The organism is Bradyrhizobium sp. SRL28 (genome assembly GCF_018596315.1).
Classification (GTDB): domain Bacteria; phylum Pseudomonadota; class Alphaproteobacteria; order Rhizobiales; family Xanthobacteraceae; genus Bradyrhizobium.
This window is the reverse complement of record NZ_JAHEAG010000007.1, coordinates 168,443-225,380: the sequence shown is the minus strand read 5'-3', so window position 1 is coordinate 225,380 and position 56,938 is coordinate 168,443. Positions and strand designations below refer to the sequence as shown.

The window sequence follows — 56,938 nt, the reverse complement described above, 5'->3', positions numbered from 1 at the left end:
AAGTGAAGACGGTGGAGTAGGTCGCATGGGTACCGATGCCGTCGCCGTCCTCGGATTTGTCGCGCTGTTTGCGCTGATGCTGCTGCGCGTGCCCGTGGGCATGGCGATGGGCCTCGTCGGCGTCTGCGGCTTCGGTTATCTGGTCGGCTTTGCGCCGGCGCTGAAGCTGGTCGGCCAGACCTCGATGCGCACGGTTACCGACTACACCTTCGGCGTGATTCCGATGTTCCTCCTGATGGGAACGTTCGTCAGCAATTCCGGCATGAGCCGCGAGTTGTTTCGCGCTGCCAACGGTTTTGTCGGCCATTTACGTGGCGGGCTTGGCATTGCAACGGTCGGGGCCTGCGGCGGCTTTGCCGCGATCTGCGGCTCGTCGGTGGCGACCGCTGCGACCTTCTCCGCGGTGGCCTATCCGGAAATGCGCCGCTTCGGCTATCCGCAATCCTTTGCCACCGGCGTGATCGCGGCCGGCGGCACGCTGGGCGCCATGCTGCCGCCGTCGACCGTGCTCGCGGTCTACGGCATCATCACCGAGCAGGACATCGGAAAACTGTTCATCGCCGGCATTATTCCCGGCATCCTCGCGATGACGATGTACATGCTGACCATCGCGCTGATCGGCTGGGTCCGCCCGGGCTTCCTGCCGAAGGGACCGCAGACCACCTGGCACGAGCGCTTTATTGGCCTCAAAAACATCTGGGCGCCGGTGCTGCTGTTCATCTTCGTGATCGGCGGGCTCTATGGCCTGCCATTTTTGCCGCGCTTTACGCCCACCGAGGCGGGCGGCGTCGGCGCCACCGGTGCGTTCCTGATCGGCGTGCTCACCGGGCGGCTCAACAAGGAGAAAATCCTGAACTCGCTGCTGCAGGCGACCCGCACCGCGGCCGCAGTGTTCACGGTGCTGATTGGCGCGCTGATCTTCGGCTACTTCCTGACGGTGACGCAGACTCCGCAGAAGGTCACGGAACTCCTCACCGGCCTCGGTCTCGGACCCTACGGCATCCTCGCTTTGATCATGGTCATGTACCTGGTGCTGGGCTGCCTGATGGATGCGATGGCCATGATCATCCTCACGGTACCGATCATCTTTCCGGTGATCGTCCATCTCGGCTTCGACCCGATCTGGTTCGGCATTATCATCGTGATGACGGTCGAACTCGGCCTGATTCATCCGCCGGTCGGCATGAACGTGTTCGTCATCAAGAGCGTGGTGAAGGACGTGTCGTTCTCGACGATCTTCCGGGGCGTGATTCCGTTCGTGGTCACCGACCTGATCCGGCTCGTGATCCTGATCGCATTTCCGATGCTGGCGCTATGGTTGCCGCAGCGTATGGCTGGATAAGTCTCAATTCCTCATCCTGAGGAGCCCGCGGAGCGGGCGTCTCGAAGGATGCAGGCCACTGTGCCTAATGGTTCGAGACGCGCTTCGCGCTCCTCACCATGAGGGAGTTGTGGCATAGTCAAGACAGAGTGCAGGTGCCCGATGACGACCCCGCAGCTTTCGACCAAATATGTCTTCACCATCACCGCCCGAATCGGTGAGGTGACCTCAGCCGGCGAGATCGGCACCGGCGTGCGCCGGATCATTCCGATCATCGGCGGCGAGGTGAACGGCGAGGGCATCAACGGCAAGGTCTGCCCCTTCGGCGCCGACTTCCAGATCATCCGACCGAACGAGCTGATCGAGCTCGAGGCCAAATACGCCTTCGAGACCGACGACGGCGCGGTGGTCTATGTCGAGAATAAGGGCCTGCGCTTCGGCCCGGTCGACTTGCTGCAGAAGCTCAAGCGCGGCGAGCCGGTGGACCCCACACTGATCTATTTCCGCACCGTGCCGCGGTTCGAGACCGGGGCCGCAAAATACCGCTGGCTGATGGAAAACCTCTTCATCGGCTCCGCCGCCCGCCACGCCGACCGCGTGGTGATCGACGTGCATCAGGTGCTGTGAGCGCGACTTCACTTACCCTCCCCTGGAGGGGGAGGGTAAGTGAAGCGGCGGGGTGGGGTGACGGTCTCTCCACGTCTAACAGTGCCCGAGTTGAGAGATCACCCCACCCCGTCTCACATTTCGCTTCGCTCAATGTGAGCCGACCCTCCCCCTCCAGGGGAGGGTGGGCACCACCCGTATTGACTCCTCCCAAAATCGTTATAAAATATAACTATTCTGCACAGGAAGTAATACACGCCCATGGGAAACGCCTCCACCGCATCAGCGGGTCCATCCGACCTGCTCAAGATCGAGCAGAAGGGCGCGGTGCTGACCGTGGGCCTCAACCGTCCGGCCAAGCGCAATGCGCTGAACGACGGCATCATCCTCGCGATCCAGGATTGTTTCTCCAATCTGCCTGATGGGACAGGCGCCGTGGTCATCCATGGCGTCGGCGATCATTTTTCCTCCGGCCTCGATCTGTCGGAACTGACCGAGCACGACGCCACCGAGGGCCTGCGGCACTCGCAGATGTGGCACCGGGTGTTCGACCGCATCCAGTATAGCCGCGTTCCCGTGATCGCGGCGCTGAAGGGCGCGGTGATCGGCGGGGGGCTGGAACTGGCGTGCGCGGCGCATATCCGCGTCGCCGAACCGTCAGCCTATTTCGCGCTGCCCGAGGGCCAGCGCGGCATTTTCGTCGGCGGCGGCGGATCGGTGCGGCTGCCGCGGCTGATCGGCGTGGCGCGGATGATCGACATGATGCTGACCGGCCGGGTCTATTCGGCCACTGAAGGCTCGGCCTATGGTTTCTCGCAATACCTCACGGACGCCGACGGCGCGCTGCCGAAGGCGCTGGAACTTGCCGAACGGGTGGCCGCGAACGCGCCGCTGACCAATTTCGCGGTACTGCAGGCGTTGCCGATGATCGCGGAGGCCAATCCGCAGACGGGCCTGCTGATGGAATCTCTGATGGCGACGGTGGCGCAGAGCGACAAAGAGGCAAAGCGCCGCATTCGCGCGTTTCTCGACCACAAAACCGCAAAGGTGAAGCCGACCTGACATGAGCGCCAAGCCCAGCATGTCCGCCTCGACCGTTTCAGCCGCGCGCGCCGATCATCCGCTGCGCCCGATCTCATTCGGCACGCCCGCGGTGCATGTCGAGCGCCGCGACGACGGCACCATCTATCTGCGCCCGAAAGCGCAACTACTCGACTATCCCGTGCGCATCACCGACCGCCTGCATCATTGGGCCGAGGCCGCGCCCGATCGGGTCTTCATGGCGGAGCGAAACGCCGCGCGGGGCTGGCGGCAGATCACCTATGCGGAGCTGCTGGCGTCGTCGCGACACATCGCGTCCGCGCTGCTGGCGCGCGGCCTTTCGGCGGAGAAGCCGGTCGTCATTCTCTCCGGCAACTCGGTCGATCATGCATTGATCGCGTTCGGCGCGCTCTATGCCGGCATTCCCTTCTGCCCGGTCTCGCCGGCCTATTCGCTGGTGTCGCGCGACTACGGCAAGCTCGCCTATCTGATGAAGCTGCTGACGCCGGGCCTCGTCTTCGCCGACGACGCCACGAAATTCGCCGATGCGCTGGCCGCCAACGTTTCGTCCGGAACCGAGATCGCTGCCTCGCGCGGCACGGTGCCTGGGCGCGATGTAACAAGTCTTGCCGATCTGATGGCAACCCCATTGCATCCGCGCCTCGACGCCGTACACGAGGCCATCGGGCCGGATACGATCGCCAAATTCCTGCTGACGTCGGGCTCGACCGGAAACCCCAAGGCGGTCATCAACACCCAGCGCATGATCTGCGCCAATCAGGTGATGCTGCGCGAGACGCTGGCGTTCCTGAAGGACGAGCCGCCGGTCATCGTCGACTGGCTGCCGTGGAATCACACGTTTGGCGGCAACCACAATATCGGGCTGACGCTGTACAATGGCGGCTCGATGTATCTCGACGAAGGCAAGCCGATGCCCGGCGGCATCGAGGAGACCGTGCGCAATCTGCAGGAGATTTCGCCGACGGTCTATTTCAACGTGCCCAAGGGCTATGAATCGCTGCTGCCCTATCTGCGCGACGATGCGGGCTTGCGCAAAAAATTCTTTGCTCGCCTCCATGCGATGTTCTTCTCGGGCGCCGCGCTGTCGGCCTTTGTCTGGAACAGCCTCGACGAACTTTCGGTCCAGGAAACCGGCTATCGCGTGCCGATGCTGACCGGACTTGGCGCCACCGAGACCGCGCCGTTCTTCATGTCGGTCAATCCGCACACCAGCCGCTCCGGCCATGTCGGGCTGCCGGTGCTGGGCAATGACGCGAAACTCGTGCCCAACAACGGCAAGCTGGAAGTTCGCGCCAAAGGGCCGAACGTCATGCCGGGCTACTGGCGTCAGCCTGATATGACCGCGAAGTCCTTCGATGAGGAGGGCTTCTACAAAATGGGCGATGCGTTGAAACCGGCAGACCCCGATAATTTCGACGCCGGGTTCGATTTCGACGGCCGCACCGGCGAGGACTTCAAACTCGCCAGCGGCACCTGGGTCAGCGTCGGCCCGTTGCGCGCGCGCTTTGTTGGAGCTTGCGCGCCGCTGGTGCGCGACGTCGTCATTGCCGGCATCAACCGCGACGAAATATCGGCGCTGGTGGTGCTCGACCTCGACGGCTGCCGCCTGATCAATCCGACGCTTCCATCAGACGATCTGGCCGCTGCTGCGTCTGATCCGCTGATCGTTGCGGCCTTTCGCGAACGCTTCCAGCAGTTCGTCGCGGGCGCGACCGGTTCGTCGACGCGGATCACGCGCGCGGTGCTGCTCGATACGCCGCTCTCGATCGATCGCGGCGAGGTCACCGACAAGGGCTCGATCAACCAGCGCGCGGTTCTGGAAAATCGCAACGCGCTGATCGAGGAGATTTATTCATCGGCGCCACCGGCGCAGGTGATCACGCTTTAGTAAATTCGAACAAGAGTATGTCAGGGAGAGCACCATGCAGTTGAAGGACCAGGCCGCCATCGTCACCGGTGGCGCATCGGGATTGGGCGCCGCGACAGCGCGCCGGCTCGCGGCGCAGGGCGCCAAGGTCGCGGTCTGCGATCTCAACGCCACGCTCGCCGAAGCCGTTGCCGCCGAGATCGGCGGCACAGCCGTGATCTGCGACGTTTCCGACGCAGCTTCGGCGGAAGCGGCGATCGCCAAGGCCGCGGCGGCCCACGGTCCGGCGCGCGTGCTGGTGAACTGCGCCGGCATCGGCGTCGCCAAGCGCGTGATCGGCAAGGAAGGTCCGATGGCGCTCGGAGATTTCGACAAGGTGATCAAGGTCAATCTCATTGGCTCCTTCAACATGCTGCGGCTGGCGACGGCCGGCATGTCGAAGCTGGAGCCGCTTGCGACGGGCGAGCGGGGCGTCGTGATCTCCACTGCCTCGGTCGCAGCCTATGACGGCCAGATCGGTCAGTCGGCCTATTCGGCCTCGAAGGGCGGCATCGTCGCCATGACGCTGCCGATCGCGCGCGAACTGGCGCAGTTCGGCATTCGTGTGTTGACGATCGCGCCCGGCCTGTTCCTCACGCCGCTGCTCGCCAACCTGCCGCAGGAAGCGCAGGACTCGCTTGCCGCCTCGATCCCGTTCCCGCGCCGCCTCGGTCAGGCCGATGAGTTTGCTTCATTGGCGCTGCACATGATCGACAACCCTTATTTGAACGGCGAAGTGGTGCGGCTCGATGCCGCGCTTCGTATGGCGCCGCGCTAGGATATTCCAGCTCATGTTCATTAACCGGCGCGACGTGCAGATCCAGTGGGGCGATTGCGACCCCGCCAACATCGTCTACTACCCGCGCTATTTCGCGATGTTCGACGATTCGACTTCGATCATGTTCGAAGCCGCCGGTTTTTCGAAACAGGACATCATCCACAAATACGGCCTGGTCGGCATACCCATGGTGGATACGCGGGCGAAATTCCACATCCCCTCGACCCATGGCGACTGGATCAGAATCGAAAGCCGGATCGACAGCTTCAAGCGATCCTCTTTTGAGGTGGTCCACAACGTGTTCAAGGGCGAGGCGCTGGCGATCGAGGCGTTCGAGACCCGCGTGCTGGTCGGCAAGCATCCGGACGACCCCGCGAAGCTGAAATCGGCCCCGATGCCACCGGAGATCATCGAGCGATTCATGCGGGGCTGACTTAGGTCTGCCGCATGGCCTAAAGAAGGGGCTGAATTGCCCACGGGACTTTGCTTAAAACGATAAATAGATAATCCAGGGAGGAATGAATGAAGAAGGCTTTTCTGTCCGCGGCGTCTGTCGTAGCGGCCCTCGCTTTGCCGGGCTTGCCGGCCATGGCGCAAACCAACGAGATCACGGTCGGCATTTCGATCACCACGACGGGCCCCGCCGCGGCGCTCGGCATTCCCGAGCGTAACTCGCTCGACTTCGTGCCGAAGGAAATCGGCGGCGTGCCGATCAAGATCATCACGCTCGACGACGGCGGTGATCCGACCACGGCTACAACAAACACGCGGCGCTTCGTCACCGAGTCCAAGGCCGACATCATCATGGGGTCGTCGACGACGCCCTCGACGGTTGCGGTTGCCACCGTTGCGAACGAGGCGGGCATTCCGCATATCGGCCTCGCGCCGTTCCCGATCACCGAAGCGCGCATCAAGTGGTCGGTCGCCATGCCGCAGCCGATTCCGATCATGGGCAAGGTGCTCTACGAGCACATGAAGGCGCATGGCATCAAGTCGGTGGGCTATATCGGCTACTCCGATTCCTACGGTGATCTCTGGTTCAACGATTTCAAGAACCAGGCCATTCCGATGGGGATGACGCTCGCCACCGAGGAGCGTTTTGCGCGCCCGGATACGTCGGTCGCGGGCCAGGTTCTGAAACTCCTCGCCGCCAATCCGGACGCGATCCTCGTCGGCGCTTCCGGGACCGCCGCGGCGCTGCCGCAGACCACGCTGCGCGAGCGCGGCTACAAGGGCCTGATCTACCAGACCCACGGCGCCGCCAGCATGGACTTCATCCGTATCGCAGGTGCGGCGGCCGAAGGCGTGATCATGGCGTCCGGGCCGGTGATGTCGCCGGAAACCCAGCCCGACAGCGCGCTGACCAAGAAGCCGGGTCTGGCGCTCAACACCGCCTATGAAGCCAAGTATGGCGCCAACAGCCGCAGCCAGTTCGCCGGTCATTCCTACGACGCCTTCGAAGTGTTGAAGCGCGTGGTGCCGGTGGCGCTGAAGACGGCCAAGCCGGGAACGCCGGAATTCCGCGAGGCGATCCGCCAGGCGCTGCTCACGGAGAAGGAAATCGCGGCCAGCCAGGGCGTCTACAACTTCACCGAAAAGGATCGCTACGGCCTCGATGACCGCTCGCGTATCATCCTGACCGTGAAGGACGGAAAGTACGTCCCGGCGAAGTGAGGCGCGTGGTCTGTAGGGTGGGCAAAGCGTAGCGTGCCCACCATGGATCGGCGAACAAGAGAGATGGTGGGCACGGCGCTGTCGCGCCTTTGCCCACCCTACGGAAGCCGGAGATTGCTCGCCTAACCGCCCGTCGACGCAATCAGCAACGACGGCGCTGGTTGCGAACGGACCTCCTCGACGCTCCTGCGCATCACCCGCGCCTGCTCGGCGGCATGCGCGACCAGCCATCGCTCGAATACTTCGGGCGACATCGCCCTCGCGAACAAATGTCCCTGCACGACGTCGCAGCCGAGTTCGGCCAATAGCTTCCGTTGTCCCTCGGTTTCGACGCCCTCGGCGACCACGGCCATTTTCAAACTCTGGCCGACGCGGACGACGGCGGTGGCGATCGCGAGCGCGCTGGTGTCGTGCTCGATGTTGCGCATGAAGCTGCGATCGATCTTCAATTCGCGGATCGGCAAGTGCGCCAGCCGGCTCAGGCTCGAATAGCCGGTCCCGAAATCATCCAGCGACAGGCCGACGCCGAGCTTGCGTATCGCATTCATGGTTTCGATCGCGGCCGAGCGCTCGTTCACGAGCACGCCTTCGGTGATCTCGAGCATCAATGTCTGGGGCGGAAGGCCATTGGCCGCGATGGTCTCCGCCACCACGGCCGCAAGCTTCGCATTCTGGAAATTGAGCGGCGACAGATTGACCGCCACGCAGGGGACGTCCAGTCCGGCACGGCGCCATGCCGCCATTTGCCGGCATGCTTCGCGGATCGACCATAGGCCGATCTGCTCGATCAGTCCGACTTCCTCGGCCAGCGGGATGAATTTCGAAGGCGGGACTTCGCCAAGCTCAGGATCGTTCCAGCGCGCCAGCGCTTCGACGCCGTAGAGGGCGCCGTCGACGGTTCGGGTCTGCGGTTGATAGACGAGCTTCAACCGGTCATTTGCGATGGCCTGGCGGAGCGCCGCACTGAAGACGAGCCGCTGCTCGGCGAGGCGGTTCATGTCGGCGCTGAAGAAGCGATGGGTAGAACGGCCAGCCTGCTTGGCCTCGGACATCGCCGCGTCGGCCTGCTGCATCAGGGTATCGATGTCGGTCGCGTTGTCAGGATAGATGCTGATGCCCATGCTGACGGAGATCGGTATCTGCCTGTTGTCGAGCAACAGCGGCGACGTCAGCGCGTCGGTGATGTTGGAGGCGACCAGCGAGGCGCGCGCCGGATCGCAGTTCGGCAACACGATGACGAACTCGTCGCCGCTCAGGCGTCCCAGCAGGTCGGACGGCTGGATGCGGGCACGCAGCCGTTTTGCAAAATCGACAAGCAGCGCATCGCCGGCCGAGTGTCCGAGCGTATCGTTGACGTCCTTGAAGTGATCGAGGTCGAGAAATATCAGCGCGAGTTGCTTGCCCCGGCAATCGTCGATGGCCTGGTTGACCAGTTGGCGCAACTGCGCGCGGTTCGGCAGCCCAGTCAGCATGTCGTGGTAGGCGAGCCGGGCAATCTGGGCGCGCGCCTCCTTTCGCTCGATCGCCAGCGCCCCGAGGTGAACGCAGGCATCGACGATCCGTTGATGCCAGCGGCTTGGCGCGCGGCACTCCCTGAAATAGAAGGCAAAGGTTCCGATCACGCGGCCGTCCTTGGCCTTGATCGGCGTCGACCAGCAGGCTTTCAGGCCGGCCGCGAGCGGCATCGCCTTGAACGGCTGCCAGCGCGGGTCGTTGTCGATATCCGACGCCAGCACCGGCTGCCCGTAATAGGCGGCCGATCCGCACGAGCCGATGTCGGGCCCGATGGCGACGCCGTCGAGTGCGCGCGAGTATGCCTCAGGCAGGCTCGGCCCACCCAGCGGGTGGACCAATCCATCCGAATCGATATGCAGCACCGAAGAGACGACGTCGGGCGCAAGGACTTCGACACGCCGGCAAAGCTGATCGGCGATGTCAGTTAGCGGAAGTTCATCGGCCAGCGCGCCCATGATCAGTTGCTGCAGCGACCGTAACTGCTTGCTTTCGGTGATGTCGGTCAGCAGGGCGAACAGGTACTTGATCCGGCCGCGCTCGTTGCGGAACGGCTTGACCGTGGCCGAGACCCAGATTTCGTCTCCGATCTTGTCGTATGCGAGGACTTCCTCTTCGTCGCTACTTCCATCGCAGATCCGGCGCCGCAACCTGGCCAGGGTCTCGCGGTCGGTGAATGGGCCGGCGAGCAACTGGTTTGCTTGCCGTCCCTGCGCTTCCTCAGGCGAATATCCGAACATTCGGGAGAACGCGGCGTTGGTGTAGACGACCTTCAGCTTGCGGTCGGTGAGGACAACAGCACGGTTGGTCTTGTCGGCCACGAGGGTGAGAAGCGCGATCCTCTCGCGTCGTTCAACCTCCGCGGTGATGTCGCGAACGAAGGCCATGTAGTGGGATCGGCCACCGATCTCAACACGCGAAATCGATACCGCGGCTCTGAGCCGGCTGCCGTTACTGCGCCGGATCGTGATCTCGGAGTTTGGCCCGAGGTCGGTCAATCCGAGACAGCTTGCATCGAGTCCAAGGACGTCGTCGCGGGCAACGCCCCAGATCACTTCGGCCGCAGCATTGAAGTGGCTGATACACAGATCGCTATTGACGATGACGACGGCATCGCTGGCCTGCTCGAGTGCGGCAAGCAGGAACGCGGTGGTTTCGACCGTTGGGCGACCGGAAGCGTGCATCGTCTGACCTTGTGATTCCCTCAGCCATCATCGGCGCCAAGCCGGATAAAATGGCTGCAGTCACGCAAGGATAGAAGGCCGCGAGTGTTCAGGATGTTGTGCAACCCACAAGGAAGCGGTGGGAACACATATCATGATTAAGGCTTCGTTAATGAAGGCGGGGCACGAAATCCACTTTCAAAGGCAAGCCGAAGCTACACGAAGCCTCTCTGTCGGGTTATCGAATCCGAGTCAGGAGGCTTTCGGTGCTCGAAGTGCGTACAGTCTTTGATAGATCATCGACTCCGGCATCCAATCAAGCAATTTGTGTCCAAGTGGCAGCTTGATCAGGTTGGCGATAATCTTGGATGAAGGCGGATGCCAATAAACGGACAGGTTATAAAATCTAAGGGGGACGAATCCTAAAGTCGTGAACTCGTGCATCAATCGCTTATGACCGAAGTGTCTTCTGTAGTCCACGATTGGACCCGAAAGCAGAAGTATTTTGCCAGCGTGTTCTTTGGCGACTTTCTCCAAAAACGCCCCCCGTTCCTCCAGGGAGAGATAGTAGACGCATTCGATGGCTGCGATCACGTCGTAACCCTGAAATGATGCTTGCAGAAAATCAGCGCTTTCAAATCTGGCGTTTGGCAAATTTAGCGATTTGGCGCGAGCAATCGCTACATCGCTTATGTCGATGCCAACCACGGATCGTGCTTTGCCAAAAATTGCGTGGGTCAAGTGGCCTTCGCCACAACCGAGTTCAAGAACGGATTTGTTCCGGATGATTCGCTTCAGACATCGGCGCAAGACCTTGTCCCTGAATCGCGCGTGGGAAATATGCCAGGGGTCAGGGGCGGCGTAATAGAGATTGAAATCTGCAGCCGTTCGCATTGCTGGTCTTCCGCTGTGCGGTTAGTTGCAAAGCAAGGGCTCTTCGCGAGTCGCCAAAATTGTCTGTGGCGCGCAGGTGCGATTCCGGCGCTTCGAGACTTTCCCTTGGGGCACGCCTATTGCATTTCCACCCTTTCGCGCCATCGCGCTTCGAAAGTATCAGGATCATTGGGAGCCCAAGCCCGCGCGTCTAATGGATGGCCAGGTTTCTCTGTGACGACTTTCTCAGTGACGACGCTTTTGATTTTTCCGTTGGAAGCGGGTCGCGCGGACGCCTCCTTGCGCCATTCCAGCATCGATTTCGAAAGCATGGGCTTGCCTTCGTACCAGCACTTTCGTCCATCGATCAGACGATAGGACCACCAGCGCCCATGCTGATTTGATGGCTTCGTGGCGCTGCATTGTTGTTTGGCCTGCGCATCTGGCACCCCGACTGGCAAGACCGTAGCAGTCCAGACGGCCAAGGCGACTGAGGGCAGTTTCCTCATTTGGGCACTGCGAGACTGCCTTGTTGCTGCAAGCGGCTTACAGCAACCACCAAATCGGGGCGTTCTAGAACTTCCACCAACCTGTCGAGGATATGCTCGTTATTCTGCGGCCGCGGCCGAAGGTATTCTTCCAGTATGAGTTGCGCTTCGTTGATCGCCTGAAGAGCCAACTGTTGATCAGTCATCGCTTCCTCATCAAAATTTGTTAATCGGTCACCTCTTCTTACCCATCAAGAAATTGTCGTCGCGCAGAAAAATGAGCGAGAAATCAAGTCGCTTTTGAGAAGCGCCCCCGCTTTTTTGGGTTCCCGGATCAATTTTTATTTCAATGCGGGAGCCCTCGGCGCACGGTCGGGGCTTTCTGGTGCGACACCACTTCAGAAGTCGACGTGCTGGAAGGTCCGGGCGACGCTTCGTCTAGCCGAGGTTGGGATCATTGCCATGCGGTCATAGCGGACGCCACGCTCGGCGAGAATACGATCGGCGAAGTGCTGCACGTCTCCGCCTGATCCCTTGAGAGCGGTCACCTCCATGCAGCTATCGTCGTCGAGATGGACGAGTGGCCAGTGCAGAAAGGCCCAGCAATGCTGCCGGGCCTTTCTTATTGTTGTGCTCTGAATGGTTGGAGTTAGAAGTCCATACCTCCCATGGCACCCATGCCGCCGCCCGGAGGCATGCCGCCAGCGCCGGCGTTCTTCTTCGGCACTTCGGCCACCATGGCTTCCGTGGTGATCAGGAGAGCCGCGACGGACGCTGCGTTCTGTATCGCCACACGAACCACCTTGGTCGGGTCGATGATGCCCTTGGAGATCAGGTTGGCGTATTCGCCGGTCTGCGAGTCGAAGCCGTAGGAATATTGATCCTTCTCGAGGATCTTGCCGATGATCACCGAACCGTCTTCGCCAGCATTGATGGCGATTTGGCGGGCTGGATACGACAACGCCTTGCGGACGATTTCGACGCCGGTCTTCTGGTCGTCGTTCTTGGTGCGAAGTCCCTTGAGATGCTGGGAGGCGCGCAACAGGGCGACGCCGCCGCCCGGCACGATGCCTTCTTCAACCGCCGCACGGGTCGCATGCATCGCGTCATCCACGCGATCCTTGCGCTCCCTCACCTCGACTTCGGTCGCGCCGCCGACGCGGATCACCGCGACGCCGCCCGCGAGCTTGGCCAGACGCTCCTGCAGCTTCTCACGGTCGTAGTCCGAGGTGGTTTCCTCGATCTGCGCCTTGATCTGCTGAACGCGCGCCTCGATGTCGGCCCTCTTGCCGGCGCCGCTGACGATTGTGGTGTTTTCCTTGTCGATCATCACCTTCTTGGCGCGGCCGAGCATCTGCAGGGTGACGTTCTCGAGCTTGATGCCGAGATCTTCCGAGATCGCCTGACCACCGGTCAGAACCGCGATGTCCTGCAGCATGGCCTTGCGGCGATCGCCGAAGCCCGGAGCCTTCACGGCAGCAACCTTGAGGCCACCACGCAGACGGTTGACGACGAGGGTGGCAAGCGCTTCGCCTTCGACGTCTTCCGCTATAATCACAAGCGGCTTGCCGCTCTGCACCACGGCCTCGAGCAAGGGAAGCAATTCATTCAACTGAGATAGCTTCTTTTCGTTGATGAGGACGTAGGCATCTTCCATTTCAACGCGCATCTTGTCGGCGTTGGTGACGAAGTAGGGCGAGATGTAGCCGCGGTCGAACTGCATGCCCTCGACGACCTCGAGTTCGGTCTCGAGCGACTTGGCTTCTTCAACCGTGATGACGCCCTCGTTGCCGACCTTCTTCATGGCGTCGGAGAGGAACTTGCCGATCTCGGCGTCGCCGTTGGCGGAGATGGTGCCGACCTGGGCGATTTCCTCGTTCGAGGTGACCTTCTTGGAGTTCTTGACGAGGTCGGCGACCACGGCTTCCACCGCCATGTCGATACCGCGCTTCAGATCCATCGGGTTCATGCCGGCGGCAACGGACTTGGCGCCTTCTCGGACGATCGCAGCCGCGAGAACGGTCGCGGTGGTGGTGCCGTCGCCGGCAGCGTCTGCCGACTTGGAGGCGACTTCGCGCACCATCTGCGCGCCCATGTTCTCGAACTTGTCCTCTAGCTCGATCTCCTTGGCGACGGTGACGCCGTCCTTGGTGATACGGGGAGCGCCGAACGACTTGTCGAGGACGACGTTGCGGCCCTTGGGGCCGAGCGTCACCTTGACCGCGTTGTTGAGAATTTCAACGCCGCGCAACATCCTGTCGCGGGCGTCGACGCCGAATTTGACTTCTTTGGCTGACATAATGATCTCCGTTTGAAACTGATCCTCATCCGGAGGAGCCCGGAGGGCGTCTCGAAGGATGAGATGAGTTGAGCTTGGAGCTCATCCTTCGAGATGCCGGCTGCGCCGGCTCCTCAGGATGAGGGAGCGGGTGCGGTTAGGCGGCCTTCTTCTTGGCAGCCGGAACGTCGGTTAGGACACCCATGATGTCGCTTTCCTTCATGATCAACAGCTCCTGGCCGTCGATCTTGACTTCGGTGCCCGACCATTTGCCGAACAGCACGCGGTCGCCAACCTTGAGGTCGATCGGGATCAGCTTGCCGGCTTCGTCGCGGCCACCCGGGCCCACGCCGACGATTTCTCCCTGCGAGGGCTTTTCCTTGGCACTGTCCGGAATGATGATGCCGCCTGCGGTTTTATCTTCGGCATCGATGCGTTTGACCACGACACGGTCGTGGAGCGGACGGAATTTCATGCGGTCCTCCCTGGCTTTTGTGATTTTCTGGATTGGCAGTCGCAATGCGCGAGTGCTAGCCGCTCTTCACATAAGCTTGTGACACTGGGGCGCAAGGGCTTCAGCCCGCGATGTTTGACTGCGACTTGAGTTTCTGGAGGAGGGACGACTGCTAGCAGGTGAAGTAACATGCTGCTAGCGCGTTGATTGCTATGACCTATTGAACGTTTTCCTTTTTGGCGAATTGAGAATCACGCATTACTCTTCAGTTGGGCTGGAGGTTGGCATGGTCGAGAACGATGCGGTTTCCAAGGATTTCAGGAAGCAGGTCTTAGGCTACGGACTGACAACAGCGGAAATCGTTTATCGCCGTCCGGATCGGCGCTGGCTGCTGCAAACTTACGTTTGGCAGGACTACGATATGTTTCCGGATTTCCCGGCGTTGAAGGATTTCCTCGCGTTTTGGGAAACAAAGCTCGAAGGTCCGCTGTTTGCAGTCACCGTTGCGCACTCCAAACTGATCAAGCCTGCTGAACTACGCGCCGTCGACGGAGTCTTTCGGCTGCATTAACTCCGGCGCTGCGAAAATCGCAAAGGCATTGAATCGTACTCCGGGTACGACAACAGCAAAGCGCATATGCATATGTTGGACGTGCCGCTTAGCACGAGGGGGTAACAAGCGGTCTGCCGCATTTGAACTGAACGGCTTTCTTTTTGATTTGCCGGAACGAACCTCCGTGGGCTCGGTTGTCATATGTTCCCGACCATTAAGGAGACGGGATGACCAACAGAATGATCCCAACAAGTATGGTCAGCAGAATCGACAGGGCGATTAGTCCGCCAAGTCCGGCCAGAACCCGAATCAGGCGCCTGACCAACAGACGCAAAATCCAAACCAGAGCGGCCAGCAGAGCGGCGGCTAACAAAGAGATCCGCAACGCTAACGAAAACGAACTGCTCGCTTCGACGTGAATAGCATGAAAAGTCTCCTGTCCGTAGTCGACGTAAAGGCTGACCGTATTTACAACGCCGTAAGCGCCGGCAAGCCAGACGGCATCTCAGCTTGTGCCCGTCGGCTTGCCGCCCAACTAACCGCTTGAGCGATGTCAGTGCCATGTTGGTGACGGCTTGCCCCAGCATGTCGTCATCTTTCTCGATCGTTCCGGCAGACATACGTGCTCGACACTTCCCATCCTCCATTCGCAAGCGCACCATGCGCTTCGGTCCATGCCCTCAGAGGAGGTAGCTATGGAACATCAATTTTTCATTCGCCGGCAAAACCTTAAGCTCTATCGCAGTCTCGTGGCTGCATCGGAAGCGGCGGCAGCGAAAGCTGACGCGCGGCAGGAGAAGTTTCTAAAGCTACTGGCAGAGGAAGTAGCGAACGAACCGCCGCCCAGAAAGAACTAAGGCGCTTGATGCCGGCATGAGTGGCTTAACCTGTCAAAAACAACTAGGAGCGGCTACTGCGAAAGATCCATCTCTAGCGGCAAGTTTAGTTTGCCTTCTTTCCGGACTTCGGCAATTCCCTTCGCGGCATTGCCGAACATACAGGGCATTGTTGGCGCTGCGATCGCGGACATTGCGATGTCGATCAGGGGCGCTTTTGCGGGCGCTAGCCCTTCAAGTACAAAATCCGCCGGTTCACTCCGGCGCGCCTTACCTGGGTGGGTGCAAATCGCCTTGAAGCCAGCGTCCAAGGGACTTGGACTTCATAGGGTCTTCATACGCGGCAAGGGTCGTATGTGCGTGGTTGCAGATAGCGCATTCAAAGGTATGCAAGTCGACGCCCGGGCGTGCTAGCTCGATACTGACGAGCATCATCGGGGCCTTGCACTTCGGACAAGCGGGGCGCTCAATTGCAGCGAATGGAATCACGGACGACAGGCGTTGAGACTGGGGCATGATGCTTCCCTCGAATAGGCGGGAGCGCAACACTCTCTGTCACCGGTAATGCCTGGGAGGCGGAGCGGTGATTGCCCCAATATGCGCCTCCAGGGGTCTCAAAAGCGAGTTAATTCGCGGATATTTGGAAGGAAGGCAGGCACCAGCCGATACTTCGGCCCTGCCGGCTCACCCTGGCGGGTTTTGCTTGCCTTTCCCATCGGCACGAGGTTGTCTCTAGGTCCTATCGGATATGGGAGACGACCAAGGTGGCAACCGGAACGGTGAAGTGGTTCAACGCGACAAAGGGCTATGGATTCATTCAGCCCGATAACGGCAGCAAGGATGTGTTCGTGCACATCTCCGCGGTCGAGAAAGCTGGGCTCAGCACACTCAATGAGGGTGCAAAGGTCAGCTACGAGGAAGTGCCCAACAAGGGGAAGACTTCGGCGGAGAATTTGAGGGTCGGGTGACTTCGGAAGGGCATGGCGAAGCCCGCCGCTCCCGTCGGAGGGGGCGCGCGGTTCGCTGCGCCGGGTATCTGCAGTCCCAATTGCAAGCTGTTACATTAAATGGCGCTTTCGGCGAAACACCATGCTTGGTGCAGATTTGAAACGAGTCCGTCTGAAGAAACGGGTGGAGCAACACCAGTGCCAATTTTCCTCGACCGACACGATCTCTCAGGCCTGACAGCTTCCGATATCGCCGAGGCGCATCGAAAAGACCTGGAAGTGCAAGATCAATACGGAGTTCGTTTCTTGACGTATTGGTTTGATGAATCGCGCGGTACGGGCTTCTGTCTCATTGACGCACCGGATATCCAAACTGCGATGCGGGTTCATGACGAAGCTCACGGCGAAGTGGCGAAAGATGTGATCGAAGTGGACCTCTCAGCCGTCCAGGCGTTTCTGGGGAGAGTGTCTGATCCGGAACCGAGCGGCGAGGCAAACAACGTCACAATCGATTCAGCCCTGCGGGCCATTATGTTCACTGACATCGTTGGCTCTACCAGCATGACAGAGCGTCTTGGCGATGCCCGATCTGTGGAGATGGTTCGGGCACATGACGCGCTGGTTCGCCGCGCATTGAAGGACAAGGGTGGGCATGTGGTGAAGCACACTGGCGACGGCATCATGGCATCCTTCGCCGACGCGGCCGCCTCCGTGCAATGCGCCCGCGCCATCCAGCAAGCGTTTGAAGCCTTCAATCTGGCAAGCAAAGAGAAGCTTCAGGTGCGAATTGGTATTGACGTCGGAGAACCGATTGCGGACAGCAACGACCTTTTTGGTGCGACCGTTCAACTGGCTGCTCGTTTGTGCCAGTTGGCCGAGCCCGATGCCATTCTTGTATCAAATGCCGTTCAGGATCGCATCCGGGATCGCTTGCATGTCACAAACATTGGTCCCTGCCATCTCAAGGGCTTCCTGCAGCCTGTTGATGTATACGGAATCGAATGGCGTTAGCTGTCGCGACTGCCGACGACGTATCGAATGAGGCGACGACGTCCGCTGTTGGCACTTTTGAGACATGCCGCCCCTCACGATGAATGTCGGTTTCCGGACTTCTCGGACATCACGCAATTTCCAACTTAAGTCCGGAAATGCGCACCAAAGCGGACGTCCACCGACCGCTCTGAACTTACGGGTTCACCCCCTAAATCCCGCTTGCGCCTTCGTGCTGGAAGCCGAGATAGCTCGCCGCGACGCGCTGGTTGGACGCGATATCCTTGGCCGATCCGGACAGGATGAATTCGCCGAGCTCCATGACATAGGCGCGGTCGGCGATCTTGAGGGCCGCTTGCGCGTTCTGTTCGACCAGCAGCACCGAGACGCCGGCGGCGCGCAGTTCGCCGATGGTGCGGAAGATGTCGGCGACGATGATCGGCGCCAACCCGAGGCTCGGTTCGTCCAGCATCAACAGTTTTGGCGCGCCCATCAGCGCGCGGCCCATCGCCAGCATCTGCTGCTCGCCGCCCGACAGCGTGCCGGCCAGCTGCTTGCGCCGCTCCTTCAGCCGCGGAAACAGCGCATAGACGCGCTCGAACGATTTTGCCGTCGTGGCCTTCGGAATCCGGAAGGCGCCGAGCTGCAGATTGTCCTCGACATTCATGGTGCCGAACAATTCACGGTGCTCGGGCACGAGACACAAGCCCGCCGCGACGCGATCCTCGATGTCGAGCGGGGCCATGTCGGTGCCGGCGAAAGCGGTGGCGCCCTTGAGCGGCAGCACGCCCATGATGGCGTTCAACAGCGTAGTCTTGCCGGCCCCGTTGGCGCCGATGATGGTGACGATCTCGTTGCCGGCGACTTGAAGCGAAACCGAGCGCACGGCTTCGACCTTGCCGTAGGAAACATGCGCGTCGGAGACCGATAACAGCGCGCTCATGCGGTAGCTCCGAGATAGGCCTTGATCACGTCGGGATTGGTCTTGATCGCGGCCGGCGTGCCCTCGGCGATCTTTGTGCCGAAATCCAGCACCACGATGCGATCGGCGAGATCCATCACAAAACCCATGTCGTGCTCGACCAGCAGCACCGACATGCCGCCGTCGCGCAATTGACGAAGTAGTGCGGCGAGCCGCTGCTTCTCCATGTGACGCAGTCCCGCGGCCGGCTCGTCGAGCAGCAGCAGCAACGGATCGACGCATAGCGCGCGTGCAATCTCGACGATGCGCTGCTGGCCCAGCGACAGGCTTCCCGCCAACTGGTCGATCTGGTCGCCGAGGCCGACGCGCTCGATCTGGCGCGCGGCTTCCGCCAGCAGTTTCGCCTCGTCGGCCCGGTCCAGCCGGAACATGCTGGCGACTGCGCCGGAAGACCCGCGCAGATGCGCGCCGATCGCGACGTTTTCCAGCACGGTCATGTCGGGCACCAGCTTGACGTGCTGGAACGTGCGGGCGACGCCGAGTTTTACAACTTCCTGCGGCGGGGCGTTGTCGACCTTGTGGCCGAGCACCGAGATGGTGCCGCCGGTCGTGGTCAGCACGCCCGTGATCAGGTTGAAGGTCGTACTCTTGCCGGCGCCGTTGGGCCCGATCAGGGCGACGATCTCGCGGGCCTGGACGTCAAAGGAGACGTCGTTGACGGCAATCACACCACCGAACTGCTTGCGCGCTTTCTCGATCTGCAGCAGCGCGGCGGCAGTGGCCGGCGCGCGCTCGCGCTTGGCAAGGGGAAGCGACGTATCGGGCACCTTGCGGCCCGGCTTGATCGGCAGATGCGCCATCAGCCAGGGCCAGACGCCGGTCGGCGCCAGTTGCAGCAGGACGACCAGCAGGATGCCGAACACGATGGTCTCAAGCTGGCTCTGGCCACCAAAAATATACGGCAGGTAGCTCTGCAGGATTTCCTTGAGGACCACGACGATACCGGCGCCGAGCACCGCGCCCCAGACATAACCCGCGCCGCCGACCACGGCGATGAAGAGATATTCGATGCCGGCATGTGCACCGAACGGGGTCGGGTTGGCCGCGCGCTGGAAATGCGCATAGAGCCAGCCGGAGAGGCCGGCGAGAACAGCCGCATAAACGAACACCAGCAGTTTTGCGCGCGGCGTCTGCACGCCAAACGCTTCGCCCGCGATATGACCGCGCCGCAGCGCGCGGATCGCGCGGCCGGTGCGGGAGTCCAGCAGGTTCATGGTCAGCAGCGCCGAGATGAGAACCCCGATCCAGATCGCGAAATAGATCGTGCCGGGATCGAGCATTTTGAAATTGCCGATCGAGAGCGGCGGAATGCCCGATATGCCGTCATTGCGGCCGAGGAATTCCAGCTTGCTGAACAGATAGAACAGGCCGATGCCCCAGGCGATGGTGCCGAGCGGCAGATAGTGGCCGGACAGGCGCACCGTGACGATGCCGAGCAAGACGGCGGCGATGCCGCTGACCAGCAGCGAGAGCGGCAATGTCAGCCACGGTGAAAAACCATAGGCGGTCGTCAGCACCGCCGTGGTGTAAGCGCCGAAGCCGCAAAACGCGGCCTGACCGAACGAGGTGAGTCCGCCGACGCCGGTCAGCAGCACCAGCCCCATCGCCACCAGGGCTGCGAGGCCGATATTGTTGAGCAGCACGATCCAGAACGGCGGCACGCCCGGAATGAACGGGATCGCCGCCATGACGAGTGCGAAGATGAGGACAGGAAGCCGCTGATGCATTGCCGTCAGTCCTTCTCTTCCTCGACCGCGGGCGCTGCGAGCGAGCGCAGCACCAGCACGGGAAGGATCAGCGTAAAGACGATGACCTCCTTGAAATTACTGGCGTAGAACGAGGAGAACGCCTCGACGCTGCCGACGATCAAGGCCGCCACCGCCGTCAGTGGATAGCTCACCAGCCCGCCAATGATCGCGGCGATGAAACCTTTCAGGCCGATCAGGAAACCGGTGTCGTAATAGAGCGTGGTGATCGGCACGATCAGGATGCCGGAAATCGCGCCGATCACCGACGCCAGCAGGAAGGCGATCTGTCCCGACAGCGTGGTGCGGATGCCGACGAGGCGGGCGCCGAGCCGGTTGACGGCGGTGGCGCGCAGCGCCTTGCCCATCAGCGTGAAGCCGAAGAACAGCCATAGTGCTATGATGAAGGCAATCGTCAGTCCGTAGACCGCAAGGCTCTGGCCGGTGAAGCGCAAGGGACCGATCGTGAGCGCCGCGTTCGACAGCGCCGGGCCGCGCAGGCCTTCGGCGCCGAAGAACACCAGGCCCAGGCCCTGCAAGGCGAGATGGCAGCCGACGGAGGCGATAAGCAGCACCAGCACCGAGGTATGGGCGATCGGCTGGAACGCGATGCGGTAGAGGAACAATCCGATCGCCGCGACGATCAGCAGCGACAGCGCGATGTTGACCGCGATCGGCGTCTTGGGCCCGGCAAGGCCATAGGTCAGGGCCAGGATGGCGGCCGGCAGCACGATGTTGAGGGCAAGTGAGCGCAAGACCCGCTTGAGCCGCAGCGATCGCCGCGCGTCGAACAGATCGAGCGCGAAGGCGACCAGGCCCATCGCCATGGCGAGCCATGCGGTGCCCGGCACCTTGCCGGTCGCCAGTACGGCGTAGCTCAGCGCGCCGAAGGTGACGAATTCGCCCTGCGGGATCAGGATGACGCGGGTGACGGCAAACACCAGCACCAGCGCAAGCCCGAGCAGCGCATAGATCGCGCCATTGGTAATGCCGTCCTGCAGCAGGAACAGCATGATCGTCGTGTTCAAGACTGGCGCTCCCCCTAAAAGCGTCGCCGGTCCTGACCTCGTGCGGTCCGCCGGCCGTCCCATATCTCGGCAGTTGAAAGCCGCCGATATTTGATATACTCAATAACAATTATCAAATATAACATCAAGGCCCCGGCCACCGGCCGAGCCTTTTTTCGGGTGCGAGCGTTACGCATGACAGTTTCCAAGGCAGCGACCGATGCCGTCAAGCCGTCGCGCAGCAATGGCAAGGAAATTGATGGCGCCGCTGACAATGTCGGGCTGCAACTGGGCGAACTGGCCGAGCTGCTCGGCTATTCGCTCAAGCGTGCGCAGCTCAAGGTGTTCGAGGATTTCCTGCGCTGCGTCGCGCCGCTGCAACTGACGCCGGCGCAATTCTCGGTGCTGCTGCTGCTCGACCGCAACCCGGGACGCAACCAGACCGAAATCGCCAACACGCTCGGCATCCTCAGGCCGAATTTCGTCTCGATGCTGGATGCGCTGGAGAGCCGCGGCCTCTGCACCCGGATGCGCTCGACCAACGATCGCCGTTCGCACATCCTGGTTCTGACCGACAAGGGAAGGGCGGTGCTGGCGCGCGCCAAGAAGCTCGTTGCCAGCAAGCACGAGGCGCGGCTCAACGAATTGCTGGGCCCGGCCAACCGCGTAGCGTTGCTCGAAATGCTGTCGAAGATCGCCGCGGAATTTTGAGGGGCGCCCAATCAGGCCGCGACGATACGGCCTTGAACGTCGCGCGGCCCGCGTCCTGACAGGAATTGCCGCTCGATCTCGGCGGCGGGAAGCGGCTTGCTGAACAGGAAGCCCTGCATCTCCGTGCATCCTTCGGAAGCGATGCTGTGGAGTTGTTCGGCGGTTTCCACGCCCTCGGCGGTAGCCGTCATGCCCATGCCGTTGGCGAGCGCGGCAACCGCCCGCACGATGGTGAGCGAGCTCGAATCCTCGGTGATGTTCTTGACGAACGAGCGGTCGATCTTGATCTTGTCGAACGGAAAGCTCTGCAAGTAGGTCAGCGACGAATATCCCGTGCCGAAATCGTCCATGGCGATCCGGATCCCGAGCGCCCGCAACTGATGCAGCACCGCAAGCGTCGCTTCCTTATTGTGGAGCAGAACGGACTCGGTGATTTCGATCTCCAGCCGTGTGGGCGCGAGGCCGGAAGCCGCGAGCGCGCTGACGATCACCTGCATTAGGCCGGGGCTACGAAACTGGATCGCTGAAATATTGACGGCGACGTGAAGGTCGTCGGGCCATTGCGCCGCGGTGGCGCAGGCCTTCCGGATGACCCACTCGCCCAGCGGGACGATGAAGCCGATCTCTTCGGCCAGCGGGATGAAGGTGGCCGGCGAGATCAACCCCTTGGCCGGATGATTCCAGCGTATCAAGGCTTCAAAGCCGCTGATTTCGTTGTTCGCCAGGTTGACGACCGGCTGGTAGTGCAGCTCGAACTGACCTGCCGGCAGCGCCTTGCGCAGGTCCTGCTCCATGACGCGGCGGGTCTGCATCTGCAGATCCATCGCGGGCTCGAAGAAACGGAATGTGCCGCGGCCGTCGCTCTTGGCGCGGTAGAGCGCGAGGTCGGCGTTGCGCAACAATTTGTCGGGGTTCGACCCGTCGCCGGGGCCGACCGAAATGCCGATGCTGACGCCGATCACAGCCTGCTGGCCGTCGATGTCATAGGGCTCGCTCAGTGCGTCGATGACGCGCTGCGCCAGCGAAGTGGCCTCGGCGGGGTCCGCGATCGTGGCCTGCACGATTACGAATTCATCGCCTCCCATCCGCGCGATCGTATCGGCTTCACCGACGAGGGGGCGCAACCGTTCGGCGACGATCCTGAGCAGCTTGTCGCCGCAGGGATGGCCGAACGTATCGTTCACGGCCTTGAACTGATCGAGATCGAGGTGATGGACGGCGACCATTTCGCCGTGCTGGACCCGGCCCAGCGCATATTCGAGCCGCTCGTTCAGCAGTACCCGGTTGGCCAGATCAGTCAGCGCATCATGGTGCGCCATGTATTCGATCTTGACCTCGGACTGGCGCTGCTCGGTGATGTCCTCGTGCGTCGCGACCCAGCCGCCGCCGGGCATCGGCCGGTGACGGATCTTGAAGGTGCGCCCGTTCATCAATTCGACGATGCTGTCCTTCGCCTCGTTGGAAACCGCCACATTGGTGCGCCAGCGCAGATATTCGTCCCGCGTCATGGCGGGGAAGCTGCCGGCTTCGAAGCGCAGGTCGACAATCTCGATCAGCGACATGCCGGGGCTGACGCGCTCGGGCGCGATATCGTACATCTCGACAAAGCGATCGTTGCACACGATCAGGCGGTGGTCGGAATCGAAGAAGCACAGCCCCTGCGACATGTTGTTGATCGCGGTGTCGAACTGGAAGTTTTTGGCGCGCAGCGCCTCTTCCTGCTCGCGGCCGAGCTCGTATTGCTTCTTCAGCCGGGCATTGAGCTCTTCACGCTCGGTGATGTCCTCGTGGGTCGCCATCCCGCCGCCGCCGGGCATCGGGTAGACGGTGTAGGCGATGATCCGGCCGTCGGTGAATTCCTGCACCGTGGTGTCGAGTGCGATGTCGCGGCCGACGCGCTCACGGATGTAATCATCGGGCGCGGTCTGCACTTTCAGGCCGAGCTTCAGCCGATGCTGGATCAGTTCACGGGTCGGGGTCCCCGGCGCCACCCGTTCAGGCGAAAGCCCGTACATTTCACTGTAACGGGCGTTGCAGAAAACGACTTCACGCTTCTCGTCGAAGACGACGATGCCGAGCGATAAATTGTTGATCGCCTCTTCGAGCCGCGCACTCAACTGCGCCGACCGTGGGGCGGTTAACTGGCCGTGATCCGTCATGTAGCGTTTCCCCAGCCGCTATCGGCGACTCTCCTCCCTCCAGGAGAACGGCCATTAGAAGCCCAAGCTGGTGAATTGCACCTTCGAGACGGGCAGATGCGCGTCGGTTCTTCGCAACTTGCTCAACAGAACGTTAACGCCGTTTCAGCACGTACAGGATGCCGGCAACGGATCGGAAAACCTAGGCGGAGTCCACCAGGATCACCCTGACGTCATTGACGTTGGTGAGCGTCGGACCGGTCAGCAGGAGATCGCCGGTGGCCGAAAAGAACGCGGTTGCATCGTTGTTGGCGAGATAGGCTGCGGGATCGAGGCCGAGCGACTTCATCTTCGCAAACGTCGTCTGATCGATCACGGCGCCGGCCGGATCGGTCGCGCTGCCGGCGCCGCCGTCGGCGCCGTCGGTGTCCGCGGCAAGCGCCACAATGCCTGAAGTGCCCTTCAGAAGATCCGCCAGCGCCAGCGCATATTCCTGGTTGGGGCCGCCACGGCCATTGCCGCGCACGGTCACCGTGAGTTCGCCGCCCGACAGGATCGCGATGCGTTTGCCATCGCTCTGTGCCTTCAGCGCCAGGCGCGCATGATCGGCCGCAACATCGCACGCCTCGCCTTCGAGATCGGCGCCGAGGCCGATGACCTCATAGCCTGCGTCCTTTGCGACCTTGATGGCCGCGTCGAGCGACGCCTTTGGTTTTGCGATCATCTCGAACTGCGCGCGGGCAAACGCACCATCGCCGGGCTTGCAGCTCTCATTCCCGGGATCTTCGAGGGCGCGCCTGACGGCATCGTCGACCGTGAGATTGTACCTCGCCACCAGCGCGCGGGCGTCCGCCAGCGTACTCGGATCCGGCACCGTCGGTCCCGATGCGATCGCGGACGGATCGTCATGCGGCACGTCGGAGATTGCGAGCGTGACGATTTCGGCGGCGCGCTGTCCGGCGCGGGCCAGCCGGCCGCCCTTGATCCGCGACAGATGCTTGCGGACGATATTCATCTCGCCGATCGGTGCACCCGAACGCAACAACGCGCGGTTCACCTGCTGCTTCTGTGCGAACGAAACTCCGTCGGCCGGCGCGATCCAGTTCGCGGAGCCGCCACCGGACAACAGCACCAGCAGCAGATCATCAGCGGTTGCCTCGGCGGCGAGGCGCAGCGTTTCGTCGGCGGCTTTCAGCCCGGCTTCGTCGGGCACGGGATGACCGGCCTCGATCACCCTGATCCGGCGCGTCGGCACGCCGTGGCCGTGGCGCGTGGTGGCAATACCGGTCAGTCGCGACGGATCGAGCCCCAGCGTATCGAGGTAATGTCGCTCGGCCGCAGCAGCCATCGCTGCCGCTCCCTTGCCGGCGGCGAGGCAGATCACGCGGCCTTTTGGTACGGAGCGCAGATGCGCCGACAGCACGACGTCGGGATGCGCGGCCGCGACAGCCGCGTCAAAGATCGCGCGCAGGAGGGGACGTCGGTCGGTCATGATGGCAACGGGGCTCTAGCGACGGGAGGTCTGGTTATCCATCCAATCGCTGCAAAAGAAAACCCCCGCGGGCGGGCCGCGGGGGTTCTTCTTCCGGCCCGCAAATGGGCCGATCAGGGTTCAAAATGACTAGCCGCCGGCGTCGCCGGAGAGGATTTCGCCGAAGCGTTCCCAGGTCTCGCCTTTGAACTTCACCAGTTGCATCTGGGAAATTGGCGCAAAATCGGTTGCTGACGTATTGATCTTGACGCCCGGCAACAGTCCCCCGAGTTCGAGGTCCTTCAAGCTTGCGGCCTGCTTCATCACGTTTTCCCTCGTGAGGTTGTCGCCGCTAGACTTCAGCACATGCTCCAGAGTTTGTGCCACCGTGTAACCATACACCACGAATGCATCGGCGCGGTTGGCCTCGGGGTAATACTTGTCCAGGAATTCGTTCCAGGCCTTCATGCCAGCATCATTCTTCCACTCCGCATCGGCGGGATCCTTGAGATATTGCGAAGAGATGATCTCTTGCGCGTTCTCAAAGCCGGCCGGTTTTATGACGCTGCCGATTGAGCCTGAGACGCTGTTGAGGAAGTGGAGGGGCTTCCAGCCGAGCTCGGCATTCTTCTTGATCGCCTGCGCGGCGAATTTCGGCGTGGTGATGTTGACAAACACGTCGGCGCCGGAAGCTTTCAGCTTGACGATATGGGAATCGATGGTCGGTTCGGAGACTTCATAGCTTTCCTCCAGGACGATCAGCGACGCCGCCTTGGCGCCGAGTCCATCCTTGAAGCCTTTCAGGTAGTCCTTACCGTAGTCGTCGTTCTGGTAGAGGATGCCGATCTTGGCATCCGGCTTATTCTTCAGCACGTACTTCGCATAGATCTGCGTTTCGCTCTGGTAGTTGGGCTGCCAGCCCATGGTCCAGGGGAAGTTCTTCGGATCGTTCCATTTGGTGGCGCCGGTCGCGACGAACAGTTGCGGCACCTTCTTGGTGTTGAGGTATTTCTGGATCGCGGTGTTCGGCGGGGTGCCCAGCGGATTGAAGACAACCAACGCCTCGTCGCTCTCGACCAGCTTACGGGCCTGCTCGACCGTCTTCGGCGGGCTGTAGGCGTCGTCATAGCTGATGAAGTTGATCTTGCGGCCGTTGATGCCGCCTTCGGCGTTGACCTTCCGGAAATAGGCTTCCTCGGTCTTTGCGATCACGCCATAGGCGGATGCGGGACCGCTGTAAGGCATGATGTTGCCGATTTTGATTTCGGTATCGGTTGCGCCGGTATCGTATTTCTTCTGTGCGAGAACGCCGCTCGTCGATACGGTAAGCAATCCAAGCGCGGCTGAAAGAACCGCCAGTTTTTTTATTGCGGACATTACGTCTCTCCCTTTTCATTTAACAAATGACAGTCGTCAGGCTTCTTCGATGAAGCTCTTTTTGACCGTGCCGTGATTAGCATCTTGCCAATGGCCTCACAACAAAAAGCCCCCTGCGACCATGCCGCAGGGGGCTGCATATTTGGCAGGTGAGCGGTGTGCTAGCCGCCAGCGTCATCGGAGAGAATTTCGCCGAAGCGTTCCCAGGTCTCGCCCTTTAACCTCATCAGTTGGACCTGTGAGATGGGAGCAAAGTCGGTAGCCGACGTGTTGACCTTGATGCCCGGCAGCAAGCCTCCGAGTTCGAGGTTCTTGATGCTCGCGGCCTGCTTCATGACGTTCTCTCGTGTGAGATTGTTGCCGCTGGCTTTCAACACATGCTCGAGGCCCTGTGCCACGGTGTAGGCATACATCACGAAGATGTCGGAACGATTGGCTTCCGGGTAATATTTGTCCAGGAACTCGGTCCAGGCCTTCATACCAGCGTCGTTCTTCCACTCCGCATCCGTCGGATCCTTCAGGTAGTTTGAAGAGATGATACCTTGGGAATTCTCAAAGCCCGCAGGCTTGATAACGCTGCCGATCGAGGAAGAGACGCCGTTGAGGAAGTGCAGCGGCTTCCAGCCGATCTCCTGGTTTTTCTTGATCGCCTGCGCGGCGAATTTCGGCGTGGTGATGTTGAAGAAGACGTCGGCGCCGCTCGATTTCATCTTGACGATGTGAGAGTCGATGGTCGGTTGGGAGACCTCATAACTTTCCTCGATCACGATCATCGAGGCGGCCTTGTCGCCAAGGCCGTCCTTGAAGCCCTTGAGGTAGTCCTTGCCGTAGTCGTCGTTCTGATAGAGCACCGCGATCTTGGCGTCGGGCTTGTTCTTCAGAATGTACTTCGCATAGATGGCGGATTCGCTCTGGTAGTTGGGCTGCCAGCCCATGGTCCAGGGGAAGTCCTTGGGGTCGTTCCATTTGGTGGCGCCGGTGGCGACGAACAGTTGCGGCACTTTCTTGGTGTTAAGGTATTTCTGGATCGCGGTATTAGGCGGCGTGCCCAGCGGATTGAAGACGAGCAGGACTTCATCGCTCTCCACCAGCTTGCGTGCTTGCTCGACCGTCTTCGGCGGGCTGTAGGCGTCGTCATAGCTGATGAAGTTGATCTTGCGGCCGTTGATGCCGCCTTCAGCGTTGACCTTCCTGAAATAGGCCTCTGCGGTTTTGCCGATCACGCCGTAGGCGGAAGCCGGTCCGCTGTAGGGCATGATGTTGCCGATCTTGATTTCGGTGTCACTCGCGCCGGTGTCGTATTTCTTTTGTGCAAATGCGCCGCTGCTGGTTGCGGCGAGCAGTGCGAGGGCCGCCGCAAAGGCTCCCAGTCGCAAGTTGATAACGGACATTTTTGATCTCCCTGGGATCAGGATGGATGTGTCATCTTCTTTTTGATTGGAGCGCTTGGCGGCTCTTGGATCGCATTGAATACCTTTCGGTCGCGTCCAGCAACAAAAAGCCCCCGCGACGACGTCGCGAGAGGCGATATTTAGTCTGAACCCCCGGGAAACTACCGTCCGGCGGAATATTGGTTAATGGCCGGCTTCGCCGCTGATGATGTCGCCGAACAGGTCCCACTTCTCGCCCTTGAAGCGCATCATCTGAAGCTGCTCGATCGGCGCGAAGTCGGTGGTCGAGGTGTTGATCTTGACGCCGGGCAGCAGGGTGTCGGGCGTGAAGTCCTTCAGGTTCGCAGCCTGCTTCATGATGTTCTCGCGGGTGAGATTGTCACCGCACATCTCGAGAACCTTGGTCAGGGTCTGTGCCGCGCCATACCCATAGACCACCGAGGTGTTGAGGCGGTCGGCTTCCGGATAGTACTTGTCGAGCAGGGCGAGAAACTTCTTCATCCCGGGATCGTCTTGCCATTGCGGGTCGGCTGCGTCCTTGGCGTAGGCGGCCGACAGGATGCCTTGCGCGTTCTCGAATCCCGCCGGCTTGATCACGCTGCCGACCGAAATCGAAACGTTGGAGAGGATGTGCATCGGCTTCCAGTCGATCTCGGCGAGCTTCTTGATCGCCTGGGCCGCAAACTTTGGCGTTGTGATGCTGATGAAGACATCGGCGCCCGTGGCCTTGAGCTTGACGATATGGCTGTCGATCGTCGGCTCCGAAATCTCGTAGCTTTCCTCGGCAACGATCATCGACGCCTTGGCGCCGAAGCCGTCCTTGAGCCCCTTGACGTAGTCCTTGCCGAAATCATCGTTCTGGTAGAGCACGACGACTTTGGCGTCCGGCTTTTCCTTCATCAGGTATTTCGCGTAGATCAGCGCTTCGCTCTGATAGCTGGGCTGCCACCCGATGGTCCACGGAAAGTGCTTTGGATCGTTCCACTTGGTCGCGCCGGTCGCGACGAACAGTTGCGGGACTTTCTTGGCGTTCAGGTATTTCTGGATCGCGCTGTTGGACGGCGTGCCGAGCGGATTGAACACCACCAGCACCTCGTCGCTCTCGACCAGCTTGCGCACCTGTTCGACGGCCTTGGGCGGACTGTAGGCATCGTCATAGGAAACGAACTTGACCTTGCGCCCGTTGATGCCGCCGTTGTCATTGACCATCCTGAAATAGGCTTCTTCGGTCTTGCCGATGACGCCATAGGCGGAGGCGGGACCGCTGTAGGGCACGATGTGACCGACCCTGATTTCGGTATCGGTCGCACCGGTGTCGTACTTCTTTTGGGCGAGGGCGCTTGCGGGAGCAAAAGCGAATGCGGCGACCGCCGCCCCGAAGGCGGCAGTCCGTAACGTTGCAGGCATAGTGTCTCCTGAGTTTGTTCTTTAGGTTCTTAGTTCTTCTTGAGTTTGCCGAGCATTTGCTGGGCAACCATTGCTACTTGCCTTGCGCCGTGCGGCACGAGGAAGATGACGAGGAACAGAAGCACGCCAAATACGGCGCCGGAGAGGCCTTTGGAGATGTGCTCGGCGATATTCGGCACGAAGATGATGAAGGCCGAACCGACGATCGATCCCGGCAGCCAGCCGACGCCGCCGACCACCATGCCGAGGAACAGCGAGATCGCGAGCGTGATGGTGTAGCCGTCGGGGGCGACGAACTGCACTGCGATGGCGCCGAGACCGCCGGCAACGCCGGTGATGCCGGCCGAGACGCCGAACGCCAGCGTCTTGTACAGCGCGACGTCGACGCCCATCGCGGAGGCCGCGATCTCATTGTCGCGGATCGCCATGAAGGCGCGGCCCGAGCGCGATTTCAGCAGGTTGACCGAGGCGATGTAGATCCCGATCGAGACCACGAGCGTGAAATAATACAGCCACCTGTCCTGCGATATCGGCAGGCCGAACGGCGCATCGGGCTTGGTTACGACCAGTCCCTGCACGCCGCCGGTCCAGTGCTCGAAGAAGCCGAGCTTCAGCAACTGCGGCATGGCCACCGCCAGCGCAAAGGTCGCCAGCGCCAGATAGATGCCACTCAAACGCAACGCCGGCTGACCGAACAAGAACCCGAAGCCAAAGCAGATAATGCCGGCAACGGGTAATGTCAGAGCGTAGTTTACGCCCATATGCTCCATCAGAATGGCGGAGGTGTAAGCTCCGACCGCATAGAACGCGCTTTGGCCCAGCGAAAACTGGCCGCTGCCGCCGGTCAGGATGTTCAGCGCCAGAACCGCCAGCGCGTAGATCAGCAACATCGTTAGCTGGAAGACGAAGAAATTCTTCAAGAACATCGGTACGATGATCAACAACGCCAGCACCACGAGCGAGGTGCCGTAGCCCAGCGTCATGGCTCTCTTTGGCACGGCTTCGACCGCCGGTGCTTCGTTTGCGGCTTCCTCAACTGCGCTCATGATCAAACTCGCTTCACGATGGGCCGGCCAAACAGGCCCGCCGGTTTGAGAACCAATACGGTGATGATCAGCGCAAGCGCGATCGGCAGTTTCAACTCGTTACCGACGCCGGGAATGTAGGTTCCGGCGAGATTCTCGAACACGCCGACCAGGAAGCCCCCAACCACTGCTCCGAGCGGACTGGTGAGGCCGCCCAGGACGGCGGCGGCAAATCCGTAGATCAGCACGCCGCCCATCATGTTGGGCTCCAGGAACACCACCGGCGCAATCAGAATGCCCGCGATCGCGCCGATGGCAGATGCCATGCCCCAGCCCAGCGCGATCATCCACGACGTGTTGATGCCGACCAGCCGTGCCGATTCCGGCATCGCCGCGGCCGCGCGCATGGCAAGACCGATTCGCGTGAACTGAAAGAACAGATAGAGCAGGATCAACAGTCCCACCGTGACGCCGATCATGCCGGCCTGATGGGTCGAGATCAGCTGGCTGCCGAGGAACGGCGAGGACCCGAACGGGGTCGGGTACTGCTTGATGGTGAAGTCCCAGATCAGCCCCGCAACGCTGTTGACGATCGCAAACAAGGCGATGAAACCGGCGACGTTGGTCAGAACCGGCGCCTTGGCGAGCGGCTTGAACAGCAACCGCTCGATGATGATGCCGCCGGCAAAGGAGATGATCAGCGTGGCGAGGAAGGCCCACCAGTAAGGGATGCCCCACTGCATCAGCTGCCAGGAAATGAAGGTCGAGAACATCGCCATTTCGCCCTGGGCGAAATTCAGATGGTCGATCGCCTGATAGATCATCACGACGGCGAGCGCCATACAGGCATAAATCGCGCCCGTGGCGATGCCGGCCAGGACCTGGTTGGTAAAAAGCTCCATTGTCCTGCTCCTCAGTAGCCGAGATAGGATTTGCGGACGTCTTCGTTATTCGCGATGTCCTTGGCGTTGCCCGACATCACGATCCGTCCGGTTTCGATCACATAGGCCTGGTCAGCGAGTTCAAGCGCCAGTTGCGCGTTCTGCTCCACCACCAGGATGGTGACCTTCTCCTCACGGTTGATCTTGCCGAGGATCTTGAACAACTCGCGCACGATCAAGGGCGCCAAACCGAACGACGGCTCGTCCAGCAGCATCAGCCGTGGACGCAGCATCAGCGCGCGTGCGACCGCGAGCATCTGCTGCTCGCCGCCCGACAGCGTGCCCGCCTGCTGGGTGTGGCGTTCCTTCAGCACCGGGAAGTGCTCGTACATGCGCTCGATGTCGGTAACCACGGCCTTCTTGTTGTTGCGCGTGATGGCGCCGAGCTGCAGGTTTTCCTCCACCGTCATGGTGGTGAAGGTGCCGCGGCCCTGCGGCACATGCGCGATGCCGAGGCGAACGACGTTTTCGGTTGATTTGCCGGAGAGCGGCTTGCCTTCGAACTCGATCGCGCCGGTGGAGCGCACCATGTTGCAGATCGCCCGCAAGGTGGTGGTCTTGCCGGCGCCGTTGGCCCCTAACAGCGTGGTTAGGCTGCCCTCGTTGAGGGAGAAGCTGAGGCCATGAAGCGCCTGGACCTGGCCGTAATAGGCGCGAAGATCCTTGATGTTGAGCATCGCGGTCATTAGTCCTTGCTCCCCAGATAGGCTTTGATGACATCCGGGTCGGCCTGGACCTGGGCCGGTGTTCCCTCGGCAAGCTTGCGGCCGAAGTTGAGCGCGACGACGTGGTCGGCGATCGACATCACCAGACCCATGTGATGTTCGACCAGCAGCACGGTCATATGGCGCTCGTCGCGAATGCGCTTGATCAGATCGCCGAGCACATGGACTTCTTCGTGGTTGAGGCCGCCGGCGGGTTCGTCGAGCAGCAGGATCTTTGGATCTGCGGCGAGTGCGCGCGCGAGTTCGACGCGCTTCTGGGTGCCGAAGGGCAGGCCGGAGACCACCGTGTGGGCGACGTCATTGAGATCCAGATAGTCGAGGATCTCATGGACCTTCTTGTTGATCTCGGCCTCGAGGCGGCGGACTTTGCCGAGCTTCAGCGAGTCGCTGACGATGTCGCTGGTGGTGCGGGAATGCGTGCCGACGCGAACGTTGTCGAGCACCGACAGATTGGGAAACAGCGCGACGTTCTGGAAGGTGCGGCCGATGCCGATTTCGGCGATCCGGTGCGGCGGACGCGTCAGGATGCTCGCGCCCTCCATCAGGATATCGCCGGAGCTCGGCTGATAGAGTCGGGAGAGACAGTTGAACAACGTCGTCTTGCCGGCGCCGTTCGGGCCGATCAGGCCGAGGATTGCACCTTTGTGCATGTCGAAGGATACGCCATTCAGCGCGATGATACCGCCGAACACGACGCTGACGTCGCGAACCGCAAGCAGGGGAGCATTTCCCTGCGCGAGCTGTGCCTGCGTCATCTCGTCTCGCCCGCCCTGATCACGGAGCGGGAATGACCGGGCGAATGTTTTCGCCGGTCATGGTGAAAGCTATCTGATCCCCTCGGCCAAACGTGCAACTTTCCCTCCTGCTTTCAACTTCTTGTTTTCTGTTTTTTTGGATTGCGGTGCTGCGCCGCCCAGCGCCGCCTCGATTTTCCTTACCATCGTGACAAGGCGAGGTCCAATGTCGGCCATCAAGCGCTCTTCCGTGAAGCGGAATGCCGGCGCGCCGCAATTGAAGGCATACGGCCCGGTTCCGTCATTGAGCTTCAGCGCCACTCCCACCGCGTGCACGTCGTTCTGCCATTCGCCTGCAGAAATCGCGAACCCGTGTTTCGCCACCGTTTCGCCCGAGCGTTCGATGCCGTCGCGCATCCGTGCCCATCGGCTACCGTAATGGTCGCGCAGGTCACGCAATAAAGAGGCGCGTTCGTCGTCGGGCAGTGCCCAGATATAGGCACGTCCCATCGCCGAAGTCGCAATCGGTACGCGCGAACCGACGTCGAGCTGTACGCCGAGCGTCAGCCCGTTACGGCTCTGCCCGAAATAGATCATGCTGTGACGGTCGCGCCCGCCGACGGCGACGGCGCCGCCGGTCTCGCGCATCAGTTCTTCACGATAGGGTTCGGACAAATGCCGAACGCCGAGATTGGCAAGGGCGGCATACCCCAGCGCCATGGCTGATGGTGCGAGCTGATACTTCTCGAAGCGCGGAACGGGTGTAAGATAACCCAGTTTGGTCAGGGTGTAGGTCAGCCGGGAAATGGTTGGCTTCGGCAAATTGGTACGGGCAGCGAGTTCTTGATTGCCGAGCAGTCCGTCGTTGGGATGAAATGCGCGCAACACATCAAGTCCGCGGGAAAGCGCGACGACGAAGCTGCGATCAGTCGCCACCTTTTTCCCTGGACGCTTCATTACCCGCTACTGCTGATGAGCTCGTTGACAAGGGACGTGCTTCAAAATAACCCTCCGTGTCAAGATGTGGAATTAAATTTCGCAGTGCGAAATTAGCGAAATCGATCCGTAGCTACTCAACGCAAGTCGAGTGGCATCCAAGAACAAACGATCCAGAGAACAAACGATCCAGGGAGAGTCCCGTGAGCGAAGTGGTAAAACTCGAGCGTCAAGACGTCATCGCCATCGTCACGGTCAACAGTCCTCCCGTCAACGCGCTGAGCGCCGCGGTGCGCGGCGGTATCTTCGAGTGCATGAAGAGCGCGATTGCGGACGCCGAAGTTAAGGCAATCGTGCTGACCTGCGCGGGTCGCACCTTCATCGCCGGCGCCGACATCACCGAATTCGGCAAGCCGCCGAAGCCGCCCGGCCTCGCCGAAGTACTTGTCCTGATGGAGAACTCGCCGAAGCCGATCATTGCCGCCATTCACGGCACCGCGCTCGGCGGTGGCCTCGAAGTCGCTCTGGCATGCCACTATCGCGTCGCGACCAAGGAAGCGAAGCTTGGCCTGCCCGAAGTGAAGCTCGGCCTTCTGCCCGGCGCTGGCGGCACGCAGCGTCTGCCGCGCGCGGTCGGTCCGGAACTTGCGGTCAAGATGATCGTCAGCGGCGATCCGATCAGCGCAGCGGAAGCCCTGAAGAACGGCCTGATCGAGGAAATCGTTGAAGGTCCGGCCGCCGGCGGCGTGGCCTTTGCCCTCCACGTGCTCGCGGAGAAGCGCCCTCTGCGCAAGCTGCGCGATGACGACTCCAAGCTCGCTGCCGCCAAGGCCGACATCTCCATCTTCACCAATGCGGTCGCCGCGCTGACCAAGAAGGCGCGCGGGCTCGAAGCGCCGTTCGCGGCGGCAGATGCCGTGCGCGCCGCGATCGAGCTGCCGTTCGACGAAGGGTTGAAGAAGGAGCGCGAAGGTTTCCTCAAGCTGGTCTCAAGCGACCAGTCCAAGGCGCAGCGCTACGCTTTCTTCTCCGAGCGCGAAGCCGCCAAGATCGCCGGCGTGCCGGAGGGCACCAAGCCGCGTCCGGTCGAGCGCGTCGCCATCATCGGCGCCGGCACCATGGGCGGCGGTATCGCGATGTCGTTCGCCAATGCCGGTATCCCGGTGACGCTGATCGAGACCGGCGAAGAGCAGCTCAAGCGCGGCCTGGGCGTGATGCAGAAGAACTACGAGGCGACTGCCGCGCGCGGCGGCATCCCCGCGGATGCCCCGGCCAAGCGCATGGGCCTGATCACGGGCGTGGTCGGCCTGGAGAACGTTAGGGATGCTGACCTGGTGATCGAGGCCGTGTTCGAAACCATGGCGGTGAAGAAGGAAGTGTTCGAGGCGCTCGACAAGCACGCCAAGCCGGGCGCGGTGCTGGCCTCCAACACCTCGTATCTCAACATCGACGAGATCGCGAAGGTTACAAAACGTCCGCAGGACGTGCTCGGCATGCACTTCTTCTCGCCGGCCAACGTCATGAAGCTGTGCGAGATCGTGCGCGCCGACAAGACCGCGCCGGACGCGCTGACCACCGCCGTCTCGATCGCGCGCAAGATCGCAAAGGTGCCGGCCGTGGTCGGCGTCTGTGACGGCTTTGTCGGCAACCGCATGCTGTCCCAGCGCGGCAAGCAGTCCGAAAAGCTGTTGTTCGAGGGCGCGCTGCCGCAGCAGGTCGACGCCGTGGTGACGAAGTTCGGCATGCCGATGGGCCCGTTCGCGATGAGCGATCTCGCCGGCCTCGATATCGGCTGGCGTTCGCGAAAGGACCGCGGCATCAAGTCGGAAATCGCCGACGCGCTGTGCGAGGCCGGCCGCTTCGGCCAGAAGACCGGCAAGGGCTACTACAAGTATGAAGCCGGCTCCCGCGCGGCGTTGCCGGATCCGGAAGTCGAAAAGCTGATCGACGAGACCTTGCAGCGCCTCGGCCGCAAGAAGCGCGTCGTCAGCGACGACGAGATCCTGGAGCGCATGATGTATCCGATGATCAACGAGGGTGCGCGCATCCTCGAAGAGAACATCGCGGCGCGTCCGAGCGATATCGACGTGATCTGGCTCTATGGCTACGGCTGGCCGATCTATCGCGGCGGCCCGATGTTCTATGCCGACCAGGTCGGGCTCAAGCACATCGCCGATCGTCTCTCCTATTACGCCAAGGAGACCAACGATCCCTCGCTCGAACCGGCGCCGCTGCTCAAGCGTCTGGCCGCGGAGGGCAAGACCTTTGCGTCGCTGGCCGAGAAATCGAAGGCGGCTTGATGGGTCGGGACGCCCACTCAGTGAGGTTTCGGGGCGCGCGCAGCGCGAACCTTGGTGCGCCGGTGCGCACCAAGGAGCCTCGAGATTCCGAGTTCGCTCGCTGGTCGCGAGCGCCCCGGAGTGAAGAGGGCATTTTCTGAAAGCGCGCATGACCCATTCCGGCGAACAATTCTATCCGCAAGGCGTCCGCTGGGACGATCCGATCGCGCGTGGCACGCTACCGGATCTGCTCTCGGAGGCCGCCGCTGAGTTCGGCTCGCGCCCCGCCATCGAATTCCGCGACCGGCCGATCAGCTACAGCGAACTCGAGGCACTGGTGGAGGCAGCGGCCAGTGCTTTTCTGCGCGCGGGCTACGGCAAGAACAGTTCGATCGCGCTATTCCTCGGCAATTCGCCGGATCATCCGGTTAATTTCTTCGGTGCGCTAAAGGCCGGTGCGCGCGTCGTGCATCTCAGCCCGCTCGACGGAGAGATCGCGCTGTCGCACAAGCTCACCGACTCCGGCGCGCGCATCATCGTCACCAGCAATCTGTCGGCGCTGCTGCCGACCGCGCTGAAACTCCTCGACAAGGGCCTGCTCGACAGGCTGATCGTCTGCGAGGACGACGACTGGGGCGAGATCGGCACGCCGCAGGCGCCGCTGCCGAATAATCCCGCCATCATCACCTACCGGCAGTTCGTTGGAGGGGTCAGCAGGCCGGCCGCCTGGCCTGCCATCGACGTGGATGACGTTGCCCTGCTGCAATATACTGGCGGTACCACAGGCCTGCCGAAGGGTGCCATGCTCAGCCACGGCAATCTCACCTCGGCCGTGTCGATCTACGACATCTGGGGTAGGCCGGAGCGGCTCAAGCGCAACGCGATCGAGCGGGTGATCTGCGTGCTGCCGCTGTTCCACATCTTTGCGCTCACGGTGGTGATGCTCTCCTCGCTCCGCCGCGGCAATCTGGTCTCGCTGCACCAGCGCTTCGACGTCGAGGCCGTGATGCGCGATATCGAGGCCAAGCGCGCCACCATTTTTCCCGGCGTGCCCACGATGTGGATCGCCATCGCCGCGCTGCCCGATCTCGACCAACGCGATTTCTCGTCGCTGCGCAGCGCTGGCTCGGGCGGCGCGCCGCTGCCGATGGAAGTCGCAAGGATTTTTGAGTGCAAGGTCGGCATGAAGCTGAGGAGCGGCTGGGGCATGACCGAGACGTCCCCGGCCGGCACTGCGCATCCGGAGGATGGGCCGGACAAGCCGGGTTCGGTCGGGGTGATGCTGCCCGGCATCGAGATCGATGTGGTGTCGCTGGACGATCCGACAAAGGTGCTGGCCGTCGGCGAGACCGGCGAAATCCGCATCAGGGGGCCGAACGTCACCAAGGGCTACTGGAACAAGCCGAAGGAAACCGCCGAAGCCTTTGTCGGCGACCGCTTCCTCACCGGCGACATCGGCTACATGGAGACCGATGGCTATTTCTATCTGGTCGACCGCAAGAAGGACATGATCATCTCGGGCGGCTTCAACGTCTATCCGCAGATGATCGAGCAGGCGATCTATACGCATCCTGCGGTGCAGGAGGTGATCGTGATCGGCATCCCGGACGATTACCGTGGCGAGGCCGCAAAAGCCTTCATCAAGCTGCGCGATGGCGCCAAACCCTTCCCACTGGATGAGCTGCGCGCGTTCCTGACCGGCAAGCTCGGCAAGCACGAGCTCCCCGCCGCGGTCGACTTCCTTGACGAACTGCCGCGCACGGCGGTCGGAAAATTGTCGCGCCACGAACTCCGCGTGCAGCAGGAGCCGGCGCAGGGCGCGCCATCGAAACAACAAGCCGTATCAGGAGACCGTTCCTAAACTCCGCCGTCGTCCCGGCCTTGAGCCGGGACCCATACGCCGCGGCCCCGGCTTGGGGCACATGGGGAGACGGCTTTGCCAGTTATAGAAGCCGGTGGTTATGGGTCCCTGCGTTCGCAGGGACGACGAAACAGGGAATTCGCGTTACTTAAGAATCTAATTCGCTCACAGGAGGATCCGATGGATCTCGCTTTCAGCAAGGAAGAAATCGCGTTTCGTGAGGAGGTGAGAGCCTTCTTCCGGGACAACGTGCCGCCGGAGACGCGGCGCAAGATGGTGGAGGGGCGTCACCTCTCCAAGGACGAGATGGTCGCCTGGTGGCGCATCCTCAACAAAAAGGGGTGGGGCGTCTCGCACTGGCCGAAGGAATATGGCGGAACGGGGTGGACCTCCGTGCAGCACTACATCTTCAACGAAGAGCTGCAGATGCACCCCGCGCCCGCGCCGCTCGCCTTCGGCGTCAGCATGGTCGGCCCGGTCATCTACACCTTCGGCAATGAGAAGCAGAAGCAGCAGTATCTGCCGCGCATCGCCAGCGTCGACGACTGGTGGTGTCAGGGCTTCTCCGAGCCCGGCTCCGGATCGGATCTTGCCTCGCTGAAGACCAAGGCCGAGCGCAAGGGCGACAAGTACATCATCAACGGCCAGAAGACCTGGACCACGCTGGCCCAGCACGCCGACATGATCTTCTGCCTGTGCCGCACCGACACCAATGCGAAGAAGCAGATGGGCATCTCCTTCATCGTGTTCGACATGAAGTCGAAGGGCGTCACCGTGCGCCCGATCGAGACCATCGACGGCGGCCGTGAGGTCAACGAAGTGTTCTTCGACGACGTCGAGGTGCCGATCGAGAATCTGATCGGCGAGGAGAACAAGGGCTGGGACTACGCAAAGTTCCTGCTCGGCAACGAGCGCACCGGCATTGCGCGCGTCGGCGTCTCCAAGGAGCGGCTGCGCCGCATCAAGGACCTCGCCTCCAAGGTCGAACAGAACGGCAAGCCCGTGATCGAGGATCAGGGCTTCCGCGAGAAACTCGCGGCCTGCGAGATCGAGCTCAAGGCGCTCGAACTCACGCAGCTCCGCGTCGTCGCCGACGAGGGCAAGCACGGCAAGGGCAAGCCCAACCCAGCGTCTTCGGTGCTGAAGATCAAGGGTTCGGAGATCCAGCAGACCACCACCGAACTTCTGATGGAAGTGATCGGCCCGTTCGCCGCGCCCTACGACGTGCATGGCGATGACGGCTCCAACGAGACCATGGACTGGACCGCCCAGATCGCGCCGAGCTACTTCAACAACCGCAAGGTTTCGATCTACGGCGGCTCCAACGAGATCCAGCGCAACATCATCACCAAGGCGGTGCTGGGGCTGTAGTCCCACCACGACAACACCTGTCGTCCCCCGCCTTGTGCGCAATTGCGCAATGGGGCGGGGGACCCAGTACGCCGCGGCGGCTATACTTACGGCAGGCGCCTGCGATTACTGGATCCCCGCATTCGCGGGGATGACGACGGAGATCTCGGCAACGGCGTTGCCCGAATTGAATTCTGGAGAAAGTAACGAACATGGATTTTGATTTGTCCGAGGAGCAGCGCCTTCTCAAGGAAAGCATCGACGGTCTGTTGACCGACTCCTACGATTTCGATGCGCGCAAGAAGTATCAGAAGGAAAAGGGCGGCTGGAGCAAGGCCGTCTGGGGCAAGCTCGCCGAGCAGGGCCTGCTGGGCCTGCCGTTCGCCGAAGACGATGGCGGCTTTGGCGCCGGTGCGGTCGAGACCATGATCGTGATGGAGGCGCTCGGCAAGGCGCTGGTGCTGGAGCCGTATCTCGCCACCGTGGTGATCGGCGGCGGCTTCCTGCGCCATGGCGGCTCGGCCGAGCAGAAAGCCGCGCACATCCCCGGCATCATCGACGGCAGCAAGACCTTTGCGTTCGCGCAGCTCGAAAAGAATTCGCGCTACGACCTCGGCGATGTCGCAACCACCGCCAAGAAGAAGGGCGCGGGCTGGGTCATCGACGGTGAAAAGTTCGTCGTGCTCAACGGCGAGAACGCCGACACCCTGATCGTGACCGCGCGCACGAAAGGCGCTCAGCGCGACAAGACTGGCATCGGCGTGTTCATCGTGCCGGCAAACGCCAAGGGCGTCACCCGCAAGGGCTATCCGACCCAGGACGGCCTCCACGCGGCTGATATCACCTTCACCGGCGTCGAGGTCGGCGCAGATGCTGCGATCGGCGATCCCGAGAACGGCCTGCCGCTGATCGAGCGCGTGGTCGACGAGGCCCGCACCGCGATGTGCGCGGAAGCGGTCGGCGCAATGGATGAATCGCTGAAGAGCACGGTCGAATATCTCAAGACCCGAAAACAGTTCGGCGTGCCGATTGGCAGCTTCCAGACCTTGCAGCACCGCGCTGCCGACATGTTCGTCGCGCTGGAGCAGGCCCGCAGCATGTCGATGTTCGCGACCATGGCGGCCGATTTCGACAGCGCCAAGGAGCGTGCGACCGCGGTCGCCGCCGCCAAGGTGCAGATCGGCAAATCAGGCAAGTTCATCGGTCAGCAGTCGATCCAGCTTCACGGCGGCATCGGCATGACCCAGGAAGCCAAGATCGGCCACTACTTCAAGCGGCTGACCATGATCGAAAACACCTTTGGCGACACCGACTACCACCTCCGCCGCGTTACGGATGCGGGTGGGCTGGTGTAAGCCACATCGTCATTGCGGGGCGACAATGTTGCCCCGTCATTGCGAGCGAAGCGAAGCAATCCATGGCTCCGCAAGGGGATAGATGGATTGCTTCGTCGCTTGCGCTCCTCGCAATGACGCGGAGGGAACGAGTCAGGAATCAACAACAGTGAAAAACACCCCGTTCGATCTCACCGGAAAAGTCGCCGTCATCACCGGCTCCAGCCGCGGCATCGGCCGTTCTTCCGCCGAACTGCTCGCCAAACTCGGCGCAAAGGTCGTGATCTCCAGCCGCAAGGCCGATGCCTGCCACGAAGTCGCTGATGGCATCAAGAAAGCGGGCGGCGACGCGCATGTCATTCCCTGCAACATATCGCGCCGCGAGGAAGTCGAGGCGTTGATCGCAGGGACCACCAAGCATTACGGCAAGGTCGACATCCTCGTCTGCAACGCTGCGGTGAACCCCTACTACGGCCCGCTGCTCGACATCAAGGACGAGGCCTTCGACAAGATCATGGGCAGTAACGTCAAGAGCAACATCTGGCTCTGCGCGCTGGCGATCCCGCAGATGGCTGAGCGAGGCAACGGCTCGGTGGTGATCATCTCCTCTATCGGCGGCCTGCGCGGCTCGACCGTGATCGGCGCCTACGGCATTTCGAAAGCGGCTGATTTCGCGCTGTGCCGCAGTCTCGCCGGCGAATGGGGCCCGAAAGGCGTCCGCGTCAATTGCGTGGCGCCGGGTCTGGTCAAGACCGATTTCGCCAAGGCGCTGTGGGAAGATCCGGAAATGCTCAAGCGCCGCACCGCGGGCACGCCGCTGCGAAGGATCGGCGAACCCGACGAAATCGCCGGCGCGGTGGCGTATCTCGCCTCCGACGCCTCGACCTTCATGACCGGCCAGACGATTGTGGTCGACGGTGGCGTGACCACAGCGTCGACGTGATCTGTCGTCCCTGCGAACGCAGGGACCCATACCGCGTTGTGCTCTGGATTGAAACGAGGTGGCAGACGATCTTCGCCAAATGAACGGCGGTGGTTATGGGCCCCTGCTTTCGCAGGGGCGACGACGGAGATGGCAGGGACGACAGCAAGATATTGACCTTCGCCCCCCAATCGGATTGCCTCTTGTGCAACCAAAACCTCCCGGGGAAGCAACGTCATGTCCTTTGTGCTGGCCATCGATCAGGGCACCACGTCCTCACGCGCCATCGTGTTCCGCAGCGACATTTCCATCGCCGCCACGGCGCAGCAGGAGTTTCCGCAGCATTTCCCGGCGTCCGGCTGGGTCGAGCACGAGCCGGAGGACATCTGGACCTCGACGGTGACGGTCTGCCGCGAGGCGCTGGAGAAGGCGGGCCTCAAGGCCAAGGACATCGCCGCGATCGGCATCACCAACCAGCGCGAGACCACTGTCGTGTGGGACCGCGCGACGGGGCAGGCGGTGCACCGCGCCATTGTCTGGCAGGACCGCCGCACATCAGACATCTGCGCCAAATTGAAGGGCGAAGGGCACGAGCCCACGATTTCGGCCAAGACCGGTCTCATTATCGATCCCTATTTCTCCGGAACGAAAGTCGCCTGGATCCTCGACCACGTCCCCGGCGCGCGCGATCGCGCCGCGCGCGGCGAGCTGATGTTCGGCACCGTCGATTGCTATCTGTTGTGGCGGCTGACCGGCGGCAAGGTGCACGCGACCGACGCCACCAACGCCTCGCGCACGCTGTTGTTCAACATCCACACCGGCGAATGGGACGATGAGCTCTTAAAGCTGCTGCGCGTGCCGCGCTCGATGCTGCCGGAGGTGAAAGACTCCTCCGCCAAATTCGGCGATAGCGACGCCAGCCTGTTCGGTGGCTCAATCGCGATTTCAGGCATCGCGGGTGACCAGCAGGCCGCGACCATCGGCCAGGCCTGCTTCACACCGGGCATGATCAAGTCGACCTACGGTACCGGCTGTTTTGCACTGCTCAACACCGGCACCACGCCGGTCGCCTCGAAGAACAAGCTGCTCACCACCATCGCCTATCAATTGAACGGCAAACGCACCTATGCGCTGGAGGGCTCGATCTTCGTCGCAGGAAGCGCCGTGCAATGGCTGCGCGATGGCCTCGGCATCATCAAGCAGGCGTCCGAGACCGGCCCGCTCGCCGACAAATCCGATTCCATGCAGAGCGTCTACCTGGTGCCCGCCTTCGTCGGCCTCGGCGCACCCTACTGGAATCCCCGCGTCCGCGGTGCGCTGTTCGGCCTGACCCGCAACACCGGCCCGGCTGAGCTGGCGCACGCCGCGCTCGAAAGCGTCTGCTACCAGACCTTCGATCTCCGCGAGGCGATGCGCGCCGACTGGCCGGGGGAGAAAGCCGCCAACGTGCTGCGCGTCGACGGCGGCATGACCGCCTCCGACTGGACCATGCAGCGCCTCGCCGATCTGCTCGACGCCCCGGTCGACCGTCCGATGATCCAGGAAACCACGGCGCTAGGGGCCGCCTATCTCGCCGGGCTACAGGCCGGCGTTTATCCCGAGCCCGCAAAGTTCGCCGACAACTGGCGGCTGGAGCACCGCTTCAAGCCGAACATGAGCAAGGCGACGCGCGAGCGCAAGCTTGCGGGGTGGGCGCGGGCGGTGAAGGGTGTGCTGGCGAGTGACGAGGGGGAGTAGGGCGGATGATCTTGCCCGACGGTTACTCCGACGTCCCTGCCGGCAAGATCGCCGCAATCGTCACGCATCTGGAAATGGCAGCGCGCCCCGCGCTGCGTCCCGATCCCGCGGGCTTGTGGTCGCTACGCCGGGTCGATGTTCCCTCGCTCGACTGGTTTCGCGATCTCTATCGCCGCGTCGGCGAGGAGTGGCTGTGGATTTCAAGGATACGGATGCCCGACGCCGAATTGGCCGCGATCATTCAATCGCCGCTGGTGGAGATCTACGCGCTGGCGCATGAGGGGCGCGACGAAGGCTTGCTCGAACTGGATTTGCGCGAGCCCGGGCAATGCGAATTCGTCTCTTTCGGGGTCACCGAAAAATTTGTTGGAACCGGCGCCGGACGCTGGCTGATGAACCGCGCGCTGGAACTCGCATGGTCGCGGCCGGTCACGCGCGTCTGGCTGCACACCTGCACCTTCGATCATCCTGCCGCGCTCGCCTTCTACCAGCGTTCGGGTTTTCGCGCCTTCCGGCGGCAGGTCGAAGTGGTCAACGATCCGCGGCTCGATGGCACAGTGCCGCGTGGTGTCGCGAGGCATGTGCCGGTGATTGAGTGATGCACAAAAGCGTCTTCACCCTCCGCCGTCATCCCCGCGTAGTGCGCAATTGCGCACGGGGGGCGGGGATCCAGTATTCCAGAGCAGTTGCGATAGAGCCGAGATGCCGCGGCATACTGGATACTCCGCCTTCGCGGAGTATGACGCAGTGTGCTTGGGGCCTCAGCTCGGCAGTTCGTATGGTGCCAGCCGCCACAAGCGCTCTGGCAGCGGTTGAATGGAAGGCGGTGCAAGCTCTCCATAGCTGGAGCGCAACGGAAGGTCTGGCTTCCAGAAATGGATCACGAACACCACGCGATATTGTTTGACGTCCGGCAGCTTACTCTTCCGGTCGTGTTCAAGCAGCTTCTCGCCGTCGGACGTGAGGAACTTCTCGTTCCAGGCGACTTGCCAAAAGCTCTCGGCCTGAGATGGATCAGGTTGAACAAACGCGCCGACGTCGAAATTCGTGTCGGGATTGCTGACCAGCACCTCAAGCATCGCCGCATCATCCATGTGGTGACGAAGGTGGTCTTCCCACTCTTTTCGATCTTCGTCGGTAAACGGGTGAAGCGCGTCTCCTCGACCCAATCGGCGAAACAAAGCCTTGTGCTCTTCTGAGAAATTGGCCGGGTCGTGGAATGCAATCTTTTCCCGGATAAACCGCGAATACGCTTCCTTGTCGGCGCTTAGTGAATACAGGCCGATGACCTTCAGAGAGGGGGATTTGTCAGCTTCCATTCCAACTTGTGCCTGCGCAAGCCCGATCATTAGCGGCAACATGAACAATATCGATATGAACCGGAGCTTCACTCTAAAACACCTCCTGCCTCGCCCGCGCCAGCGAGAACCCGCGACGATCAGCGTTGAAGCACGTCACGCCCGCTTGCTCCGACTTGCACGTAAACCCGCCGCGCTGCCACACCTCGCCATAGCCAAGCACCGGCAGCGATTTGTCCATCACGGTGTCGCCGTGGCAGAGGCGCGTGGCGGCGCCCTTGGCGTTCATCTCGAAGGCGCCGCCGTAATCGAGGTCGCAATCGGCGGGCCGCCGCGGCTTTGTTTCCATCGCGCTGATATCGCAGCGGAGTATGTTCTGCTTGTCGTAGTCGAAATACTGGCAGGCGATGTTTTTCGATGGCGACTGGAAACCGGCGGGAGCGGTTTGGGCGTGTGCCGAATATGAAGTGATGATGAGTAATCCGACGAGAATTAGCAGATGTCGCATACGTTTGACTCCCATCGTCATCACCCGCGAAAGCGGGTGATCCAGTATTCCAGAGCCAGCGGTGATAAAATCGACAGGCCGCAGCGTACTGGATACCCCGCTTTCGCGGAGTATGACAGTCCGTTACACTGACGATCCGTCCGCCTCGAAGAGTGTTGATTCTAAAATGATCCTGATCGGCCAATACGACTCCCCCTTCGTCCGCCGCGTCGCCATCGCCATGCGGCTCTATGATATCGCCTTCGAGCACAAGCCGTGGTCGACCTTCGGCGATGCCGACAAGATCGCACCCTATAATCCGCTGCGACGGGTGCCGACGCTGGTGCTGGACAGCGGCGAGGCGCTGATCGAGAGCGCCATGATCCTGGATTACGTCGACGATCGCGTCGGCCCGGAGAAGGCGATGATCGCGCGCAGCGGCGAGGCGCGCTGGCAGCACTTAAGGATTTGCGCGCTGGCGATGGGACTCGGCGACAAGGGCGTCAGCCTGCTTTACGAGCGCGTGCTGCGGAAGGAGAAGCAGCTCGACCTCTGGGTCGAGCGCTGCAAGTCGCAAATCGCGGGCGTGCTGGAGATGCTGGAAAAGGAGCGCGCGGCGGTCAAGACGCCGTATTGGTCCGGCGAAAGCATCGGCCATGCCGATATCGCGGTCGCCTGCGTGCTGCGCTTCACCGGCGAGGCGCATCCCGCGCTGTTCGACGCGCGCTATCCGGCGCTGAAGGCGCATTCCGAGCGCTGCGAGGCGCTGCCGCCGTTCCAGGAAATCGTGCAGCCGCTGGCGCCGCCGAAGGGGTGAGGTGGCGCAGCGGCACGCAGCTTGATCGATCACCGTTGGCGTATGGCTGGCGATCCCGCCCGCCCGCTGCTGGCTTGGCGGGATCGTCCGGACACACGAGCCTCAGCCGCGCTTGGTGGCCGCGACGTAGCCCGCGGTGACTTCGTCCTTGTGAGCGGCGAAGGCTGCCAGCACTTCGGCCTTCTCGCGCTTCGGGACTTTGGCGAAATCCAGCGACCGTCCGAGTTCCGCTGCGACCTCGTCGAATTCTGCCGGTGAGATTCGCAAGTCGCGGTGGGCCTCCTCGAGGCCGAGCGGCGTCGTGCCGGGCTTGGTGGCCGTGAACTGGAACGGTCCGCCTGAAACATTGCAGACCCACAGGGTCCGCTGGAACTTGAGGCCGGGCAGCCTTGTCAGGTTCTTCGTGTGCCATTCCTTCAGCCGCGGGTTTTTGGACTTCTGACCGACGACAGGGTTCTTCACGACAGCGTCGCTGAAGTGATCCACGACCGCCGCGATGGCGAAGACGCCGCCGAGCCGTTCATACAGGCTCTTGTCAGGCTTGGTTTGCTGGGCCTGAGCGTAAGCATTATTGCCCCCTGCCAACGTCATCGGGGCGGCGGCCAGCGCCAGCCCGGCGACGACGCGTCGTCTGGTAATGGAAGTCGAATGAGCCTTTGCCATTGGGTACCTCCTTGGATGGGATTCGAGCGGCATTGCCGTCCAGTTCGGCATCGTCGGGTGCGAACGGGTGTATCCGCATTGCACGCGTGACGATTTCCTTGCTGCCCATCGGATGCGATTTATGGCGAAAGGTTCCTGACAAAACGGCTCTGGCGGAGATGCGGCAACGTCGTGCCACGCCCTGTTCCCGAAGAGCAGCGATATTCAGCCGGGTAGCGCGTACGGAACTTACGCCTTGGGCCGCATCGCTTCCGGCGTGTCCGGCTGCATCAGCGGATGCGCCTTCGCAAATTCCGGCAGCGCCATCGCGGTCTCGAAGATGCGCTTCACGGTCGGATAGATTTTCAGGTCGATCTGCTGCGTTACTGCGGCAGTGACGTGGCCGACCATGCAGATATCGGCCAGCGTCGGTTGATCGCCATGGCAGAATTTTCCCGTGTCCTTGCCGGCCAGATGCCCCTCGAGCGCCGCCAGCGTCTCGACGGTCCAATGCCGCCGCCATGCCGCCTGCTGCGTGTCGCGCAGGTTGAGTTCGTGGTCGAGATAGCGCCGCACCCGTGGCGTCAGCAGTGGATGGCCTTCGCAGGCGACCATCAACGCCAGCGCACGGACGCGGGCGCGGCCGTTGATATCGGCAGGCAGCAGTGGTGGGGAGGGATATTTCTCGTTGAGATATTCGAGGATGGCGAGCGACTGGAACAGCGTGGTGCCGTCATCTTCGACCAGTGCCGGCAGCGCCATCTGCGGATTGACCTTGCGATACTCGGGATCCCGATGCGCGTTGGCGTCGAGATCGACGAAGATCACCTCGGCCGGCACATTTTTCAGATTGAGCGCGATGCGGACGCGAAAACTCGCCAGCGATCGCCAGAAGGAGAAGAATTTCATGGGAGGGCTCCACGCACTCGTCATGCGCGGGCTTGACCCGCGCATCCATCCATCCCTTCTCGCATAAGAGGAGAAGGGAAGAAAGCTGTAGCCCGGATGGAGCGAAGCGTAATCCGGGACTGCCGCCGCGGATCGATTTTCCCGGATTACGCTTCGCTTCATCCGGGCTACGAATGCCTCGACTAGCCCGCCCCCACCGCCTTCTTCCGCCAAGCCAGATGCACGGCGCAATTGCACCCCGGTGGATGCGAGGTGACGTCGTTGGCCGGTACGACCTCCGCCACCACCGGTGCCGGCTTCGCCGCCGCCGGCTCCTGCACGGGAATATAATTCAGCACCGGCGCCAGCCAGCGCTCGGTCTCGGCGAGGCTCATGCCCTTGCGCGCGGCGTAATCCTCTACCTGATCGCGCTCGATCTTGCCGACGCCGAAATAGAAGCTCTCGGGATGGCTGAAATAAAGCCCCGACACCGAAGAGCCCGGCCACATCGCAAAGCTCTCGGTCAGGACAACGCCGGCCGTGTTCTCCGCATCGAGCAGGCGAAACAGCGTCGCCTTCTCGGTGTGGTCGGGCTGCGCGGGATAGCCGGGCGCCGGGCGGATTCCGGCATATTGCTCGAGGATCAGTTGATCCGCGGCCAGCGCCTCGTCCGGCGCGTAGCCCCAGAATTCCTTGCGGACGCGCTGATGCATCCGCTCGGCGAAGGCTTCGGCCAGGCGATCGGCCAACGCCTTGCACAGGATCGAGGAGTAATCGTCATTGGCGTTCTTGAAGCGGTCGGCGACCGCATCCTCGCCGATTCCGGCGGTGACGACGAAGGCGCCGATATAGTCAGGCACGCCGGACGAAGCGGGCGCGATGAAGTCCGACAGCGCGGCGTTAAAGCGGCCTTCGCGCTTCTCCAGTTGCTGGCGCAGCGTGTGGAAGGTCGCGATTTTCTTCCTGCGGCTGTCGTCGGCATAGACCGCGATATCGTCGCCATCGGCATTGGCCGGCCAGAAGCCGATGGTGGCACGGGCCTTGAACCATTTCTCCTTAACGATGAGATCGAGCATCTTGCGCGCGTCGTCATAGAGTGACCGCGCGACTTCGCCGATCTTGGGATCGTCGAGAATGGCCGGGAAGCGCCCGGTCAATTCCCAGGTCTGGAAGAACGGCGTCCAATCGATGTATTCGGCGAGCTCCGCCAGATCGTAGGCGTCAAAACTCTTGATGCCCAGAAACGCCGGCTTCTTCGGCGGCGTCTTCGCAAAGTCGGTCTTGACCGCGTTGGCGCGGGCGTCCGCCAGCTTGAGCCGCTTCTTGTCGGCCTGCGCGCGGAAATGCGCCGCGGAGATTTTGGCGTATTCGGCGCGGATGTCGGCGGCATAGGCCTCGCGCCGCTCGGGCGAGAGCAGCGAGGACGCCACACCGACGGCGCGGCTGGCGTCGTTGACATGCACCACCGGACCGCCCTTGTAGTTCGGATCGATCTTGACGGCGGTGTGGACGCGGCTGGTGGTGGCGCCGCCGATCAACAGCGGCATCTTCATGCCCTGCCGCTCCATTTCGCCGGCCAGAAAACTCATCTCGTCGAGCGAGGGCGTGATCAGGCCGGACAGCCCGATGATATCGGCGTCTTCTGCCTTCGCGGTCTCGATGATCTTGCTGGCGGGCACCATGACGCCGAGATCGATCACCTCGAAATTGTTACATTGCAGCACGATGCCGACGATGTTCTTGCCGATGTCGTGGACGTCGCCCTTCACGGTCGCGAGCACGATCTTGCCGGCGGCGTTGCGCCCGTCGCCGGTGATGCCATTGGCGAGGTTGCGCGCCTTCTCCTCTTCCATGAACGGCATCAGATAGGCGACCGCCTGCTTCATCACGCGGGCGGACTTCACCACCTGCGGCAGGAACATTTTGCCGTCACCAAAGAGGTCGCCGACGATGTTCATGCCGGCCATCAGCGGGCCTTCGATCACGTTCAGCGGCCGCTCCACCGTCAGCCGCACGGCTTCGGTGTCCGCTTCGATGAATTCGGTGACGCCGTGCACCAGCGCGTGGCTCAGCCGCTTCTCGACCGGCCATTCGCGCCAGGCGAGATCCTGCTCCTTGGTCTGCTTCTCCTTGCCGCGGAATATCTCGGCCAAGGCGAGCAGCCGCTCGGACGCGCCGGGGTCGCGGTTGAGGATGACGTCTTCGCACACCTGCCGCAGTTCGGGATCGATGTCGTCATAAACGATCATCTGCCCGGCATTGACGATGCCCATGTCCATGCCGGCCTTGATGGCATGATAGAGGAACACCGAATGCATGGCCTCGCGCACCGGCTCGTTGCCGCGGAACGAGAACGAGAGATTGGAGACGCCGCCGGAGATGTGCGCATGCGGCAGGTTCTGGCGGATCCAGCGCGTCGCCTCGATGAAGTCGACGCCGTAATTGTTGTGCTCTTCCAGCCCGGTCGCGATCGCAAAGATATTGGGGTCGAAGATGATGTCTTCAGGCGGAAAGCCGACCTGGTCGACCAGGATGTCGTAGGCGCGCTTGCAGATTTCGGTCTTGCGCGCGAACGTATCGGCTTGGCCGACCTCGTCGAACGCCATCACCACGACGGCGGCGCCATGGCGGCGCGCGATCTGGGCCTCGTGGATGAACTTCTCCACGCCTTCCTTCATCGAGATCGAGTTCACCACCGGCTTGCCCTGAACGCATTTCAGGCCGGCTTCGATTACGTTGAATTTCGAGGAGTCGACCATCACGGGCACGCGTGCGATGTCGGGCTCGGCGGCAACGAGATTGAGGAAGGTCACCATCGCGGCTTCGGAGTCGAGCAGGCCCTCGTCCATGTTGACGTCGATGATCTGCGCGCCGTTCTCGACCTGGTCGCGCGCCACCTGAAGGGCGGCGGTGTAATCGCCCGCGGTGACCAGCTTGCGGAATTTCGCCGAGCCCGTGACGTTGGTGCGTTCACCGACGTTCACGAACGGGATCGCCGGCGTCAGTTCGAACGGTTCGAGGCCCGACAGCCGCAGGCGCGGCTCGATCGTGGGGATCGCGCGCGGCTTGTGCGGGGCGACCGCTGCGGCGATCGCCGCGATATGGTCCGGCGTGGTGCCGCAGCAGCCGCCGACGATGTTGACCAGGCCGGACTCGGCGAACTCGCCGATCAGCCGCGCCATGTATTCCGGGCTTTCGTCGTACTGGCCGAACTCGTTGGGAAGTCCGGCGTTCGGATAAGCACAAACCAAGGTATCAGCGACGCGGCCGATGTCGGCAATGTGGGCGCGCAGGTCTTCGGCACCGAGCGCGCAGTTGAAGCCGATGGTGATCGGCTTGGCGTGCCGCACCGAATTCCAGAACGCTTCCGGCAATTGTCCGGACAGCAGCCGGCCGGATTTGTCGGTGATGGTGCCCGAGATCATCACGGGAACGTCGATGCCGCGTTCTTCGGCGATTTCCGAAATCGCATACAGCGCCGCCTTGGCGTTCAGCGTGTCAAAAATGGTTTCGACCAGCAGCAGGTCGGCGCCGCCGTCGAGCAGGCCGTTGATCTGTTCGCCATAGGCCTTGCGCAAATCGTCGAACGTGACGGCGCGATAGCCGGGGTTGGAAACATCAGGCGAGATCGAAGCCGTCCGGTTGGTCGGGCCCAGCGCGCCCGCAACGAAACGCTGTTTGCCGTCCTCGGCGGTAACACGCTCGGCGGCGGCGCGGGCGAGTTTTGCGCCATCAAGGTTGAGTTCGTAGGCGAGATCCGACATGTCGTAGTCGGCCTGCGCGATGGACGTAGAGGAGAACGTGTTGGTCGCGACGATATCGGCGCCCGCGCGCAGGTAATCGGCGTGGATGTCCTCGATCGCCTTCGGCTGCGTCAGGATCAAAAGATCGTTGTTGCCGCGGACATCGCGATGGAAGTCGGCAAAGCGCTCGCCGCGAAACGCGGCCTCGTCATACTGCAGGCCCTGGATCATGGTGCCCATGGCGCCGTCGAGCACCAGGATGCGTTCGCGGGCGGCAGCGAGCAGGGCGGTTCGCTTCGGCGAACCCTTGGGCGAAATCGAAACACTCATCGGATCAGGCGGCTTTCTGCGCGCCATGGGGGCGGATGCCCAGCAAATGGCTGATCGCGAACACGAGGTCCGCGCGGTTCATGGTGTAGAAATGAAAGGTGTCGACGCCGTGCTTGGCGAGTTTTTGCACCTGGCCGGCCGCAACGGTGGCGGCAACCAGCTTGCGGGTCTCGGCGTCGTCGTCGAGGCCTTCGAACTTGTCCGCCAGCCAACCCGGTACCGTCGTGCCCGCGCGCGTCACGAAGCTCCGCGCCTGCTTGAAATTGTGCATCGGCATGATGCCGGGGACGACCGGGATATTGATGCCGCGGGCGCGCACCCGGTCGAGATAACGGAAGTAGAGGTCGTTATCGAAGAACACCTGTGTGATGGCGCGCGTCGCGCCGGCGTCGACCTTGGCCTTCAGCGTGTCGATATCGGCGTCCAGGTCGGGGCTCTCGGGGTGCTTCTCGGGATAGGCCGAGACCGAGATTTCGATATCGGGATAGCGCTTCTTGATACCGGCGATCAGGTCGGGCGAACTCTGGTAGCCGTCGGGATGGGCGTGATAGGCGGTGCCGATGCCGGTGGTGGGATCACCGCGCAGCGCCACGATATGGCGGACGCCGATCTCGTGATAGCGCGCCACCACGTCGTCGATCTCGCCCCTCGGCGCGCCGACGCAGGTCAGATGCGCGGCCGGCGTCAGGCTGGTCTCTTTCAGGATGCGGGCGATGGTCGAATGGGTCCGCTCGCGGGTCGAGCCGCCGGCGCCGTAGGTTACCGAGACGAAATTCGGCGCGAGCGGCGCCAGCCGGTTGATGGTTTCCCACAGGCTGCGCTCCATCTCCTCCGTCTTGGGCGGGAAGAACTCGAACGAGATTTTCGGCGAATGGAGCGCGCGATGGCCATCGAAAGCGGCGGGCGCAACCTCGGTCATGGACTCACAAAGCTCCACAGAATGCACAGGCATCAGGCCTAGCGGCGGTCAGCTAAAATAGGGCAAACGAGGTCGACCAAACAGCCCATCATGGATGGGAAATGGCCCAATATGTGTACATAAATGTAAAGATAATAGCCAATTGAGGGTAGCGGTGGGCAACAGCATATTGCATATTTATACAGTTAAAACAATCTATTAGCGATGATTTGGCTGCTCAAAAGAGCGTCCTGAATGGTGGGCAGATGGATCGTTTATTTGATTTGTCACATTTTGTCCCACTCTGGGTGTGCGTCCCAGCCGCTGCTTTCCCCAGAAGCGCGGACCTGACCTGCGCCAGCCAGGCCTTTGTCGCGCTTCCGCGCCGCACTAGTTTATCGCCATGATCCCGCTTTCAGTCCTCGACCTCTCCGTCGTCACCACAGGCACAAGACCCGCTGCGGCGTTGCAGAACAGCATCGATCTGGCGCGCCATGTCGATGGCCTCGGCTATGTCCGCTACTGGCTTGCCGAGCACCACAATCTGGCCTCGGTGGCGAGCCCCGCGCCCGACCTGATGATCGGGCAGATCGCGGCGGTGACGAACAACATCCGCGTCGGCTCCGGCGGCGTGATGCTGCCCAACCACGCGCCGTTGGTGGTGGCCGAGCGCTTCAAGATGCTGGAGGCGCTGTTTCCCGGCCGCATCGATCTCGGCCTCGGCCGCGCGCCCGGCACCGATGGCGCGACGGCGCATGCGCTGCGCAGCCGGCTCGATCGCCGCGAGGGCGACGATTTTCTCGAACGGCTGAGTGAACTGGTGCTGTGGGAAACCCGCGATTTTCCACCCGGCCATCCCTACAACAATGTGGTGGCGATGCCGGACGATACGCCGCTGCCGCCGATCTGGCTGCTCGGCTCCTCCGACTACTCTTCGGAGCTGGCGGCGCAGGTCGGCATGGGCTTCGCGTTCGCTCATCATTTCGCGTCCTATGACGCGATCGCGGCGATGACGAATTACCGCGGCCACTTCAAGCCGTCCGGCTGGCGCGCCGCGCCGCACGGTATTCTCGCCATCGCAGCGGTCGCCGCCGAAACCGATGCGGAAGCCGAACAGCTCGCCTCCTCGATGGACCTCAACCGCCTGCGCCGCGACCGCGGACAATATCTGCCGCTGCCGAGCGTCGAGGAAGCGCTGGCCTATAACTACAGCGACGCCGAACGCGCCTCGGTGGCGCGCAACCGCTCGCGCCTGTTCGTCGGCAGCCCTGCGACGATCATGGGCAAGCTGCAGCCGATGATCATGGCAAGCCAACCGGATGAATTGATGATCATCACCGCGGTCTACGATCACGACGCGCGGAAGAAGTCGTATAGTCTGTTGGCCGAGGCGTTCGGATTGAACAAGAAGGCTGCCGCATAAAGACTGTCGTCCCTGCGAACGCAGGGACCCATACCGCGTGATCTATCGATAAGACAGTGTGGCTGACGCCGTCGAAAACAATTGCGTTCGGTGGCTATGGGTCCCTGCGTTCGCAGGGACGACGGATGGATTTACTCCGCCTTCTCTGAAAACGTCGCCCGGAACGGATGGCCGGGGTAGACGCCGACGATGCGGAATTCGCGCGAGAAGAACTTCAATTCCTCCAGCGCAAAGGCGAGGCCCTTGTCCTCGGGATGGCCGTCGACGTCGGCATAGAATTGCGTGGCGGAGAATTCGCCGTCGACCATGTAGCTTTCCAGTTTCGTCATGTTGACGCCGTTGGTGGCGAAACCGCCGAGTGCCTTGTAGAGCGCGGCCGGCAGGTTGCGCACCCGGAAGACAAAAGTGGTGACCAGCGGCCCCGAATCCTGGGCGGCCCATTTCTGGTCGCGCGCCAGCACCACGAAGCGCGTGGTGTTGTGAGCCTCGTCCTCGACGTCCTCGACCAGGATATCGAGGCCGTAGATTTTCGCGGCAAGGCGCGAGGCGATCGCGGCAACGCTCTTGTCCTGACGTTCGGAAACGTCGCGCGCGCTGCCGGCGGTATCGGCTGCGACGATCGGCTTGATGCCGAGCTTGCGGATGATGCGGCGGCATTGGCCGAGCGCGTGGACGTGGCTCTCCACGGTCTTGATGTCGGAGAGTTTGGTCCCCTTCGGTGCCATTAGTTGGTGGCGGACCGGCAGAAACCATTCGCCGACGATGAACAGGCCGGACGCCGGCAGCAGATGATGGATATCGGCGACGCGCCCGGCCACCGAATTCTCGATCGGGATCATGCCGAGATCGGCGTCGCCCGAGGAGATCGCCGACAGCGCGTCCTCGAAGGTGGCGCACGGCAACGGCTCGGCGTCGGGATAGGCCTCGACGATGGCGATATGGGAATTGGCGCCAGGCTCGCCCTGGAATGCGATTTTCAGCTTCTTGGTCATGCGGGGCCTTTTAGCAGCCGGTCAGCTATTTGCCAGTATGCGACGGGCGGTTTCGAGGTCGGCCGGGGTGTCGACGCCGCGGGGGACGCTGTCGACGATGGTGATGTCGATCCGCATCCCGGCCTCCAGCGCGCGGAGCTGCTCGAGCTTCTCCTGCTGCTCCAGCGGAGACGGGGGCAGCGCCACGAACCGTTCCAGCGCGGCGCGGCGGTAGGCGTAGAGGCCGATGTGGTGGTAGCGCGGGCCATCGCCATGGGGCGCCGTGGCCCGGGTGAAATAGAGCGCACGCAGCCGGTTCGGGCCGATCGGCGAGCCGACCGCCTTCACCACGCTGGGGGCCTGGTCCTCTTCCTCGGTATGGATCTGCGAGGCCAGCGTCGCGATGTCGACGGTGGGGTCGTCGAGCGGCGGCAGCGCGGCGCGGATGGTGGCCGGCGCGATCGTGGGAAAGTCGCCCTGCAGGTTGACCACAATCTCGGCCTGGCCAGTGGGATCGATCGTCCGCATGGCCTCATGGATCCGGTCGGAGCCGGAGGGATGATCGGCACGGGTCATCACCACCTCGCCGCCGGCAGCCCTCACGGCGGCCGCGATCTCGGGCGTGTCGGTGGCGACCGCCACCCGGCCGATTTTGGCCTCCTCGGCTCGCCGCAGCACGTGGACGATCATCGGCAGGCCGCCGATATCGAGCAGCGGTTTGCCGGGCAGGCGGGTCGCCGCCATGCGGGCGGGAATCAGCACCAGAATGCGGGTTTTGGTCATCCGGAACGAGGTCAGCCGGCAGCAAAAACAGGCCGGAAATAATGGGGGACTGGCGGAAAGTCGGGGCGTTTATACGGGTTGCCAGAGCCCGGGCAAACCGATATCTCAACCCTGCTGAGGGTGCGGCGCGAAAGGCTGATTCCTGACGCGCACCCGCGGCCGTTTTTCCGGCCTTCAGTCGACCTTCCGGCCTGGAGCCTGATGCCACTATGGACTCCTTCGAACTCAACAAAATTCTCGGCGCCGTTCTCGCCACCTGCCTCGTTCTCCTGGTCACGAGCTTTGCCGCCCAGGCGATTTTCGCGCCCGTGAAACCGGAAAAGCCGGGCTTCGAGATCGCCGTGAAGGAAGACGCCTCGCACGGTGGCGCCAAGGAAGCCGCAGCTCCCTCCGAGCCGATCGAGAAGCTGTTGCAGACGGCTTCGGTCGAGAAGGGCACTGCCGCCGCCAAGAAGTGCGCGGCCTGTCACACCTTCGAAAAGGGCGGCCCCAACCGCGTCGGTCCGAACCTCTACGGCGTCCTGAACGAGGCGAAGGGCCAGGGTCGTGGCGGCTTCAACTTCTCGGCCGCCCTGAAAGCCAAGGGCGGCACCTGGACCTATGATGACCTCAACAAGTTTCTCATCAGTCCCAAGGGCTTCGTTCCGGGTACGGCGATGGGCTTCGCAGGCCTTCCGAAGGACAGCGAGCGCGCCGACGTGATTGCGTATCTGCGCAGCCTTTCGGATAATCCGGCGCCGCTGCCGACCGCGGCGAAGTAGGATTTCGACAGTCCGGCATGGACTTTGCCACGACATGACGGCCAGGCATTGCCTGGCCGTTTGCGTATGAAGGGACCGCATTGCCGTTGTCGGAGTTGTTACCGGGACTTTTCGCCGCAGCGGCGGTGTTCCCAAGCTGCTATCATGAGGAAAAAGCAACGTAATTTGTCGAACCCTTGCCTTATATTGGGTCCTCACTAACTCCGCCCCGTGCGTCGTTCGCGTCTGGGGCCGCCGCGGACTTCGACAGCACGGATACTGGCGTCAGCAACAGGAATTCTGCATTTGGCAATCACCCGACGACATCTTCTCCAGGGCGGCGCGTTCGCCGCGATGGCTCCCGCCCTCGGCATTGCGACGGCGCTTCCCGCGATCGAAACCGC

The 56,938-nt window shown here is 62.1% G+C and carries 52 protein-coding genes (2 of these 52 cut by a window edge); 24 read left to right on the top strand and 28 right to left on the bottom strand.

All coding sequences use genetic code 11. From position 1 onward, the window contains the following. The 8 genes from KIP88_RS18225 to KIP88_RS18190 all read left to right on the top strand — a co-directional run. Positions 1-20 carry the 3' portion of a TRAP transporter small permease gene (locus KIP88_RS18225; protein WP_214489320.1) on the top strand. It extends 490 nt beyond the left edge of the window, so 20 of the gene's 510 nt are visible here — the last part of the coding sequence; the start codon falls outside the window, past its left edge; the stop codon is at positions 18-20. 5 nt (positions 21-25) lie between these two features. Next, complete coding sequence (locus KIP88_RS18220; RefSeq protein ID WP_214489319.1) at positions 26-1,342, top strand: TRAP transporter large permease; 1,317 nt, start codon at positions 26-28, stop codon at positions 1,340-1,342. Between the two features lie 141 nt (positions 1,343-1,483). Beyond that, entirely contained in the window at positions 1,484-1,948 is a 465-nt protein-coding gene (locus KIP88_RS18215; protein ID WP_214489318.1) for a DUF3237 domain-containing protein, read from the top strand. A 240-nt stretch (positions 1,949-2,188) separates the two neighbouring features. Further along, complete coding sequence (locus tag KIP88_RS18210; protein WP_214489317.1) at positions 2,189-2,989, top strand: crotonase/enoyl-CoA hydratase family protein; 801 nt, start codon at positions 2,189-2,191, stop codon at positions 2,987-2,989. A gap of 1 nt (position 2,990) precedes the next feature. After that, on the top strand, positions 2,991-4,877 hold the full coding sequence (locus KIP88_RS18205) for a feruloyl-CoA synthase (protein WP_214489316.1): 1,887 nt from the start codon (positions 2,991-2,993) through the stop codon (positions 4,875-4,877). A 34-nt stretch (positions 4,878-4,911) separates the two neighbouring features. Next, on the top strand, positions 4,912-5,673 hold the full coding sequence (locus KIP88_RS18200) for an SDR family NAD(P)-dependent oxidoreductase (protein ID WP_214489315.1): 762 nt from the start codon (positions 4,912-4,914) through the stop codon (positions 5,671-5,673). Positions 5,674-5,686: 13 nt separating this feature from the next. Continuing rightward, positions 5,687-6,106 (top strand): thioesterase family protein, encoded by a 420-nt coding sequence (locus KIP88_RS18195; protein WP_214489314.1) that lies wholly within the window; start codon positions 5,687-5,689, stop codon positions 6,104-6,106. A gap of 89 nt (positions 6,107-6,195) precedes the next feature. Next, entirely contained in the window at positions 6,196-7,347 is a 1,152-nt protein-coding gene (locus KIP88_RS18190) for an ABC transporter substrate-binding protein (RefSeq protein WP_214489312.1), read from the top strand. Between the two features lie 122 nt (positions 7,348-7,469). Here the strand turns inward: KIP88_RS18190 and KIP88_RS18185 are convergent, their stop codons facing one another. From KIP88_RS18185 to KIP88_RS18155, 7 genes are all read right to left on the bottom strand, one after another. Beyond that, positions 7,470-10,043 carry an EAL domain-containing protein gene (locus KIP88_RS18185; RefSeq protein ID WP_214489310.1) on the bottom strand — a complete coding sequence of 858 codons (2,574 nt, stop codon included), beginning with the start codon at positions 10,041-10,043 and terminating at the stop codon, positions 7,470-7,472. 231 nt (positions 10,044-10,274) lie between these two features. Further along, the gene (locus tag KIP88_RS18180) at positions 10,275-10,916 is read right to left on the bottom strand and encodes a trans-aconitate 2-methyltransferase (RefSeq protein ID WP_214489309.1); all 642 of its coding nucleotides are present in this window, start codon (positions 10,914-10,916) and stop codon (positions 10,275-10,277) included. Between the two features lie 116 nt (positions 10,917-11,032). Continuing rightward, positions 11,033-11,404, bottom strand: coding sequence for a hypothetical protein (locus KIP88_RS18175; RefSeq protein WP_249790849.1), 372 nt, complete (start codon positions 11,402-11,404; stop codon positions 11,033-11,035). Continuing rightward, positions 11,401-11,589, bottom strand: coding sequence for a hypothetical protein (locus KIP88_RS18170; protein ID WP_214489307.1), 189 nt, complete (start codon positions 11,587-11,589; stop codon positions 11,401-11,403). The genes KIP88_RS18175 and KIP88_RS18170 overlap by 4 nt, the downstream gene beginning before the upstream one ends. A 192-nt stretch (positions 11,590-11,781) precedes the next feature. Further along, complete coding sequence (locus tag KIP88_RS18165; RefSeq protein ID WP_374226479.1) at positions 11,782-11,976, bottom strand: hypothetical protein; 195 nt, start codon at positions 11,974-11,976, stop codon at positions 11,782-11,784. A 56-nt stretch (positions 11,977-12,032) separates the two neighbouring features. Further along, positions 12,033-13,682, bottom strand: a complete 1,650-nt coding sequence (gene groL / locus KIP88_RS18160; protein ID WP_214489305.1) for a chaperonin GroEL — start codon at positions 13,680-13,682, stop codon at positions 12,033-12,035. A 136-nt stretch (positions 13,683-13,818) separates the two neighbouring features. Then, positions 13,819-14,136, bottom strand: coding sequence for a co-chaperone GroES (locus KIP88_RS18155; RefSeq protein ID WP_214489303.1), 318 nt, complete (start codon positions 14,134-14,136; stop codon positions 13,819-13,821). Between the two features lie 265 nt (positions 14,137-14,401). Here KIP88_RS18155 and KIP88_RS18150 point away from each other — a divergent pair, with 265 nt between their 5' ends. The 4 genes from KIP88_RS18150 (at position 14,402) to KIP88_RS18135 (ending at position 17,462) form a co-directional block, all read left to right on the top strand. Next, positions 14,402-14,686: an usg protein gene (locus KIP88_RS18150; protein WP_214489301.1), complete on the top strand. Its 285-nt coding sequence runs from the start codon at positions 14,402-14,404 to the stop codon at positions 14,684-14,686. Positions 14,687-15,363: 677 nt separating this feature from the next. After that, positions 15,364-15,525 carry a hypothetical protein gene (locus tag KIP88_RS18145; protein ID WP_214489300.1) on the top strand — a complete coding sequence of 54 codons (162 nt, stop codon included), beginning with the start codon at positions 15,364-15,366 and terminating at the stop codon, positions 15,523-15,525. 743 nt (positions 15,526-16,268) lie between these two features. Next, entirely contained in the window at positions 16,269-16,472 is a 204-nt protein-coding gene (locus KIP88_RS18140) for a cold-shock protein (RefSeq protein ID WP_074278830.1), read from the top strand. Between the two features lie 177 nt (positions 16,473-16,649). Next, positions 16,650-17,462, top strand: a complete 813-nt coding sequence (locus KIP88_RS18135; protein WP_214489298.1) for a nickel-binding protein — start codon at positions 16,650-16,652, stop codon at positions 17,460-17,462. Between the two features lie 190 nt (positions 17,463-17,652). On the opposite strand, the gene KIP88_RS18130 is transcribed toward KIP88_RS18135, so the two are convergent. The 3 genes from KIP88_RS18130 to KIP88_RS18120 are packed head-to-tail and all read right to left on the bottom strand — an operon-like array spanning position 17,653 to position 21,196. Further along, positions 17,653-18,384, bottom strand: a complete 732-nt coding sequence (locus tag KIP88_RS18130) for an ABC transporter ATP-binding protein (RefSeq protein ID WP_214489297.1) — start codon at positions 18,382-18,384, stop codon at positions 17,653-17,655. After that, positions 18,381-20,150 carry an ATP-binding cassette domain-containing protein gene (locus KIP88_RS18125; protein WP_214489296.1) on the bottom strand — a complete coding sequence of 590 codons (1,770 nt, stop codon included), beginning with the start codon at positions 20,148-20,150 and terminating at the stop codon, positions 18,381-18,383. Before KIP88_RS18125 ends, KIP88_RS18130 begins: the two co-directional genes overlap by 4 nt. 5 nt (positions 20,151-20,155) lie before the next feature. Further along, positions 20,156-21,196: a branched-chain amino acid ABC transporter permease gene (locus tag KIP88_RS18120; RefSeq protein ID WP_214489295.1), complete on the bottom strand. Its 1,041-nt coding sequence runs from the start codon at positions 21,194-21,196 to the stop codon at positions 20,156-20,158. A gap of 174 nt (positions 21,197-21,370) precedes the next feature. Here KIP88_RS18120 and KIP88_RS18115 point away from each other — a divergent pair, with 174 nt between their 5' ends. Continuing rightward, positions 21,371-21,886, top strand: coding sequence for a MarR family winged helix-turn-helix transcriptional regulator (locus KIP88_RS18115; protein WP_214489294.1), 516 nt, complete (start codon positions 21,371-21,373; stop codon positions 21,884-21,886). 11 nt (positions 21,887-21,897) lie between these two features. Here KIP88_RS18115 and KIP88_RS18110 read toward each other — a convergent pair whose 3' ends face one another. The 10 genes from KIP88_RS18110 to KIP88_RS18065 form a co-directional block, all read right to left on the bottom strand. Then, positions 21,898-24,045, bottom strand: a complete 2,148-nt coding sequence (locus tag KIP88_RS18110) for an EAL domain-containing protein (protein ID WP_214489293.1) — start codon at positions 24,043-24,045, stop codon at positions 21,898-21,900. Positions 24,046-24,226: 181 nt separating this feature from the next. After that, positions 24,227-25,516 (bottom strand): glycerate kinase, encoded by a 1,290-nt coding sequence (locus tag KIP88_RS18105; protein ID WP_214489292.1) that lies wholly within the window; start codon positions 25,514-25,516, stop codon positions 24,227-24,229. 129 nt (positions 25,517-25,645) lie between these two features. Next, positions 25,646-26,872: an ABC transporter substrate-binding protein gene (locus tag KIP88_RS18100; RefSeq protein ID WP_214489291.1), complete on the bottom strand. Its 1,227-nt coding sequence runs from the start codon at positions 26,870-26,872 to the stop codon at positions 25,646-25,648. Between the two features lie 161 nt (positions 26,873-27,033). Beyond that, on the bottom strand, positions 27,034-28,263 hold the full coding sequence (locus KIP88_RS18095) for an ABC transporter substrate-binding protein (RefSeq protein ID WP_214489290.1): 1,230 nt from the start codon (positions 28,261-28,263) through the stop codon (positions 27,034-27,036). Between the two features lie 183 nt (positions 28,264-28,446). Beyond that, positions 28,447-29,670 (bottom strand): ABC transporter substrate-binding protein, encoded by a 1,224-nt coding sequence (locus tag KIP88_RS18090; protein ID WP_214489288.1) that lies wholly within the window; start codon positions 29,668-29,670, stop codon positions 28,447-28,449. A 29-nt stretch (positions 29,671-29,699) separates the two neighbouring features. After that, positions 29,700-30,716, bottom strand: a complete 1,017-nt coding sequence (locus tag KIP88_RS18085) for a branched-chain amino acid ABC transporter permease (protein WP_214489287.1) — start codon at positions 30,714-30,716, stop codon at positions 29,700-29,702. Positions 30,717-30,718: 2 nt separating this feature from the next. Beyond that, a complete protein-coding gene (locus KIP88_RS18080; protein ID WP_214489286.1) occupies positions 30,719-31,597 on the bottom strand; it encodes a branched-chain amino acid ABC transporter permease in 879 nt (292 codons plus the stop codon). Between the two features lie 11 nt (positions 31,598-31,608). Further along, entirely contained in the window at positions 31,609-32,322 is a 714-nt protein-coding gene (locus KIP88_RS18075) for an ABC transporter ATP-binding protein (protein WP_214489284.1), read from the bottom strand. Continuing rightward, complete coding sequence (locus KIP88_RS18070) at positions 32,322-33,116, bottom strand: ABC transporter ATP-binding protein (RefSeq protein ID WP_214489282.1); 795 nt, start codon at positions 33,114-33,116, stop codon at positions 32,322-32,324. Before KIP88_RS18070 ends, KIP88_RS18075 begins: the two co-directional genes overlap by 1 nt. A gap of 69 nt (positions 33,117-33,185) precedes the next feature. Further along, positions 33,186-34,052, bottom strand: a complete 867-nt coding sequence (locus tag KIP88_RS18065) for an IclR family transcriptional regulator (protein ID WP_214489280.1) — start codon at positions 34,050-34,052, stop codon at positions 33,186-33,188. A 182-nt stretch (positions 34,053-34,234) separates the two neighbouring features. Between KIP88_RS18065 and KIP88_RS18060 the strand changes: the two genes are divergently transcribed. The 7 genes from KIP88_RS18060 to KIP88_RS18030 all read left to right on the top strand — a co-directional run bounded on the left by KIP88_RS18060 (position 34,235) and on the right by KIP88_RS18030 (position 44,113). After that, positions 34,235-36,331 (top strand): 3-hydroxyacyl-CoA dehydrogenase NAD-binding domain-containing protein, encoded by a 2,097-nt coding sequence (locus KIP88_RS18060; RefSeq protein ID WP_214489278.1) that lies wholly within the window; start codon positions 34,235-34,237, stop codon positions 36,329-36,331. Positions 36,332-36,479: 148 nt separating this feature from the next. Further along, entirely contained in the window at positions 36,480-38,171 is a 1,692-nt protein-coding gene (gene pimA / locus KIP88_RS18055; RefSeq protein WP_214489276.1) for a dicarboxylate--CoA ligase PimA, read from the top strand. 180 nt (positions 38,172-38,351) lie between these two features. Further along, on the top strand, positions 38,352-39,542 hold the full coding sequence (gene pimC, locus KIP88_RS18050; RefSeq protein ID WP_214489275.1) for a pimeloyl-CoA dehydrogenase large subunit: 1,191 nt from the start codon (positions 38,352-38,354) through the stop codon (positions 39,540-39,542). Positions 39,543-39,733: 191 nt separating this feature from the next. Next, positions 39,734-40,876: a pimeloyl-CoA dehydrogenase small subunit gene (pimD, locus tag KIP88_RS18045; protein WP_214489274.1), complete on the top strand. Its 1,143-nt coding sequence runs from the start codon at positions 39,734-39,736 to the stop codon at positions 40,874-40,876. A 148-nt stretch (positions 40,877-41,024) separates the two neighbouring features. Then, positions 41,025-41,798, top strand: coding sequence for an SDR family NAD(P)-dependent oxidoreductase (locus KIP88_RS18040; protein ID WP_214489272.1), 774 nt, complete (start codon positions 41,025-41,027; stop codon positions 41,796-41,798). A gap of 216 nt (positions 41,799-42,014) precedes the next feature. After that, positions 42,015-43,514, top strand: coding sequence for a glycerol kinase GlpK (gene glpK, locus KIP88_RS18035; protein WP_214489271.1), 1,500 nt, complete (start codon positions 42,015-42,017; stop codon positions 43,512-43,514). 5 nt (positions 43,515-43,519) lie between these two features. Continuing rightward, positions 43,520-44,113: a GNAT family N-acetyltransferase gene (locus KIP88_RS18030; RefSeq protein ID WP_214489270.1), complete on the top strand. Its 594-nt coding sequence runs from the start codon at positions 43,520-43,522 to the stop codon at positions 44,111-44,113. Between the two features lie 162 nt (positions 44,114-44,275). Here KIP88_RS18030 and KIP88_RS18025 read toward each other — a convergent pair whose 3' ends face one another. Next, the gene (locus KIP88_RS18025; RefSeq protein WP_214489269.1) at positions 44,276-44,905 is read right to left on the bottom strand and encodes a hypothetical protein; all 630 of its coding nucleotides are present in this window, start codon (positions 44,903-44,905) and stop codon (positions 44,276-44,278) included. Position 44,906: 1 nt separating this feature from the next. Then, positions 44,907-45,320, bottom strand: coding sequence for a DUF6636 domain-containing protein (locus KIP88_RS18020; RefSeq protein ID WP_214489268.1), 414 nt, complete (start codon positions 45,318-45,320; stop codon positions 44,907-44,909). Positions 45,321-45,486: 166 nt separating this feature from the next. On the opposite strand from KIP88_RS18020, the gene KIP88_RS18015 reads away from it, so the two are divergent. Then, positions 45,487-46,116, top strand: a complete 630-nt coding sequence (locus tag KIP88_RS18015) for a glutathione S-transferase family protein (protein WP_214489267.1) — start codon at positions 45,487-45,489, stop codon at positions 46,114-46,116. Between the two features lie 102 nt (positions 46,117-46,218). Here KIP88_RS18015 and KIP88_RS18010 read toward each other — a convergent pair whose 3' ends face one another. From KIP88_RS18010 to metF, 4 genes are all read right to left on the bottom strand, one after another. Beyond that, positions 46,219-46,779 (bottom strand): group 1 truncated hemoglobin, encoded by a 561-nt coding sequence (locus KIP88_RS18010; RefSeq protein ID WP_214489266.1) that lies wholly within the window; start codon positions 46,777-46,779, stop codon positions 46,219-46,221. A gap of 228 nt (positions 46,780-47,007) precedes the next feature. Next, positions 47,008-47,667: a maleylacetoacetate isomerase gene (gene maiA / locus KIP88_RS18005; protein WP_214489265.1), complete on the bottom strand. Its 660-nt coding sequence runs from the start codon at positions 47,665-47,667 to the stop codon at positions 47,008-47,010. Positions 47,668-47,849: 182 nt separating this feature from the next. Beyond that, positions 47,850-51,719 (bottom strand): methionine synthase, encoded by a 3,870-nt coding sequence (gene metH, locus KIP88_RS18000; RefSeq protein WP_214489393.1) that lies wholly within the window; start codon positions 51,717-51,719, stop codon positions 47,850-47,852. Between the two features lie 4 nt (positions 51,720-51,723). Beyond that, a complete protein-coding gene (gene metF / locus KIP88_RS17995; protein ID WP_214489264.1) occupies positions 51,724-52,638 on the bottom strand; it encodes a methylenetetrahydrofolate reductase [NAD(P)H] in 915 nt (304 codons plus the stop codon). 382 nt (positions 52,639-53,020) lie between these two features. Here metF and KIP88_RS17990 point away from each other — a divergent pair, with 382 nt between their 5' ends. Then, the gene (locus tag KIP88_RS17990; RefSeq protein ID WP_214489263.1) at positions 53,021-54,040 is read left to right on the top strand and encodes an LLM class flavin-dependent oxidoreductase; all 1,020 of its coding nucleotides are present in this window, start codon (positions 53,021-53,023) and stop codon (positions 54,038-54,040) included. A 131-nt stretch (positions 54,041-54,171) separates the two neighbouring features. Here the strand turns inward: KIP88_RS17990 and KIP88_RS17985 are convergent, their stop codons facing one another. Both KIP88_RS17985 and KIP88_RS17980 read right to left on the bottom strand, forming a co-directional pair. Next, a complete protein-coding gene (locus KIP88_RS17985) occupies positions 54,172-55,032 on the bottom strand; it encodes a prephenate dehydratase (protein WP_214489261.1) in 861 nt (286 codons plus the stop codon). Between the two features lie 21 nt (positions 55,033-55,053). Then, entirely contained in the window at positions 55,054-55,794 is a 741-nt protein-coding gene (locus KIP88_RS17980) for a 3-deoxy-manno-octulosonate cytidylyltransferase (RefSeq protein WP_214489260.1), read from the bottom strand. 209 nt (positions 55,795-56,003) lie between these two features. Between KIP88_RS17980 and KIP88_RS17975 the strand changes: the two genes are divergently transcribed. Beyond that, a complete protein-coding gene (locus KIP88_RS17975; RefSeq protein WP_214489258.1) occupies positions 56,004-56,555 on the top strand; it encodes a cytochrome c family protein in 552 nt (183 codons plus the stop codon). A gap of 333 nt (positions 56,556-56,888) precedes the next feature. Further along, positions 56,889-56,938: the start of an extracellular solute-binding protein gene (locus tag KIP88_RS17970; protein ID WP_214489392.1), read on the top strand. 1,801 nt of this gene lie beyond the right edge of the window; 50 of the gene's 1,851 nt are visible here — the first part of the coding sequence; its start codon is at positions 56,889-56,891; its stop codon lies off the right edge, out of view.

Excerpts from the sequence above, each read along its gene's own strand:
- KIP88_RS18090 (WP_214489288.1), bottom strand. The coding sequence starts at position 29,670 with ATGCCTGCAACGTTACGGACTGCCGCCTTCGGGGCGGCGGTCGCCGCA.
- metF (WP_214489264.1), bottom strand. The coding sequence starts at position 52,638 with ATGACCGAGGTTGCGCCCGCCGCTTTCGATGGCCATCGCGCGCTCCAT.
- KIP88_RS18175 (WP_249790849.1), bottom strand. The coding sequence starts at position 11,404 with ATGAGGAAACTGCCCTCAGTCGCCTTGGCCGTCTGGACTGCTACGGTC.
- KIP88_RS18070 (WP_214489282.1), bottom strand. The coding sequence starts at position 33,116 with ATGACGCAGGCACAGCTCGCGCAGGGAAATGCTCCCCTGCTTGCGGTT.
- KIP88_RS18010 (WP_214489266.1), bottom strand. The coding sequence starts at position 46,779 with ATGGCAAAGGCTCATTCGACTTCCATTACCAGACGACGCGTCGTCGCC.
- KIP88_RS18190 (WP_214489312.1), top strand. The coding sequence starts at position 6,196 with ATGAAGAAGGCTTTTCTGTCCGCGGCGTCTGTCGTAGCGGCCCTCGCT.
- KIP88_RS18115 (WP_214489294.1), top strand. The coding sequence starts at position 21,371 with ATGACAGTTTCCAAGGCAGCGACCGATGCCGTCAAGCCGTCGCGCAGC.
- metH (WP_214489393.1), bottom strand. The coding sequence starts at position 51,719 with ATGAGTGTTTCGATTTCGCCCAAGGGTTCGCCGAAGCGAACCGCCCTG.
- KIP88_RS18030 (WP_214489270.1), top strand. The coding sequence starts at position 43,520 with ATGATCTTGCCCGACGGTTACTCCGACGTCCCTGCCGGCAAGATCGCC.
- pimC (WP_214489275.1), top strand. The coding sequence starts at position 38,352 with ATGGATCTCGCTTTCAGCAAGGAAGAAATCGCGTTTCGTGAGGAGGTG.
- KIP88_RS18205 (WP_214489316.1), top strand. The coding sequence starts at position 2,991 with ATGAGCGCCAAGCCCAGCATGTCCGCCTCGACCGTTTCAGCCGCGCGC.
- KIP88_RS18095 (WP_214489290.1), bottom strand. The coding sequence starts at position 28,263 with ATGTCCGTTATCAACTTGCGACTGGGAGCCTTTGCGGCGGCCCTCGCA.
- maiA (WP_214489265.1), bottom strand. The coding sequence starts at position 47,667 with ATGAAATTCTTCTCCTTCTGGCGATCGCTGGCGAGTTTTCGCGTCCGC.
- KIP88_RS17980 (WP_214489260.1), bottom strand. The coding sequence starts at position 55,794 with ATGACCAAAACCCGCATTCTGGTGCTGATTCCCGCCCGCATGGCGGCG.
- KIP88_RS18100 (WP_214489291.1), bottom strand. The coding sequence starts at position 26,872 with ATGTCCGCAATAAAAAAACTGGCGGTTCTTTCAGCCGCGCTTGGATTG.
- KIP88_RS18015 (WP_214489267.1), top strand. The coding sequence starts at position 45,487 with ATGATCCTGATCGGCCAATACGACTCCCCCTTCGTCCGCCGCGTCGCC.
- pimD (WP_214489274.1), top strand. The coding sequence starts at position 39,734 with ATGGATTTTGATTTGTCCGAGGAGCAGCGCCTTCTCAAGGAAAGCATC.
- KIP88_RS17975 (WP_214489258.1), top strand. The coding sequence starts at position 56,004 with ATGGACTCCTTCGAACTCAACAAAATTCTCGGCGCCGTTCTCGCCACC.
- groL (WP_214489305.1), bottom strand. The coding sequence starts at position 13,682 with ATGTCAGCCAAAGAAGTCAAATTCGGCGTCGACGCCCGCGACAGGATG.
- KIP88_RS18145 (WP_214489300.1), top strand. The coding sequence starts at position 15,364 with ATGGAACATCAATTTTTCATTCGCCGGCAAAACCTTAAGCTCTATCGC.
- KIP88_RS18020 (WP_214489268.1), bottom strand. The coding sequence starts at position 45,320 with ATGCGACATCTGCTAATTCTCGTCGGATTACTCATCATCACTTCATAT.
- KIP88_RS18125 (WP_214489296.1), bottom strand. The coding sequence starts at position 20,150 with ATGCATCAGCGGCTTCCTGTCCTCATCTTCGCACTCGTCATGGCGGCG.
- KIP88_RS18130 (WP_214489297.1), bottom strand. The coding sequence starts at position 18,384 with ATGAGCGCGCTGTTATCGGTCTCCGACGCGCATGTTTCCTACGGCAAG.
- KIP88_RS18170 (WP_214489307.1), bottom strand. The coding sequence starts at position 11,589 with ATGACTGATCAACAGTTGGCTCTTCAGGCGATCAACGAAGCGCAACTC.
- KIP88_RS18195 (WP_214489314.1), top strand. The coding sequence starts at position 5,687 with ATGTTCATTAACCGGCGCGACGTGCAGATCCAGTGGGGCGATTGCGAC.
- KIP88_RS18215 (WP_214489318.1), top strand. The coding sequence starts at position 1,484 with ATGACGACCCCGCAGCTTTCGACCAAATATGTCTTCACCATCACCGCC.
- KIP88_RS18150 (WP_214489301.1), top strand. The coding sequence starts at position 14,402 with ATGGTCGAGAACGATGCGGTTTCCAAGGATTTCAGGAAGCAGGTCTTA.
- KIP88_RS18065 (WP_214489280.1), bottom strand. The coding sequence starts at position 34,052 with ATGAAGCGTCCAGGGAAAAAGGTGGCGACTGATCGCAGCTTCGTCGTC.
- KIP88_RS18075 (WP_214489284.1), bottom strand. The coding sequence starts at position 32,322 with ATGACCGCGATGCTCAACATCAAGGATCTTCGCGCCTATTACGGCCAG.
- KIP88_RS18200 (WP_214489315.1), top strand. The coding sequence starts at position 4,912 with ATGCAGTTGAAGGACCAGGCCGCCATCGTCACCGGTGGCGCATCGGGA.
- KIP88_RS17990 (WP_214489263.1), top strand. The coding sequence starts at position 53,021 with ATGATCCCGCTTTCAGTCCTCGACCTCTCCGTCGTCACCACAGGCACA.
- glpK (WP_214489271.1), top strand. The coding sequence starts at position 42,015 with ATGTCCTTTGTGCTGGCCATCGATCAGGGCACCACGTCCTCACGCGCC.
- KIP88_RS18110 (WP_214489293.1), bottom strand. The coding sequence starts at position 24,045 with ATGACGGATCACGGCCAGTTAACCGCCCCACGGTCGGCGCAGTTGAGT.
- KIP88_RS17985 (WP_214489261.1), bottom strand. The coding sequence starts at position 55,032 with ATGACCAAGAAGCTGAAAATCGCATTCCAGGGCGAGCCTGGCGCCAAT.
- KIP88_RS18155 (WP_214489303.1), bottom strand. The coding sequence starts at position 14,136 with ATGAAATTCCGTCCGCTCCACGACCGTGTCGTGGTCAAACGCATCGAT.
- KIP88_RS18210 (WP_214489317.1), top strand. The coding sequence starts at position 2,189 with ATGGGAAACGCCTCCACCGCATCAGCGGGTCCATCCGACCTGCTCAAG.
- KIP88_RS18105 (WP_214489292.1), bottom strand. The coding sequence starts at position 25,516 with ATGACCGACCGACGTCCCCTCCTGCGCGCGATCTTTGACGCGGCTGTC.
- KIP88_RS18080 (WP_214489286.1), bottom strand. The coding sequence starts at position 31,597 with ATGGAGCTTTTTACCAACCAGGTCCTGGCCGGCATCGCCACGGGCGCG.
- pimA (WP_214489276.1), top strand. The coding sequence starts at position 36,480 with ATGACCCATTCCGGCGAACAATTCTATCCGCAAGGCGTCCGCTGGGAC.
- KIP88_RS18185 (WP_214489310.1), bottom strand. The coding sequence starts at position 10,043 with ATGCACGCTTCCGGTCGCCCAACGGTCGAAACCACCGCGTTCCTGCTT.
- KIP88_RS18180 (WP_214489309.1), bottom strand. The coding sequence starts at position 10,916 with ATGCGAACGGCTGCAGATTTCAATCTCTATTACGCCGCCCCTGACCCC.
- KIP88_RS18085 (WP_214489287.1), bottom strand. The coding sequence starts at position 30,716 with ATGAGCGCAGTTGAGGAAGCCGCAAACGAAGCACCGGCGGTCGAAGCC.
- KIP88_RS18220 (WP_214489319.1), top strand. The coding sequence starts at position 26 with ATGGGTACCGATGCCGTCGCCGTCCTCGGATTTGTCGCGCTGTTTGCG.